We start from the raw sequence: 55,477 nt of genomic DNA on the forward strand, positions 1-55,477 counted from the left end.
GGGATACTGGCCTGTGGGATGTTCAGCAGGCGATGCCGATTCCGTGGGTCGAGCCTGTCGACATCAGCAACGCCGTCCTCTACCTTGCCTCCGATGAAGCACGCTACGTCACCGGCACTCAGATGCGGGTCGATGCGGGCGGTTACCTGAAGATGCATTCCTTCCACCCGTAAACACCCACCGACAGCTCCGAAGGAGATGCACCATGAGAATTCATGTCGACCAGGACATCTGTCAGGGACACACAATCTGCTCGATGGTCGCACCCGACCTCTTCCAACTCAGGGACGAGGACGGGCACGCCTACGCGATCGACGGTGACGTCCCCGCCGAACTCGAGGGCGTCGCGCGCGAGGCCATGCTCTCGTGCCCCGAGCGCGCGATCGTCGAGATCTCCGAGCATGCAATTCAGGAAGCCTGAACCGTAATATCCTCTGGCGCTGCGTAAGAGCGCCTCGATCGCACCCGGAGCAATCATGACAGCAGACGATGTTCGCAATGTCGAAAACCTGAAGAAGTGCCCGATCGACTATCAACGCCACGGGCCGAACTTTCGTATCGAGTTCGCGGAGAAGACACACGAGCTTCATGCGAAGTGTCCGATCGCGTGGACTGATTCATACGAAGACCACTGGGTTGCCAGCGGAATGGACGAGGTTTTCGCACTCGCTCGCCGATCCGACGCGGTAACCAACTTCCGGGACGCCGACGGCAGCAAGAACGGGTACAAGGGCATCTCCATCCCGGCGTATGACTATGGCCCGTACGACACTCCGTCATTCCTCGAGCTGGATCCGCCGGAACAGACCGACTTCCGGAAGACGCTCAACCCCTACTTGTCACCAGCCGCCGTCGTACGGTGGATTCCGGTCATCGACGACCTCGTTCGTGCGTGCATCGACGACAAGATAGAAAGCGGCAGTATCGATTTCGTCCACGACCTCGCGAACGTCGTTCCGGCGGTCGTGACCATGGGCATGTTGGGCCTGCCGCTCACCGACTGGGAAATTCACAACGAACCCGCTCACGCGCTGATGTACACCCCGCCAGGTTCGCCCGACCACGAACGGGTGACGCAGATGGCCATGGACAGCCGTGCCGCCCTGACCGCGGCGGTGCCCGAGGTGCGCGCGAATCCCCGACCAGGCCTGATGGACGCTCTCGTGAAGACAACCGTCGTAGGCAAGCCCCTCACCGACCAGGAGGTCACGGGCACAGCGATGCTGCTGGTGGGCGGCGGGTTCGACACCACAACCGCACTGACCGGTCAGTCCATCCTGTGGTTGTCTCAGCATCCGGCAGAGCGAACTCGTCTCATCGACGAGATCGACACTCTTCTCGACCCGGCGACTGAAGAATTCCTCCGCTATTTCACCCCTGCACAGGGCGACGCGCGGACCTTCAGCCAGGATATCGAGATCAACGGCGTCGAGTTCAAAGAGGGCGAGCGCCTTTGGATCTCATGGGCGATGGCAAACCGATCGCCTAATGTGTTCCCGAACCCGGATGAAGTGGACTTCGACCGCGGTGCGAACCGTCATGCTGCGTTCGGACTCGGTATCCACCGCTGCATCGGCTCGAACGTCGCTCGCGTCCTCTTCAAGCGGATGTTGACCGCGGTGCTCGAACGCATGCCCGACTTCGTCGTCGACTCGGAGAAAGTTGTGCATTACGAGTCCGTAGGGCAGATCAACGGACTGGTGAACATGCCCGCAACGTTCACACCCGGCAAACGGCTCGGTCCCGGCTTCGCCGAGACCATCGATCGAGTGCAGAAGATAGTCATCGAGCAGAGCTTGGCAGAACCTGTGGTGTCACGGAGAGAAGCGGCGAAGGTCGGCGACTGAGAACGTGCGGTGTTGCGGTAGGGAGTCTTGTTCCGAGTATCTCCCTGCCGCATTACACCAATGGACTGGGCTGGGGATGTGAGTAGTGATCCGGCTCGATGTGATGAAAAACTGATCAAGTTACGACAGTTCACGCAACTCCCCCTTGTCCCTCCTAGCTCCAGGCGAGCCGGGAGGGATTAAGGAAGCCTTTTCGTCAAGGATTGGGCACGAGGCCGGCCCCTGCATCGAAGTGAGCTCGAGCAGTCGCTCGCGTGAAGTGAAGTTTCCCGCAGCACTGTCCGCAGAGCGCTGTCCGCTGGCGGGACACACCAATTGTGAACCGAGTCGTCACCAAGGTAGCCCGTCATGTCGGACCGACGTTGCTGTCGCACAGATCTGATCCTCCTAGTCACCGTCGGAGATATAGCTGCGTCAGCCCAGAACCTGGTAGCTCGGGTCTGTGGTGTCCCTTCGCCCCCAGGTTTCAGGTCCCGCTTGATTCGACGTCTCATGCATGAGGTCTGCAACGTAGATCCGATGATCGATTGCCCACAAGTCTTCGCGCAGAGACCATCGATCGACGTATCGGCCGCGGTGAAACACATCGGTGACCGTTCCTCCCGACGGTGCCGACCGCAACCACACGGCGACATACGATTCGCTCTTCGCCGTGCCCGAATTCAGATCGACCGAGATGATGGTGTTGCTCACCATATGGGAATGCGACTCTAACCTGAGGTGGTAAGCCCACACGAAATCGAGAAACCCCGCTGCACTGCCTCGATATCCTGGACCGTAGTCAGCCGTACCGTCTGGGTGCCAGACACTGTCGGCCAGCGGTCGATCCATTCGATCGAGCCCACGGCAGTACGAGTACAGCGATTCGGCGATCTGCTGTCTGGCCGCCAACTCGGCGATGACGTTCGATTCGGTTGAAACCACGGTGAGCACTCTTCCCGCTAGATGTAAAGTGAGAAACTCGTCTTAGCCTACCCAAATCTCTCACCCGGTTCCTTCACGGATTCCGGTGGCCGGTACGACATTCCACCCGACCGCCGAATCACGCGAAAGGCCAAGGCTAGATACAACCTAACGAACGAGCCCTGGCCATCGCCCTGCCTTCACTGTCGTGGAATGCCAACATCCCGACACTCGAAACGCTAAACTTAAAATACAAGGATTAATTTTCAACGAAAGGAATTCCTCGTGATTGCAGCTGATCTACGTGACGAGCTCACGTCGGGCTCCAGCATGAGTGTTGCCATCGCTCGCGAGTTCGACCGAGCTGTGGACAATTACGTCTACGAAGGTTTGGCCGACGGAGCGGTTGTATCCGTACTGTCGTCGCTTGTTTCCGCTGTTGGGATACTGGAAGAGGAAGTCCGGAGTCTTTCGAACATCCTCGCTCAGACCCGAGGCGAGTCAAGGCTCACCACGTCCGGCGAAGCCGCAACTGAGAATTAGGAGCAATCGACAGCGGGTAGGTGGCGTATCGAGCCAATGACGAAGCTCTCGAGGAGACCTTCGCGATCAAAAGCAAGGGGAATGCCCAACTAGGCGGCAAACCAAGCCCAGTCGCGCAAGATCAAACCGTCATATTCGACTTCTCCAGAGACCGCTCTGCGTTGTATCGCAGGATCGCCGACGCAGTGTAATCGTCTACGCCATACCGCTCGGCGACCGCACCGACGAGCCTGGCGGCTCCATCTGCACCACCATCCGCCAAAAGATCCACGAGGACCGCCTGGTCCGCGGCGGCCAAGTCTTCGTCCCTGCTGTGATCCACTATGTGAGCGACGATCAGGGCAGATTGGCCGTTGGCTGGTTCAACAGCCATCACTACCGGCTCTCGCAGTATTCCATCGCGCCGCCGCAGGACTACGTGATTGCAGTGCTTCGCACTGAGCGCGGCGGCGACCTCTGGACGCACATCACGCAGACCACGCCGGGGTTGGTTGACCTGACGTTCCACCGATTCGACGAACGTTTCCCCGAGAATGCTCGCCGCAGCGCTACAGACAGTCACCGTGGACGTGGGTAAGTCGATAACCAGCCTTCCCACCAATGCTGTCGTGCCATCGCCCATTGTCTTCACCCCTACTCGTTCCAGCCGCTAGCCAACAGAGCGCGGATTTGACGTACCCCAATGACAAAAACACTATAACTAATTAATACAAGTGAAGGAACTGTCCCGACGGAACCCGATCGAGATCGAGACACGACAATCGCAAGCCCAAGTCTTCTTCGTCGAGGCGATGGGTCCCGCACGAGTACGCAGGGTGTGGACGGGCGTCGGCCAAGACGGCAACCTCTGCGCCAACTCCGGCGCATGAGATAACGATATTGAGACAACCGACGAAGACATTGCGCAGCGTTGGGCTGGAGCGAACACGCAATTCACAGAGCCCCACTCGACGTCAGTCAGATTCAGTGTCGTCGACACTGCACGAGTGATCGCTCTCAGTGGACTGGCGGGCTGCGTGGGCGCGAGTAAGCCGGATGTAACAGTTCTGGACTTTCTGGGCAGCCTTTCCGATCTCCCCCCAAAAAGCGCACCAACCAGGGCAACGACCCGCCACCGTTCTGACGGACCCTGGCGTACTCGAGGCTCAATCCGATGTGGGCGTGTCTTCACCTTGCTCGGCAAGAGGATCGATGGTGTCGACGCCCTCCAACACCGTCAGCTCTTCTTCTGCCTCGGCTAGCAGACCTTTGGCCTCGGCCTCGATCTTCTTCACCCAATCGGACATCCCGAGCCTCGTCTCTTCAATACGGAGTTCTCGATTTCTGGATTCAGGATACGTCGCCGGGCCTCTGCGAGTCAGCCGACTGGCTGCCGAGCTATCTACTCAGACCCGACATCTCCCGCTGGATGGCACAAGCACTTCACCAGCACTACGAGCGACCGTAGCGTGCGGAAAACACAACTGAACTGGAGATCTTCTATGAGTGCGCGCCATCCCGTAGCCCCACTGAATATCCACGATGTAGAGAATTTCGACCACGAAACCGAAGTCCTCGTCGTCGGATACGGCTGCGCGGGTGCAGCGGCAGCGTTGGAGGCCTGCGCTCGTGGCAGTGACGTGATTCTGCTCGAACGGGCAAGCGGTGGAGGCGGGTCGTCCGCACTGTCCGGTGGCGAAATCTATCTCGGCGGCGGCACCGAAACTCAGCGTGCATGCGGATTCTCCGATACTCCAGAAGATATGGCGGCGTACCTCATGGCTGCGCTCGGGCCGGACGCAGACAAAGAGAAAATCGATGCCTACGCCCATGGCAGTTTGGAGCACTACCAGTGGCTGGTCGATCACGGTGTGCCGTTCAAACCGTCGTTGTGGGATTCTCCTACGTGGGTCCCACCCACTGATGACGGTTTGATGTGGCTGGGCGAAAACAGCTGGCCTTACGACGAACTCGCCAAACCAGCTCCGCGTGGTCACCGCGTCACCGCTGACGGCTTCGGCGGCAAGGTATTGATGGCAAAACTCTCCGAACAGGTGGCTGCACACAATATCGGCGTACACACCGATACATACGCCACCCGCCTCATCATGGACGGCGACCGCGTCGCCGGGGTCAGTGCACGTAGTTTCGGCAAGACGGTCACCTACCGCGCGCGACGCGGGGTTGTTCTCACCACCGGTGGCTTCGCCGACAATGCCGAGATGGTGGCTCAACACGCACCACAACTTGTGGGATTGGGCGTGAATAGTGATGGTGGCGACGACGGTCGGGGCATCGTTATCGCCCAGGCAGTCGGAGCTGCCGTCAAACACATGTCTGCCGGCCAGGTGGGAATCACGCTGGTTCCCGCAATGATGGTGCGCGGCATGATCGTCAACAACGTGGGGCAACGCTTCATCAACGAGGATGTATATCCCGGCTTGGTCGGTCAGGCCGCGTTGTACCGCCACGGTCTCGATGTCTGGGTAATCCTCGATGAGCAGGCGTACGAAGAAGTCCCCGAAGTAGAACGTTGGGGGGTGCAGCCTCACTATGTGGCCGAAACCCTCGAAGAACTCGAGGAAGAAATCGGGATGCCCGCAGGAGCGTTGGTCACCACGATCGGTGAGTACAACAAGCATGCAGCAGATGGAGTCGACCCGTACTTCCACAAATCTGCGCGATGGTTGCGTCCGCTCCAATCTCCTTACGCGGCAATTGATGTTCGACGCGGGATGGCACCTCCCGAGCTTGGCGCATCGAATGGGGGCGGTGCCGAGGTGTTTACCACCGGCGGTCTGTGGACCACTGTCGACGGCAGGGTCCTCAATCTGGACGGGGAAGCTATCCCTGGACTGTTCGCGGCCGGCCGAGCAACATCAGGCCTGCATTCTTGGGGATACATCAGCGGAACCTCGTTGGGAGACGGCACCTTCTTCGGCCGCAGAGCCGGTATCTCGGCGGCCGGCCGATAGACAACCGCAGCCCCGGAGTTCCGCACTCCGGGGCATTCGAGCAGTGCTACTCCGGCAGGAAGATCGATTTGAGGCTGTAGTACGACGCGAGCCCTTCCGGCCCCAATTCACGGCCTACCCCACTCGCCTTGACCCCGCCGAAGGGCGAACCCCAGTCCAGGCCATAGGTATTCACTCCGAAGGAACCTGTTTCCACCTTCCGGGCCACGTCGATCCCTCGATCGCGGTCGGCAGTCCACACCGTGCCGCCGAGGCCGTACTCGGAATCATTCGCCAACGCGATGGCGTCGGCTTCGTTGCTGTAGGGGATCACGGTCAGAACCGGCCCGAACACTTCGTCCTTCGCGATGTTCGCGTCGTTGCTCAGATTGCCGAATACTGTCGGCTCAACGAACCATCCACGATCGAGGTGCGCAGGACGCTTGCCACCTGTCGTGACCGTTGCGCCCTCGGCACTTCCCGCGTCGATCATCGACAGAACTCGCTTGTACTGACGCTCGCTGACCAAGGGGCCGACAAAGGTACCGGCATCAGCGGGGTCACCGATCGGCAGCGACGCCGCCATTGCAGTCACCGCATCGAGGAATTCGGAATACCGATTGGCCGGTGCAAGAATTCGCGTCGACATGTAGCACGTCTGACCACTGTTCAGCAGAGACGCCGTGGCCAGGCCCGCCACGGTCGTTTCGATATCAGCATCGTCGAGGATCAACGCGGCTGACTTTCCGCCGAGTTCGAGGGTGACGGGACGCAGAAGTTCACCACAGACTCGACCGATGTGCCTACCGGCAGGTGTCGAACCGGTGAACGCAACCTTGTCGACGCCTGGGTGGGCCACCAAATACTGACCGACGTCGGGGCCGCCGGTCACGATATTGAGAACACCTGCAGGCAGGCCGGCTTCGACGGCAGCTTCCGCCAGGAGGTAGGAGTCGAGTGTCGTTTCGGGAGAAGGCTTGAGCACTACCGTGCAACCGGCGGCCAGTGCAGGAGCGATCTTGAACATCGACAAGATGGCCGGGTAATTCCACGGCGCAATCGCGGCCACGACGCCGACCGGTTCCTTGCGAACGATCGTCGTACCGGCGCTGGAGAGACTCTGACGCACTTCTTCGACCGACGACGAACGAATCAGATCGGAGTAGTAGCGCAGCAGCTGCACCGGGGCGTCCCCCTCAGCAAACCGGGCGAGAGTGATCGGCATACCGTTCTGCCGGCTGACCAGCGAAGCTCGCTCCTCCGATCGCCGTTCGACAGCATCCGCGAACCTGTCGAGAATCGCGGCGCGATCGGATCCGTCCAGGTTTGCCCACTCCGAGGAGCGCAGTGCTCGGCCTGCGGCAGCGACGGCCGAGTCGACATCTGCCGTCGAGGATTCCGGAAAAATGCCAAACAACTGTTCGGTAGTTGGCGAGAATACCTGAATCGCACCACCAGTTGCCGGCTTTGCCCACTCACCGTCGATGAACAGAGTCGAATGCTCGATTTCCATGTCTGCCTCGGTACTTTCAGCTCGGAAGAATAGCCTGAGCGATCGATCGCAGACGCCACTGCAACGCCGTGAAGCCTCAACCTGCAATCGACAGGTTAGCGATCGTTCGTTTGACTACTATCGGTGAGCCACGAGGCGCTGTCAAGGACGTCGTTTGTTTAGGGTTCTCGCGGCAGGAACGGGACAAGGCCTACAAACGCACAGTGGCTCGACGCTGAATCAGCGTCGAGCCACATGTGTCTATGCAGGCGAAAGTCAGTCCACGGTAGGCGCCCACTGCACACCGTTGATGTGCCCACCACCGTCGACGAAGAGGGTATTGCCGGTGACATAACGACTGTCGTCACTTGCCAGGAAGGCTGCAACGGGGCCGATATCGTCGAGGGGATCGCCGATCCGCCCCATCGGATTCTGCGCGGCCATGACGGCCACGTTCTCCGGATTAGCTTCGGCAACACGCTTATACGCCGCACTCTGCGCACCGGGGCAGATGACGTTGCAGTTCACGTGCTTGGGAGCCCACTCGCGGGCAGCAGTGCGAGTCAGTGTCCGCAGCGCTTCCTTGGCCGCGTTGTACTGCACCGAGTACATGTGAGCATTCACGCCGTTGAGGCTGCACATGTTGATCACGCGGCCGGTGCCGTGACGCTCGAGTTCAGGCAACGCGGCTTGCATGGCCCAGAAAGCGGCCATCACTGCCATGTCGAAACCGCCGCGCAACTGCTCGTCCGTCATCTTCTCCAGCCGAGCGAAACCGAAAGTCCGCCAAGCATTGTTGACCAGGATGTCGAGGCGTCCGAACCGCTCGACGGCCTTGTCGACCATGGCAAGAACCTGAGCTTTGTCGGTGACGTCGGTGCGGATGAATTCTGCTTCCGCGCCCCACTCGTCGCGCAACCACTGGGCGGTTTCGAGGCCGGCCGCCTCGTCGATCTCGGCAACCAGCACCGACGCGCCTTCACGCGCGAAGGCACCTGCCACACCACGTCCGATGCCCATGCCGGCGCCGGTCACAACAGCTACGCGTCCGTCGAGCTTCCCCACTGGGGTTCCTCCTTCGTCAGAACCCCTACCTGGGGCGCGGAATTGTCTTGTCGATGAACAGACCCTCGACCGAAACGCACACTTCACCGTCGGGCGTCCTGATCTCGCCCACCGTGTGAACCTTGCGGCCTTCTTTGGAGATGAACTTGCCACTGATGGTCAAGGGCACGAACAACGGGGTCGGACGGTGGTAGCGCGTGCTCAATTGTGCTGTCATACCGGCTGTTCCACCCCAAGCGTTCGCGACACCGAGGACGTGATCGAGCAGCATCGCCGACACGCCACCATGCACGTGGCCGGGAGGGCCCTGGTACGGCAATGTCAACGTGACAACGCCCTGCACCGAACCGTCTTCGAGTCCTTCGAGAACCACCGGCGGTGCGATGGCGTTTTCTCGACCGGTCACCGGGTCGTGACGAGTGACGCCTTCGCCGTTCCACATGTCGATCAATCGCTCTTCGACCTCGGGCGCATGCTGCTCGAGGTGAGCGACGATGCTGTTGAGTTCCTCGGCAACTCGATCGAGGTTTGCGTTGTCGCGGTCAGTGCGCTGTAACGCGTCGATGAGCCTGCGCGCCGCCTCGGTCGCACGATCGATGGGAGCATCCTGCGGCGGCGACGTCAGAACCGTTCCGCCCGGATGTGTTGCGGCAGTGGGGTGGGTTCCGACGGTCATCAGTTGATCTCCATTGTGGCGTGCGTGAGAACCGGGGAGTTCTCGCGCTCAGGGCAGGTTGCAGCCAGCGTCAAGGTGTTGCCGTCCTGCCACACCGACGTGGTGATGGATTCGCCCGGGAACAACGAACCGGCAAAGCGCACCGAGTAGTTCTTCACCCGAGAGGGGTCGCCGCCGAGCACACCGTCCACGACGGCCTTGCAGACGATGCCGTACGACGCGAGGCCGTGCAGGATCGGTGCGTCGAAGCCAGCCATCTTCGCGAATGCCGGATCAGCGTGCAGCGGGTTCATGTCTGCACTGAGCCGGTAGAGCAACGCCTGCGACGAGCTGGTTGCGGAGGTGAGCACGGCGTCGGGCGCACGATCGGGAACTCCGGCAACAACTTCGGGACCGGCGCCTCCACCGAATCCACCTTCACCGCGGGCCCAGATTTGCATTCCGGTGGTCCACAAAGGATTACCGTCGGAGTCCGCGGCCGCAGTCTCGAGCACGATGACGGCAGCCTTGCCCTTGTCCCACACATCGGCAATGCGAGTGGAGATGCGCGCAGTACCCGTCGACGGGATCGGCGCGTGCAGGGTCAGCGACTGTCCGCCGTGCAGGATCTTGCGCAGATCGATGTCGATGCCGGGCATGTTCATCGCCGCGGGCGGCAGTACGCCTGCCGAAATGCCCTGACCCGCAACCATCGCGAAGGTCGGAAGAACCTTCAGACCCTTTTCGTACACCCAGGTGAGCTCGGCAGGATCCAGAGCATTTACTCCCGCTCCGAGGCCCAGCTGGTAGAGCATGACGTCGCGGTCAGTCCATGACGCTTCGCGCACAGTCGGTTCGGCGGCCAATGCCACCTCGAGATCGATAGCCATCAGTTCTCCAAAGTTCCGGCTCGGTAGACCGTCACGACGCACGCGCCGCCCAGTCCGAGGTTGTGCTGCAATCCGATTCGAGCGCCCTCGACCTGACGGGCGTCTGCGGTACCGCGGAGCTGCCACGTCAGTTCGGCGCACTGCGCCAACCCGGTGGCACCTAGCGGGTGGCCCTTCGAGATCAGGCCGCCAGACGGATTGACGACCCACTGGCCGCCGTACGTCGTGGCACCGGACTCGACGAGCTTGCCGCCTTCACCGGCGCCGCACATTCCGAGACCTTCGTAGGTGATGATCTCGTTGATCGCAAAGCAGTCGTGCAGTTCGATGACATCGACGTCGTCGATGCTGATGCCGGCTTCGGCAAAGACCTGCTCGGCGGCCGCAGCCGTCATCGGAGCGCCGACCACGTCGATCATCGACTTCTCGGCAAACGCTGCCTCGGTGTCGGTGGTCATTGCCTGAGCGACGATCTCGATCGCACGGTCCTCGAGTCCGTGTTCACGGACGAACTTCTCACTCACGACGACGGCAGCACCGGCACCGTCCGAGGTCGGCGAGCACTGCGAACGTGTCAGCGGCGCATGGATCATCTTGTCCTCGAGCACTTGTTCGAGGGTGTACTCGTCACGGAACTGCGCATACGGGTTGTTGACCGAGTGCTTGTGATTCTTGACCGCGACGGCAGCGATCTGTTCGACCGTGGTGCCGTACTTCTGCATGTGCTCGACGGCAGCGTTACCGAACAGCTGAGCTGTCATCGGCGAGCGGGCGAACCCGTAATCCTCGACCATGATCTTCAACTGCGAGTCCAAGGTGGTGACCTTGGGCATCTCACCGTTGCCGGTCAGTGCCGTCTTGGTCATCTTCTCGAACCCGACGGCCAGTGCACAGTCGGCTTGTCCGGCCTGGACCCACTCGCGAGCCATCATCAGCGCCGTCGAACCGGTGGCGCAGTTGTTGTTGACGTTGAAAATCGGGATACCGGACAGACCTGTTTCGTACAGGGCACGCTGGCCCGCTGTCGACGCGTTGAACACGTAACCCACTGCAGCGCGCTGGATCTGGCCGTAGCTGATCCCTGCATCGGTGAGTGCGTTCGTGACAGCTTCGGTCACCATGTCCGGGTATTCCCAGTCACGGGTCTCGATCTTCTCGAACTTGGTCATACCCACGCCGATGACGAATGTGCGATTGCTCATGTGCAGATCACTTTCCCGGTTCGGGGTCACGAGGTAGACCCAGGATTCGCTCACCGATGATGTTGAGCTGAACATTCGTTGTACCACCCGCGATGGACATGCACTGCGAGTTCAGGAACATCTGAGTTGCAGACATCCGATGCTGGTCGCCCAGTAGCGAACTCGGTCCGGCCCACTCCATGGCCACGTCCCACACCTGCTGGATGTGCTCGACACCGATGAGCTTCGCAACGGAGGACTCCGCACCAGGCTGCGCACCGGACAGCGAGCGCAGCGTGGTCCGCAGACCCAGCAAACCGCCGGACTGCGCGTCACACAGCACCTTTCCGAGTACCGTCAGCTGCTCGTCGTCGATTCCGCCTGGCAGTCCGTCGACCAGGCTCAGCAGTGCCTCGCCGCCCGATCCCAGGGAGGAGTCGTTCGACAGCGAGACACGCTCGTTGGCCAGAGTGGTTCGAGCGAGCTTCCAGCCGTCGCCCGGCCCGCCGACGAGGCACTCGTCGGGAACGAAGACGTCGTCGAAGAAGACTTCGTTGAACAGTGCTTCACCGGTGATCTCGCGCAGCGGGCGAATGTCGAGGCCGCTGTTCTTGATGTCGATGAGGAAGTAGGACAGGCCCTTGTGCTTGGGGGCGTCGGCGTCGGTGCGGGCGAGGCAGATGCCCCAGTGCGCGTCGCGTGCCATCGACGTCCATACCTTCTGGCCCTGCAACTTCCAGCCACCGTCGACCTTGGTGGCCTTCGTGCTCAGAGCTGCGAGGTCGGAACCTGCGCCCGGCTCGGAGAAGAGCTGGCACCAGACGATGTCACCGCGCAGTGACGGTGGGACGAACTTGGCAAGCTGCTCTTCGTTGCCGTGCGCGATGAGCGTCGGGATGACCCAGTTTCCGATAATCATGTCGTGCGGCTTGATCTTCGCCGCGCGCAGTTCCTCGGCGATCACGAGCTGGCTGACGGCGTCGGCGGACTTGCCCCACGGAGCCGTGAAGTGCGGTGCGGTGTAGCCCTTTTCCGCGAGGTACGTCTTCTGCGCGGCGCCTTCGAGTTCGAGAGCCGGAGCGAGTTCAGCGCGAACATCGGCGCGGATCGCCTCGGCCTCCGGCGGCAATTCGATACTGAGCACGCGGCGGGTGCCGGCAATGGTCAGCGCGGCGACGCGGCGGCGCCAAGAAGCGGTGGAGCCCAACAGAATCCGCAGGGACTGCGCGCGACGCAGGTACAGGTGCGCGTCGTGCTCCCACGTGTAGCCGATTCCGCCGAGCACCTGGATGCAGTCACGGGTGACGGAGAAACCGGCTTCGAGGGCCGTGGCTCCGGCGACTGCTGCTGCGAGAGAAGCCTCTTCGGCACCGACTCCGTTTGCGGGCGTCAGCGCACGCGCTGCGTCCCAAGCACAGACGCGGGCCTGCTCGGCAAGAGCAAGCATCCGGGCAGCCTTGTGCTTGACACCCTGAAACTGACCGATCGGGCGCCCGAACTGCTGACGCACCTTCGCGTAGTCGGCAGAAGTGGTCACCGCCCAGTCGGCCAGACCCGACGCCTCGGCCGCGAACAGGGTTGCGGCGATGTCGAGTACACGCTGGCTGTCGATGTCGAGGATCTCGGCGGCGGTGAGCACCAGTCCGTCGACGGTGACCTCGGAATTACGACGCACGACGTCGTAGCTGGCCAAGTCGGTGACCTCGAGCCGGTCGCGTCCGAGCAGAACGAAACCGCTGTCCGTGGCGAGTAGGAACTGGTCGCCGACATGTCCGCCGAGGATGTGGCTCGACGTTCCGCTGAGGGTAGCGGTGTCACCGTCACGGGTGATCTTCAGCGAACCGGGCTGCACGGCAACAGCTCCGAGTGTGCTGCCGTCGACCAGGCCGGCAAGCGGCGCGGTGACTCCGGCGTCGCTGAGGACTGCGCTGACCAGCACGGTCGGCAGGAACGGGCCGGGAACCATCGAACGCCCCAGTTCCTCGACGACGATCGCAAGTTCGACCAATCCGTATCCGGCGCCACCGAATTCCTCGGCTACGTGCAGACCCAGAAGGCCCTGCTCGGCAAGCCCGTCCCAGAGTTGCGGGCGGGTCTCGACCTTGGCCTCGACAGCTTCGCGGATGACGGCGGGCGTTGCGTGGCGCGCGGCCCAGCCCCGTACGGAATCGCGGAGGTCGCGATCTTCTTCACTCAATCCAATAGTCATGTCTACCTCGTCAATTCGAAAGTGTGAGTACGGATCAGATGCGTTCGATGATGGTGGCGGTCGAGAGAGCTCCACCGGCGCACATCGTGATCAGAGCCGTGGACTTGTCGGAACGCTCGAGTTCGTGCAGCGCCGTCGTGATCAGGCGAGCACCGGTGGAACCGACGGGGTGTCCCAGAGCGATTGCGCCGCCGTTGACGTTGACCTTGGACAGGTCTGCCCCGTGGACCTGCGCCCAGGAGAGGACGACGGAGGCAAAAGCCTCGTTGATTTCGACGAGATCGATGTCGTTCAGGGTCATTCCGGCCTTGTCGAGCACCATCTGGGTGGACTCGATCGGTCCGTCCAGGTGGTAGAAGGGATCGGATCCGACCATGCCGGATGCGATGATCCGCGCGCGGGGCTTGAGGCCCAGTTCCTGCGCGCGCTCTTCACTCATCAGCAGCACTGCTGCGGCTCCGTCGCTGATCTGCGACGAGTTGCCGGCGGTGTGGATATGACCCTCGATGACCGGCTTGAGTCCGGCGAGCGCTTCCGCAGTGGTCTCGCGAAGGCCGCCGTCACGGGTCACCGTAGCGATCTCGCCGGTCGGCGTACCTTCCTTGGTGACGACCGGAGCCTTGACGGGCACGATTTCACGGTCGAAGCGACCTTCGGCCCAAGCCTGGGCTGCGCGGCGCTGCGACTCGAGACCGAATGCGTCGACGTCGGCGCGCGTGATGCCACGCTTCTCGGCAATTCGCTGCGCAGAGGTGAACTGGTCGCCCATGTCGATCGTCCAGTCGTCCGGGTACGGGTTTCCCGTTCCGGGCGCATTTGCCTGGCCCAGGAACACACGACTCATAGCCTCGACGCCACAGCCGATACCGGCTGAGATCTGACCCGAGGAAATGAGGCCGGAAATCAAATGCACTGCCTGCTGGGCAGATCCACAGGCGCAGTCGATGGTGGTTGCCGCGGTGCTGTAAGGCAGTCCGGCGTGCAGCCATGCCTGACGCGTGACGTTGTTGGACTGCTCGCCCGCCTGGGTGACACAGCCGCCGATGATCTGTCCGATGTCTTCCGGGGCGACGCCTGCCCGTTCGAGAACTCCGAGCTGCGCTGCTCCCAGAATCTCGGCGGGGTGCAGTCCCGCCAGCGCGCCGCGACGACGGCCGATCGGTGTGCGGGCGGCTTCGACGATGACTGCATGGCCCATGATGAGCGCTCCTTCGTAGAGATATCGGTTGGTGAGCTGGCTCACCTATCACTTTTCTGCAATGTATTCTATTTATTTAAGTAGAGCAACGCGGCGGTCCACGTTCAGTACGCTTCTTGAATTAGAATTCATTTCAATTTTGAGAATAAAGACAAGCTCAACGCCCGGAGGCGAATCGCTGTCAGTGCCGCGAAAGATTGACCAGAAGCAAATCGCAACCCTTACGGATGTCGTACTCCGCGTCGGGAATCGAGATCCTGCCGTTGAGGCAGGACTGAATCACGCCGAACCACAGCTGCATCAGCAGTCGCAATGCGGTGTTGTCGTCTTCGGTGGGATTGTCGATTCCCGCCGCATCCAACACGATCTGACGAAAACCCCGATCGATCTTGCCTGCATCGGGAACTGTTGCGACGTTGGCGGTGCTGGTTGATTGCAGCATCGCTGTCGAGAGGGCCGGCCGACGCAGTAATCCACGGGTGGCGCGCACCAACACTTCGTAGACGGCATCCTGCGGATTTGCCGACTGCACCTGATGCTTGGTGAAGGTGTCGCCGATCTGATCGATCTGCTCGACCATCACGGCAACGAACAAGTGAGTTTTCGACGGGAAGTAGCGGTACAGCGTCCCGATAGCGACTCCGGCACGCTTCGCGACCTCGTGCATCTGGACGCGAGCAAGTTCCTTCTCCGTCGCCAGCTCTTCTGCAGCTTGCAACATCCGGACATGGCGTGCCCGCTGCTCGTCCGAACTGGGCTCGGCCGCGTCTCTGACCTCGGCAATTCTCGGCACCGTCGCCCCTAATCATCCTGTGAGTGTGTAGCGGCCGCGGACGACCGAGTCAATTCTCGCACCCAATCCCCGCATGTCGGCATATTGCCCGCTGAGTGAGACCTGACATAGCCAACGCGGGCCACTGGGTATTGCGTATAGGCCCCACCCTCTTCGAGTTAGGACGCAATGATGCAGGACTGGACCACGGAGTGCGACGTATTGGTCGTCGGTTCCGGCGGCGGCGCGCTGACCGGTGCTTATACCGCCGCAGCTGCCGGATTGAGCACCATCGTGATCGAAAAGACCAACCGCTTCGGCGGAACGTCGTCGTACTCCGGAGCTTCCATCTGGCTGCCGGGAACTCAGGTCCAGGAACGTGCCGGCCTGCCCGATTCCACCGAGAACGCGCGCACCTACCTGCGCTCGCTGCTCGGTGATTCCGAGTCCGATCGCCAGGACGCGTACGTCGACACAGCCCCCGCTGTCGTCGCGCTACTGGAGAAGAACCCGAACATCGAATTCGAGTTCCGGGCTTTCCCCGACTACTACAAGGCTGAAGGCCGGATGGACACGGGACGCTCCATCAACCCGCTCGATCTCGACCCGGCTGACATCGGCGACCTCGCAGAACTGGTTCGTCCCGAGCTCGATCAGGACCGAACCGGCCAGGGCCATGCGCCCGGCAAGATGATCGGCGGACGTGCACTGATCGGCCGTCTACTCGCAGCCGTTCAGAGCACCGGCAAGGCCGATCTGCGCACCGAAACCACTCTGCTGACCTTGATCGTCGAAGACGGCCGCGTTGTCGGCGCCGAGGTCGAATCCGGTGGCGAAACCCAGCGCATCAAGGCAAACCGTGGCGTGCTCATGGCAGCCGGTGGAATCGAAGGCAACGACACGTTGCGCGAGCAGTCAGGCACCCCGGGCAAGGCCATCTGGAGCATGGGCCCGTTCGGCGCGAATACCGGCGACGCGATCAGTGCCGGCGTTGCTGTCGGCGGCGCAACAGCGCTGCTGGATCAGGCCTGGTTCTGCCCCGGCGTCGAGCAGCCCGACGGCAGCGCCGCATTCATGGTCGGTGTCCGCGGCGGCCTGGTCGTCGACAAGGCCGGCGAGCGCTACCTCAACGAGTCGCTGCCGTACGACCAGTTCGGCCGCGCGATGGACGCGCACAACGACAATGGTTCTGCCGTACCGTCGTTCATGATCTTCGATTCCCGTGAACGCGGCGGATTGCCCGCGATCAGCATCCCCAACACCCCTCCCGCCAAGCACCTCGAGGCTGGAACCTGGGTTGCTGCAGACACTCTCGAAGAGCTCGCAGAAAAGACCGGCATCCCGGCTGACGCGCTGCGTAGCACCGTCGAAAAGTTCAACGACGCAGCAAAATTGGGTGTCGACGAGCAGTTCCACCGCGGCGAAGATCCCTACGATGCGTTCTTCTGCCCGCCCAACGGCGGCGCCAACGCAGCACTCACCGCAATCGAGACCGGCCCGTTCTACGCGGCACGCATCGTTCTCAGTGACCTCGGCACCAAGGGCGGCTTGGTCACCGACATCGACGGCCACGTTCTGCGCGCCGACGGTACCGTGATCGACGGCCTCTACGCAGCAGGCAACACGAGCGCGTCGCTCAGCGGCCGCTTCTACCCCGGCCCCGGAGTTCCGCTCGGCACGGCCATGGTCTTCTCCTACCGAGCAGCCCAGGATATGGCGAAGTAGCACAACACAGGCAAGTGGGGCAGGCGATGTCGTACCGCCTGCCCCACTTGCTTTGTTTCACGGCGTGGCGATATCGAAATTCGGATCGAAGGTATCCATCACCTCGGCCATCGTCTTCAATACCGACAGATCACCTGTTGCACTTACTTTCCCACCGTCGAGAATCGCTGATGCGTCACCCGGTTTCAGCAGGATTCCCGCAAGTAGAGGCTTGGGACCGCTGAGCGTCAGTTGCGCATCCGGGACGTGCCCTGCCCGAGCGTTCAACACCGCCCGTCGCACCCACATGTTCCAATCCTGTTTTGTGTCAGCAAAACTGAAGTTGATGGAAATGTCGACGTCGTCCGCCTTTTCGGCGATGAGATGTACACCCGCATAGTCGAAAAGCAGATCGATCGGCATCGCAAGAATTGTGTCGGTTGTGTCGGTGTTGATCTGGCCTGCACCGGTCACCCCGTTCCGCAGTTCCATCGCTGTGGCGAGAAAGATCGAACGATACTGCGGCACTTCCTGCTGGTATCCGAGCTGCTCGTAGGCGTCGGCCTGCAGGTTCTTCGCCTCGACGTCGTCAGGGTCGGCAAAAATGAGGTGGTGCAGCAGTTGCACTGCCCACCGGTAGTCACCGGACTCGAAAGCGTTGCGCCCTTCGGCAAGCAACTTTTCACGTCCGATCAGGTCGACGTGGCGCTTGGCATGATCTACCGGCAACAACGGCAAAATCGTCGCAGGGTCACCGTCCCAGAAGCCGAGCTCCTTGTGGAAGACAGCGCGGACGTTGTGATGCAATCCGCCGTGGTAGTAGCGGTTGTACCACTTCTGACCGATTGCCTCCGGTAGCCGGACGACCTCCGCAGCTTCGAGCGGCGTGTAGCCCTGGTTCGCGAATCGTAGCGCCTGATCGTGAATGAACTTGTACATGTCCCGTTGCGATTCAAGGAATTCCACCACCGTGGCGTTCCCCCATACCGGCCACGTGTGCGGACCGTGGTGAACTTCGACCTCGTCGCCCCACCGCACCAGTGTTTCATCCAAGTACCTGGCGAAGTTGCGCGCATCTCGGGTGCGCGCACCGCGAATGGTCTGGATGTTGTGCATCGAGTGGTTCGCGTTCTCGGCGCAGGTGAGTGCTTTGATGGCAGGAATCCAGATGTGCATCTCCTCCGGCGCTTCGGTGTCGGGAGCGTAGAGGAACTCGAAATCCCACCCGCCGAGATTGCGTACCTCACCGGTCTTGGTGATGCCGTCGGTCGGCGGAATGTAGGTCATGTGGATGTTCATTCCGTCAGCGCCAGAGCCCAGGCCAACGGTCACCAGCCCGCAATCACATTGCGGCAGAATCAAACCGAAGGTGTATCCCATCCGACGCGACATCGCGTTTCCGGTGATGACGTTCTCACCAATGGCGTGCTTGTTGAACGACTCGATGGTGCCCGGGGCGATGATGGGGATCTTGCCCGCCACCACATCGGCCTCGTCCACAAGTCCTTTGACGCCCGCGTAGTGGTCGAAATGGGTGTGGGTATAGATGATTGCAACGATCGGCTTGTTGTTGCCGAGTTCACGGCGGAAGAGTTCAAGACCTGCCTTGGCGAGATCAGCGCTGGTGGTGGTGTCGATGATGACCAGTCCGTCAGGGGCGTCGACGATGGTCAGGTTGACCGCGAATCGGACTTGATACAGACCGTCGACAACCTTGTACAGACCGCACCGCTTCACCAACTGCGATTGCCGCCACAGACTGGGATTCACCGACTCGGGCGCCTGCTTGTCATCAGCGATGTATTCGAGAGGCCGGCCATCGTGGATCAGTTCGCCCTTGTCGTTGAAGACCTGGTCGTCTTTCCAGCCTGCGATGAATCCACGATCGATGTCGCCGAAATCTTCCCGATCCGACATCGGGTAATCAGCCACCGCCGCGCGGTTGACCTCAGCGGTGAATGCTGTTGCTGGTTTTTCCTGCCCGGACATGACGTCTCCTCCGACTTCGTCTCAGAACCCTCAGGAGTCAATCTGGCCTGCCGACACCGTCGGCACATCACCCGCAAGAGATGAGATCACTCCGCAGCAGCATTACTCCGCGGCTCGAAGCTCCGCGCACATCCTTCGGAAACCTTCATCGTCGGCCGGATCCGTCGGGATCGCCAAGGCAACGCCGTCACAGATGCTTCCGTACTTCGTAGTCAGCACTTCCGGCAACTCTGAATACGTGCATTGTGTGATCAACCCGTCAAGAACGTCGTCGGTAAGTACGCCGGCCAGATCGGCCCAGTCACCAGAGCGCGCCATCGACGTCAACTTCTCACCGACCTCAGGGAATCCCAGTACATCCAACGCAATTCGGTAGGCCGGTGTGGAGTACAGGAACGCAAGCTCTTTGCGTACCGGCTCACGGGCCGCAGCTACTGCGGCGCCATCACGCCCGGTGATCACCTTCGGAACTGCGACAATCCGAGGTTTCCGACCACCGGACTCGAGCGCCGGAATTATCTTCTCCCCGAGCACTTTCGGATGTGAACTTGTCGGATGTGCAACAAAACCGTCGGCAACCTCGCCTGCCAGGGCGCACATCCGCGCGTTCACCCCGCCCGTCCAGATCTCGGGTGCGGGGACGTCGATCGGCCCCGGATTGAAATACGGCTGCAACCGATTGAATGTGTAGTGTGTGCCCTCGTAGTCGAGAGCACTACCGGATCGGAAAGCCTCGAATATCGCCCGAACAGCGCCGACGTAATCGCGCAGTTGCGCAACAGGGTCCGTCCACGGCATCGAATACCGTCCGACGATGTTTCCGCGCACCTGAGTTGCCAAACCCAACTGGAATCGGCCGCCGGAGAAGTCCGCCAGATCCCAGGCCGCCAATGCCGTCAGCATCGGACTACGCGCAAACGCCACCACCATGGACGTCCGCACGGTGAGCCTGGAACTGTGCTCAATGGCCAGAGCCGCAACGGCAAACGGATCTCGAACGGTCTCCGAAATGTGCACGGTGTCGAAACCGAGTTCCTCGATGCGGCGCACCCGTTCCGCAACGTGCCGGAGCGGGGTATCGGCAGGCAGCGACGTCACTAATTCCATGTGAATCCAACTACTCCAGACGTATCGACAACAACTTTCCTTCCGTTGCCACCTTACGTGCGTGCTCGTTGAAATCCGGTGCCGCACAGACAAACAGTGTTCGTCCGTCGGCTCCACCCAATCCGCAGGCAAACACCCCGGTTTCGAAGGGAATCTCGCCGATCACTCCAGATCCCGCCGCCACATGAAGTATCCGGCTACCGATTGCGTCGGCTACCCACATCGAATCGTCCGCATCGATGCAGCACCCGTCGGGCGCGATCACCATCTGGGAAATGGTGGACTCCATCGTCGAGCCATCAGGCACGCCGCCGAACGTCGCCCAATCACGACGCTCCCCCAGGGAACCGTCGTCCGCGACGGAGAAAACACTGATGCGATTGCCCAAGGTCTCGTCCACCAGCAGTTCCCCACTGGAAGTCAGTGCCATGCCGTTGGGAAAGTGCAGATCCCGCGCCACAACATGCACGCTGCCATCCGGATCGACCCGCAGCAGATCCGCAGTCTCCACCGCCGCCAGATTCATCAGATCGAACCCGAAGTTGCCGACGTACGCACGGCCGTGAGCGTCGACGAGCATGTCGTTGACGTTGCCGCTCACATACGTCGACAGGTCCGCATGAACGACCAGTTGCCCGTCCGGTTCGCGACGAAGGACCTTCTGATCGCGCATCGACACCACAAGCAACCTGCCGTCCGGCAACCAGCCGAGACCCGACGGCTGCCCGGGAACTTCGGCCTCGACGCGAACATCCGTTCCGTCTTCGCGAGCCGAAACCACCTGGTGGCTATAGAAATCCGATACCCAGATGCGGTCGTCGTGCCAACGTGGGCATTCGAAATAGGTGTAGCCGTCGAGTACGACGGTCGTCTCACGCGCCATGGCCTTGGACTCCCCTTAAATCGGTGAAGTGCGGTATCGGTGAAGTGCGAGCTTTCCGCCATTCAATCACCGGCACCCGGACACAGGGCCCGATTGCGACTATTCAGTCATCAACTCCTCGAAGATGTCGAAGGCCTCGTTCCAACCGTCGTACACATTCCCATCGCCCTTGAATCCGGGGATACCAACCAGGTGGAACGTCATTTCCGTCTTGTCCCCTTGCTCCACCAACGTGACAGTGATGCGGGGTGCACTCTCGACCGACTCCTCCGGGTTACCCCAGGTGAAGACCAGCCGCTTCGGCTCTTCGACTTCGAGATACGTTCCGCCTGTCGGGTATTCGGCGCCGTCCTCGTCGTTGATCATCAAATAGCTGTATGTCCCACCAACGCGCGGGTCGATGGCGACGTGCTCGCGGGGGCTCCTCACACCACGCGGGTGCCACCAGCGCGCCGCCTCGTCCGGGTCGGTCCACGCGCGCCAGAGAAGTTCACGTGGTGCGTCGAAGATTCGGATGATGGTGAATTCTGCGGTCTGATCGACATTGTGCTCACTCATTGCCCTTCTCCTTCTTCAATTCGGGATTCTTCAGTTCACGGAGTCGCTCGTCGAGAAGATCGAAACGCTCGTTCCAACCGCGACGGTGTTCCTCGACCCAGACGGCTGCATCGTTGAGACCTTCGGCTCGCAGCGTGCAGGTGCGCCATTGCGCAGAGGCCGTCCGTTCGATCAATCCGGCCTTTTCGAGCACCTTCAGATGCTGCGATATCGCCGGCCGACTCATCTCGAACGGCTCGGCCAATTCCCCCACGGTCATGGAACCGCTGGTCAAGCGCGTCAGCATCGCACGCCGAGTGGGATCTGCCAACGCCCCGAATACCGCGTCGAGCTCATTGCTCATTTAAGCAACTCCTTAATTAAGGAACAACTTAAATTTAGAACGCCCATCGGTCCCCGTCAAGCACTCCAGGCGTATCGCAATCGCTCGACGAGCACCGACTCGTCCAACTCCGAGCACCGTGACCTTTCGAGTGCTTTCACGGCGACCATTGCATCGATGATCGCGTCTCCGAGGACACTCTTCGCAACTTCCGACAAACGCAGTCGTTGCAGCATCTCGCCCATCTCGGTCGGCATGCGCGTAATCGAAAGTACCGCCCGCTGTGCATCAGCCAGACCTGACGGATTGACGCTCACTTCCGGCGGCAGCGTCAGCGCACCGGCAATACCCGCATGCATGGCGCCGAGAATGACGGCAGTAGCAAGATACGGATTCGCGGAGGCATCCACCACTTTCACTTCGACGTTGGCGCCGTGAGGATTTCCGATGGATTCGGCGCAGAATCGGACTGCGGCCTCGCGGTTTTCATGACCCCAACAGATGAAGGCACCTGACCAGGTGTCGGGCTGCAACCTCAGTCCCGAAAGCGGCGACGACGCCAACACCGCGCCCAGGTCTGCGAGGTGAGCAAGTACGCCACCCACCGCACCGGCACCGTCTGCGGTCATCCCGTAATCCTGTTTTCCACCGGAGAAGATCGACTCGCCGGATCGAGTCAACGAAATATGCTGATGTGCACCGTTTCCCGATCCACCCACAATGGGCATCGGCGAGAACGATGCAGCCATTCCGTGCGATCGGGCGGTGCGGCAGATCAGAATTCGGGCTGTGATCACGCTGTCGGCCGCTTCGAGCGGTGACGCCGGCGCCAGCGAGATCTCGAACTGACCGAGGCCGTACTCCGCGTGAAACTGTTCGATATTCAGTTGGGCGCGTTCGGCATTCACCAATAGATCCCTGACAAAGCTCTCCTGCGCAAGTGCAGCTCCGAGTCCGTAGGCTGACCATTGTTCGGCCACAACCCCGCCGAAGAGTGTGAACTCGATTTCGTGACCCACCCGAGCTTCGAGATTGTCGTGCGCAAGCGTCTGGACTGTGCGTCGTAACGCCGTTCGACTGCACACAGCCGATATCGAGCCGTCCAACTCGTGCAGGGTCGCAGGCGCCCAGGACACATCGTCCCCCACGGCACGCAGGTCTGATTCCACGATCCTCAACCGAAGATCACCCACCGCGGAAAGCTCCTCGGTGAAGGCGAGGGCGTCGTCGGCGCAGAACACACTCCAGCTCGGCGACGCACCCATCCCGCTGGTGACAAAAACGTCAACCCTGTTCGCGGGCACCATTTTCGCCCGCGAAACACCAGCCAGATCGACAATCGACCCGATGATCAGTTCGGAGGTGTACCTCACAGGGCGGAGGTTACCCCGCAACCTCACATTGTGAACCCGGGACAGTCAGATCAGATTGTCTTCGACCGGCAAACCGAATGCTGCCCGTCCGTACAGCGCCAGCGCCCGCTCCGGTTCGTTTGCCACATGCACGCTGCCCGCGTGAACGTCGCGCCACGCCCGCTCGATCGGGTTGCCGCGCGACAGCGAGTTTCCGCCGGCCGTCTTGAACAGCATGTCGATCGCTTCCACCGAACGCTCCGTAGCGCGAACCTGGTCACGCCGAGCACGCAGCCGCATCGAGAGCGGCAGCTCCTTACCGGCCGCGGCGAGTTCGTACATCTCGCGGACGTTGCGATCCATCTGCAGAATCGCCGCATCGATCTCCGACGACGCCCGCGCCACGGCCACCTGAGCGAATTGGTCCTCGCTGAACCGTCCACCGCCCAGGCTGAGCCGAACACGCTCGCGCATGACTTCGAGGTAACCCTCGTAGCAACCGGCGACAATTCCCACGCAAGGTGCTGCCACCGTCGACGTGAAGATAGTTCCGAAGGGCAATTTGTACAGCGGACCGGGATTGACCGCCTGGCCGGGTCCCTGCAAGTGGGCCGTCTCGTAATTGCGCTTCAACCGGTGCTCGGGGACAAAGGCCTTCTTCACAACTATTTCGTTGCTCGCCGTCCCGCGCATGCCCACCACGTCCCAGACGTCACGGATCTCGTAATCCGTGCGCGGTACCAACACAGTCATGAAGTCGACCGGACGCCCGTCCATGCCCACGACCATCGCTCCAAGCAAAGCCCAGGTTGCGTGCTCACACCCGGAGGAAAATCCCCAGTTGCCGGACAGCTCGTATCCGCCTTCCACCGCCGTCAGACGACCGACCGGCGCATAGGCGGACGAGATGAGCGTCGACTGGTCATCGCCCCAGACATCTGCCTGGGCACGGTCGTCGAAGAGGGCCAGATGCCACGGATGTACGCCGACGACGGAGGCGACCCACCCGGTCGACCCGCAGGCTGCAGAAATCGCACGAACCACTTCGTAGAACTGGACGGGATCACTCTCGGCGCCGCCGTAGCGCTTGGGCTGCAGCATCGCGAAGACACCCGCATCGCCAAGCTCACGAATGGTTCGATCCGGTATCTTCCTGGAGTCGTCCACCTTCTGAGCTCGCTCGGCAATCTTGGGAAGCAGATCGCGAACGGCGCTCAGAACCTTGTTGACCATGGGAAGACACTCCTTGCACCGATCAACGGAAACTGGATCGGCAAATAGACATAGCGGATGCCCCGTCACGATATCTTCTTCCGTGATTCCGCTGACCGGAAGTCCCGGAGGCCGGGACTGATGCCGTCTTCGACTCGGTCACACACTGGTCCCGCCTAGTGAGACGACGGCCAGAGCGCCCATCACGGCTCACCTAGCGTCAGTCTGACATTGACCCTGGAAAGGACGGGACTCATCGTGACGATCAATCAGTCCGACAACGACGAGGTTCGCGAGATCCAAGCTGGAACCGCACCTACTCGCTTTGCACGTGGATGGCACTGCATTGGACTCACGGAGTCCTTCAAGGACGGCGAACCGCACTCCATCGAGGCGTTCGGCACCAAGCTCGTCGTCTTCGCCGACAGTGAAGGCAACGTCAAGATCCTCGACGCGTACTGCCGTCACATGGGTGGCGACCTGAGCCAGGGCACCATCAAGGGCGACGCCATAGCCTGTCCGTTCCACGATTGGCGCTGGGGCGGCAACGGCAAGTGCCAGAAGATTCCGTACGCACGCCGCGTTCCCCCGCTCGCCAAGACCCGCGCGTGGCAGACCCTCGACCAGGACGGCATGCTCTTCGTCTGGCACGACCCCGAGGGCAACCCGCCGACGGACGACGTAGCCATCCCCCGCATCGAAGGCGCGCTCAGCGACGAGTGGAGCGACTGGGTCTGGTACACCACGACCGTCGACACCAACTGCCGCGAAATCGTCGACAACATCGTCGACATGGCGCACTTCTTCTACGTGCACTACTCCTTCCCGACGTACTTCAAGAACGTCTTCGAAGGCCACGCCGCAACGCAGTACATGCGCGGCGTCGCTCGCTCGGACATGCGTCCGCACGCAGCAGGCACCCCGAAGATGGTCGGCAGCAACTCCGTCGCCACGTACTTCGGCCCCTCCTTCATGGTCGACGACCTGACCTACGAGTACGAGGACTACAACGTCGACTCCGTACTCATCAACTGCCACTACCCGGTCAGCGCAGACAAGTTCGTGCTCCAGTACGGCATCATCGTCAAGAAGTCGGATCGTTTCCAGGGTGAAGCCGCCGACGCGATGGCAGCGAACTTCGGCACGTTCATCGCCAAGGGCTTCGAGCAGGACGTCGAGATCTGGAAGAACAAGACTCGCATCGAGAACCCACTCCTGTGCGAAGAGGACGGCCCGGTCTACCAGCTCCGTCGCTGGTACGAGCAGTTCTACGTCGACGTCGCGGACATCGCTCCCGAGATGACCGAACGCTTCGAATTCGAACTCGACACCGCGCGCCCCGTCGCCGCCTGGCAGAAGGAAGTCGAAGACAACCTCGCTGCGAAGAAGGCAGACGAAGATGCAGCCTCTTCAGTGCGCTGAGTGCAAGGCGCAGGTCCTGGTCCAGAAGAACAGTTGGGAACACACCACCGTTCAGTGGAGTGACCAGGCCCGCGCCAAGTGCCTCGAGATCGCCGACGAACGTGAATTCGGGCAACGTGAGGGACGCCCAGGCGCTCCTCGCAAGGAGTGCGGCGCCTTGATCGCGTCCATCGTGAACGCTGCAACGGCAGGCGAGCTCGAGATCCTCAACGACGAGCCGGTGCCCAAGCCGATCGTCGACGACAGCGAACCCGTTCCCGCTCCGTTTCATTAGTCAAGCCAACATCTTTCGAAGAAGGTAGTAATGATCGATCCTCAGTACTACGGCCCGTGGGCAGTCATCGCCGGCGGTTCCGAAGGTGTCGGCGCGGGGTTCGCCGACGAGCTCAGCAAGCTCGGTATCAACCTCGTGCTCATCGCCCGCAAGCCGGGCCCGCTCGAGGAGACCGCGGCCAAGGCACGTGCCAACGGCGTCGAAGTACGCACTCTTGCACTGGATCTGCTGGTTCCCGACGCGCTCGATCAGATCAAGGCTGTCACCGACGACGTCGAGGTTGGCCTGCTCATCTTCAACGCCGGCGCCAACAGTTACGGCCACGAGTTCGTCACCGGTGATCTGACGGGATTTGCCGGAGTCATCGAGCTGAACATCAATAAGCAGCTCGAACTCTCGCACCACTTCGGCGGATTGATGAAGGATCGCGGACGCGGCGGCATCATGCTGCTCGGTTCGCTGGCCGGATTCATGGGTTCCGAGCACCAGAGCATCTACGCAGCGTCCAAGGCATTCGGACGCATCTTTGCCGAGAGCCTGTGGCTCGAACTCCAGCCGTACGGCGTTCACGTCGTCGAGTTCATTCTCGGGGTGACGCGCACACCGGCTATGATTCGCGCCGGTCTCAACTTCGACATCCCCGGCATGAACGTCGCCGAGCCCGAAGATGTTGCACGCGAAGGCCTCGAGCACCTTGCCGACGGCCCGATCTGGGTTGCCGCAGGAAACTACGAGGGCGCTCAGAAGCGCAGCGGCTTCCCCCGTGACAAGATGGTCAAGGGCGCTGCCGAAGCGATGCGCAAGCTGCTCAACCGCTGAGATCTGCTGTGCGCCTTTATTAACCCCTCTACGTTAAGAAAGGCGCACAGCATGAGCGTCGACATCACCACTCTTCTTGCCGAACGCGAGATCACCCGCTCCATCTTCGAGTTCGCCCGAGCCATGGACGCTCGCGATTGGGACGAACTCCACCGGATCATGACGCCGGACGCTACTGCAGAACTGGGTACCGGAACGCTGCGCGGACCCGCCGAGGTCGTGGCTTCCATCCGCTCGTTCCTCGACGAGTGCGGTCCCACCCAACATCTGATCGGCAACGTGCTGGTCGAGGTGGTCGGCGATCTCGCCACCAGCCGCTCCTATGTCAGCGACATGCATGTTGGCACCGGGAGCAAAGCTCACCTGAACTTCTTCACCCTCGGCGACTACCACGATTCGTGGGCGCGGATCGACGGAACGTGGCGAATGACGCACCGCACCAAACATTCCCACGCCAGCCAGGGATCTATCGAGGTTCTGGGCACCGGCCCCAGCGGTTGGCGGAGCTGACTCAGCTCAACATCGACGAACGGCCGGTCGCGAGCGGGCTCTTGCTGGTGAGTCCCCCGTCGACCACCAAGGTCTGCCCGCTCATGTAGCGAGATTCGTCCGAGGCCAGGTAGACCATGGCGTGCGCGATGTCTTCAGGTTCGCCGAGGTAGGGAAGCGCGTTTGCCTGCTTCATTCCTTCGATGACGTCAGCCGGGATGTTGTCCACGAGTGCGGGTGTCATAATCGCACCCGGTGCCACGGCGTTGCACCGAATGTTCTCCGGCCCGTACTGAACAGCGATGTACTGAGTCAGCCGGATCACCGCAGCCTTGGCCGCGCCGTAGGCCGACTGCAAAGAGTCACCGATCAATCCGCCAACCGACGCGGTGTTCACGATCGACCCACCGCCGGCCTTGATCATGTGCGGAATCGCCAGCCGCGACGCGACAACGGTGCTGCGAGCGTTGAGCGCCATGACACGATCCCACTCGTCCAAGTCCATCCGAAGCAGATCAAGATCCTTGCGTGGATTGCTTCCACCGACGTGATTACACAGCACGTCGATGCCACCGAATTCGGCTACTGCTCGGTCGATCATCGCAGCGACGGCATCTTCGTCCATCACATTGACGCCGAAACCTACTGCAATACCGCCTGATTCACGAATCGAAGCAGCAGCCTCCTCCGCGTGAGACGCATCAAGATCGGCAACCAGAACCTTCGCACCTTCTGCAGCCATCAACCCTGCCGCAGCGCGCCCGATCCCGCTGGCCGCCCCCGTGATCACAACATTCTTACCTTCGAGCCTGTTCATCTTCGTTCCTTTCGGGGTATCACCGAGCTCCGGATCTCCCGTAGGGCGGGAAATACCCAATTGATCCCAGTGAACGCCTGACGAACGGCTCAGTCCAACTTTCTTGAATGAACTCACAAGTACGTGACGAGTGACCTTGCCCCTGCTACACCCGAAATTCGGCGGGCGGCTACACGATCCCAACCGGCCGGTCGCCGACGATGGAGATCCGATCCATCACGCGCCGCGCGGGAAAATAATCACTCGACGCATAATGCTGACACGTCCGATTATCCCAGAAGGCAACGGTATTCGGCTCCCACTTCAACCGGACCTGGAACTCCGGACGGTTGACGTGCCGGTACAGCAGGGTGAGAAGTTCGTTCGACTCTTCTTGCGAAACGCCGACGATCCGCTGCGTGAAAGTCATGTTCACGAACAGGACCCGTCGGCCGCTCTCGGGAATAACGCGCACAACCGGATGGCGAACCGGCGGAAATTTGGGGCGCAGCATGTCTACCGCTTCGGCCGGCATCGACTTTCCGAACGCGTTGATCCAATCATGCTCGGCTTCAAGGTGTTCGATGCGTTCCTTGATGTCCTGCGGGAAGAGGTCGTACGCCGCAGCAGTGTCAGCCCACAACGTGTCGCCTCCAACTTCCGGCACTTCGACGGCCCGAAGAACTGCCGCAAAGGACGGATGCTCGTGCCACGTCACATCGTTGTGCCAGTTGTTCTCGACGCCCCCAACCATCGCGTCCTTGGCCAGCGTTGTGACGTCGATGTCGGTCTGACCAGGCTGGGTGTATTTGAAGAACGGATGCTGCTCCAGTGAACCCCATCGTTCCGCGAAGGCACGATGCTCCGCGCGGTCGATGTCCTGGTCCCGAAAGAACAGCACCTTCCACTCGAGCAAGGCGCGGCGTAGTTCGGCCATGACCTCGTCGGACAGGTCGCCACCCAGCCGCAGCCCCGAGATTTCCGCACCGATGGTGGGTGTGTGCGGCTTGACCGCAAAATGGATATACGGCTCTGGTTCAACCGTTTCCGGATTCCGTTTTGCCACTAGCGGGCCATACGCAGCCAATGGGTCCGTCGGAATCGGAAAGATCATGGTGGGAAACAGGACGGCCATCTTCAGACTCCCTCGAGAACAGCGACAGTGAACCAGATCACTTCAACTTTAAGGAGACTCCCTTAACCTGTCAATGACTCATCCCGGACTTATCGCAGCAACACCCCCTTGATCTCGTTCTTGAGCACCTTCCCCACTTTCGACCGCGGCAGATCTTCCCAGACGACAACCTCTTTCGGTGTCTTCACGCTTCCGATGCGAGCCTTCACAAAGGCCATGACTTCGACTCCGTCGATGACAACTCCCTGATGCGGCTGCACTACAGCCACAACGCGCTCGCCCCACTTGTCGTCAGGGAGGCCGATCACCCCACAGTCCTGAATTCCCGGATAGGCCATGAGGGCCTGCTCGACCTCCACCGAATAGACGTTGAATCCCCCGGTGATGATCATGTCCTTCGCCCGGTCGACGATGAACAGGAAGTTGTCCTCGTCCAGATATCCGATATCACCAGTGTGATGCCATCCGTGTGCCGATGCCTCCGCACTGGCTTCGGGGTTCTTGAAGTACCCCGCCATCACCAGCGAACTGCGAATCACGACCTCACCGCGTTCTCCGCGCCCGAGCAGTTGCCCCTTGTCGTTCATGATTGCGACGGTGACCAAAGGCGACGGGCGTCCGGCGGAGGACAGCCGCTCGGTTGCAATGGCACCGTCCGGGCCGAAATGGTCCTTCGGCGCCATCGTGGAAATCATCATCGGCGCTTCGCTTTGGCCGAACAGTTGCGCCATGACCGGCCCGATCTTGGTGATCGCCTCCCCCAGTCTGGTCGGCGAGATGGGCGCTGCGCCGTACCAGAAGCATTGCAGCGAGCCAAGATCCGTGTCCGCCAGATCGGGGTGCTCGAGCAGCATGTAGATCAGCGTCGGCGGCAGGAACGTGTGCGTGACCCGATGCCTCTGTACGTTCTCCAAGAAGACACCGAGATCGGGTTTCGGCATGATGACAACCTCCCCGCCCAACGCCATAATCGGGAAGCAGAGAACCCCGGCCGCGTGTGTCAACGGCGCCAACGCGAGATACACGGGACGACCCTCGAACGGGTAACTCATCAACGTGATCGCTGTCATCGTCTCGATATTGTGGCCGGTCAGCATCACGCCCTTGGGGCGCCCGGTGGTGCCGCCGGTTCCGACGAGCATGGTCACGTCGTCGGGCGGCGACGCCTCCGAATCGTGCTCCCCGAGCCATTTCTCGAGTGACGGCGCCCAGTCGGTCTCACCGTCGATGCAGACCAGCGTCACCAGTTTCGGCAGCGCCTGCCGGATCGAATCGACAAGAGGCGCATACGACTTCTGGAAGAACAGGGCCCGAGTATCGAACAGATCCAACAGGTCTCGGTTTTCCGCAGCCTCGTTGCGCGGATTGATCGGGCACCACACCGCACCCGCCCGGCTGATACCGAAAACGCACGAAAACGAGATCGGATCATTGCCGGACAGGATGGCCACTTTGTCTCCCGGGGCAATCCCGGAGGCTGCAAGGGATGAGGCAAACCGGCGACTGAACTGTTGAACGTCACCGTAGGTGAGCGTGCGCTCCCCCATCGTCAAACATGGCGCGGTGGAACCGAGAGAGGCTCCCTTGTCGAGATAGTCGGTCAAACGCATAGCGGGAGCCTCTCAGGCAGAATCGAATGGTGGTCTAGGTGTTGACGGTGATTTCCGGCTCCAGCACCAAACCGAAACTCCTTAGCGCACCGAGCAATTCACGGTGACCGAAGGCCTGGCACGCCGACGCCAACCCGGCACGCTTGGGCGGCTGCTGCAGCAGCGAGTGAGCCGCGTACGCCTGCAGCAGGCCCGTCTGCTTGTAGTTGCAGTTGCCGTGGATGACGACGTGAGCGCGTCCGAGCGGACCGGATGCGTACACCGAGTCCATCGACGTGTTGATGCGCGGGTTTTCCCGTGGCGGCATGCCTGCCTGCACAGAACCGGCGATTTCCGCCAGCGCTGCCTCCTGCTGATCGGCGGGCAACGTCTTGATCTGCTCTTCCACCATCTTCTGGGTGGCAACAACACCTTCCATCACAGATCGGTCGAACACGCCACCCGCAGCCTTGACGTTGGATACGCGCGGGTCGTTCTTGAACCACACAGGATGGCAGGTTCCGCCCCACGGCAAAGCGAGAGCGGTTTCGTGCTGACCCGGAACAACAACGTCGAAGGTCGAACCGGGCGCCCACTGCACGTACTTGTTCTGCTCGAGGTAGTACCAGTTGGCTTTGAGGATCGTGAAGATGGTCTGGGTGGACGCGTACGTGGGAAAGCCCTTCCACAACACCAGAATATCGAGGGTGTCGAGGCCCGGATTCTCCAGCGCGATGTTGGCAGCGATCTCACCTGTCGTGTACATCTGCGCAATACCAGGTGAGAGCAACAAGCCCTTCTCCTGGTACTTGTCGCCGAACTTCTCTTGGACGTCGAGAACCCAGTCCTGCTCACCGGTGGTGTCCATGTAGTGGCAGCCGGCATTGAGCGCTGCCTCGACCACGGTGCCACCCAACTTGATGAACGGGCCAACCATGTTGCTGACTACCTGTGCGCCGGTGAACAACTCGGTCAATGCTTCTACCGTATGCTCCACCTCGACCACTTCGTGATCAACAGTGTCGAGGCCGGGGATCTTGTCGAGCACTTCCTGGATGCGTGCGGCATCTCGGCCGGCGGCGATGAACGGAATGTTGAACTCACGCAGGTATTCACACACGAGGCGTCCCGTGTACCCGGAAACGCCGTAGACGACGACTGGCTTCTTGTCAGACATGTTGGTTGAACCTTTCGAAGTTGGGGTCGAGCCGAAAAAGACTGTGTGGGTTACATACCCATGCCGCCGTCGACGGGCAGGCCGATACCGGTAATGAAGCGGGCAGCATCCGAGGACAGGAAGACGACGGCGTCCGCCATGTCGTTCACTTCACCGAGACGCCCCAGCGGGGTGAGACCGATGACGTCGCCAACGGCCGCCTCCGCACTGGGCCACAGACCTAGTTTCTCCATGTCCGACGCAAGACCCCGACCCATCTCCGTCGCGACAAGTCCCGGATAGACGCAGTTCACGCGTACTCCGTAGCCGAGTTTGCCGGACTCCGTCGCAGCAACGCGGGTAAAACGGTCGACGGCGGACTTGGTGGCCGAGTACCCACTGATACCGGGAAACGGAATTGTGGCCGCAACCGACGAGATGTTGATGATGGAACCGCCGCCGCCGGCAATCCCACCAGGCCGCATGCTGCGCAAACCGTGTTTGGTGCCGAGCGCGGTGCCGAGGATGTTCACCTCACACATCCGGCGGATGTCATCCGCGTCCAGGTCCACCACGAGCGAAGAGATTTCAATGCCCGCATTGTTGACGAGGATGTCGAAACCGCCCAGGGTCTCCGTCGTGGCAGCGACCGCGTCAGCCCAGTTGGCGTCGTCGGTGACGTCCAGCTTCACGAAGCCCGTCTTGGCTCCGCCCGAACCGACGGCCTCCGCGGTTGCCCGGCCCTCGTCCTCGAGAACGTCGCCGATCATCACCGACGCTCCCGCCTTTGCCAACGCCTCTGCCATTCCAGCACCAAGACCCTTGGCGCCGCCTGTGACCAGCGCTTTTCGTCCCTCGAGATCAAACACGCTCATTTTTCACTGCCTCCATGACTGAAATGAATCTCGCGATGCCACCGTTCACAGCGACGCTGCCAAGTGGTGTGAGTCACAGAGTATTCAACTTTGGACGAGTGTCAAGAGAAATCTTGACGACTGTCAAGATTTTGTTACACGATCGTCAAAGAGCAGGGACTACACTGTTTCCAGCAGCCGGTCATACTGATGGCACACATCGCACGAACAGGACGTAACGCCGTGACTACCACCGTCGAGAATGCAAGTGGGACAACCAAAAAGTCCTCCCCGAGCAATGCCGACAAGGTCTCACGTCGGCAGGTCGACAAGTTCTCGGATCGCCGCGACGAGCTGGCCGAAGCAGCGTTGCAAACGCTCGCCGAACTCGGATATGCGCGTACCAGCCTGCGCGAAATCGCTCAGAACTCCGAGTTTTCGCACGGCGTCCTGCACTACTACTTCAGCGACAAAGTCGACCTCATCACGCACTGCGTGCGCCACTACAAGGCGCGTTGCGTCACCCGCTACGACGGCATAGTCTCCACTGCGCAGACACCCGACGAGCTGCGAGCGGGCTTCGGGGCTATCTTGGCCGAGACCATGATCAACGAGGCGACCATGCACCGGCTCTGGTACGACCTGCGAGCACAGTCTCTGTTCGAGGATTCTTTCCGCGCGGATGTGGCCGCGATCGATGAAAGCCTCGAAAACATGATCTGGCGCATCGTCAGCCGCTACGCAGAGCTCCTCGACACCGAACCCACCATTACGCCCGCCGCTATGTACGGAGTTTTCGACGGCCTGTTCCAACAGAGCCTGCTTCGCCATTTCTCCGGCGACGCGAGCGCAGCCACGTATCTGTCCGACACCGTACAGTCGATTCTCTTACAGGTGGTGCCCACACCACACCCCTAGCGGGCAGCGATACTATCCGTGACAAACCTTGCGCCACGATCGAATTCGGCCACCACATCGTAGCCGGCATCCTGACGCCAGAACCTGACCAGCGTGCTGTAGACGCCACCGATCATCTGCGCCAAGAACAACGGTGGATAGTCGGCTCGAACTTCACCGGTCTCGAGACCTGCCGTGACGATGCGCAACAGTTCCACGTGAAACCGCTTGTCGTGGGCGGCTCCCGCACCGGATGCGGCAAAGTCGCGTTCCAATTCCGTTGTCACCATACGCAAATAGCGTGGATGCTTCACCGCTTGCAGTGCAAAATCCTCGAAGAGCTTGACGATTCGATCCGTCGTGGACATCGGCGTACCCATGAGCTTGTCCACCATTGACGCCAGCCGATCCAGATGGTCGCTGTGCAGCGCTTCGAGAACCGCATCCTTGCCCTGAAAATAATTGAAGAAAGTAGCCCGCGAAACTTCTGCCCTTTCGGCGATATCGTCGACGGTAGTGCTGGCAAATCCTTGCGCCGAGAAGAGAACACGGGACGCGGACAACAACCGATCGTTGGTGTCGCGCTTGTTCTGCTCGCGTTTGGAAACCATGTCTTTGGAAACCACGTCTTTCGAAACCACGCGGACTCGCCTCCTCAGCCCTTGGCCTTGCAATCAGCGTACGTAAGAATATAGATGGACTACAGTCCAATTATGTCGACTGTAACCACTGAACGCCAGGGCAAGGTACTTATCGTTCGGATCGAACGCGAAGAACGTCGCAACGCCATCAACCGCGAAACCGCCGAGGGCATCGAATCCGCACTCGACCTCCTCGACGACGATCCCGAGCTGTGGGTCGGCATCATCACCGGCACAACCTCCGTCTTCTGCGCCGGCACCGACATCCGTGAGCGCGCCGACCTTCGCATGCCGCGCGGTGGCGAATACGGCGTCATCCGGCGACAGCGCAACACGCCGTTGATCGCAGCAGTCGAGGGATACGCATTGGGCGGCGGATTCGAAATCGCCCTGGCCTGCGATTTGATTGTTGCTTCTCGCACAGCACAATTCGGCCTTCCCGAGACCCGCCGCGGATTGGTCGCCACGTCGGGTGCCCTGTTCCGGGCACCACGCGCACTACCTCTCAACGTTGCCCGTGAACTCTTGATTACCGGCCGCACACTCGATCCCGAACGCGCGCTGAATTTGGGCGTCGTCAATGCGGTAACCGAACCGGGCAAGGCGCTCGACGAAGCACTGGCTATGGCGTCGGAAATCTGCGAATCCTCCCCCACCTCGGTGAGCCTGACTTTGAAGTCGGTGAATGCCCTGTACACCGAAGATGATTCGCATGGCTGGAATGTCACCGACACGGCGCGCGATCACATCCTGCAATCGCCGGACATCGCCGAGGGACTCGACGCATTTGCCAACCGCCGAGTGCCACGTTGGAACAACGTCCCGACCGCATGAGCAACCAGCATTCGGGACAGATTCCCTATAGGGCTGGTGGGAAAGGTTGCCAGCCGGTTACAGTCACTGGCGTGAAGGGATTCGGCGCATACACGACACGCACGCTGCTGACGCGGCGTCGCCATGTCGATTTTGCGCACGTCTGTACCTCTGGGTGTCCGATCTTCTGATCGGACCTACTTCCGCGGTCACCGCCCGCGGAAGGTATTCGTATGCTCACCCAGATCAGGGGATCTTTCTGTCATGACCACCGCATCCGTTTCACACTTGAGTTCCGTTGTTGCCGCGAACGCTGACGCGATCGGCAAGGACTCCGGCAAGGCTCATGTCGTCTTCAAGGCGTCGGCGCAAGCCCACGATGCCGTTGCCAGCACAGTCACGCTCGGCAAATACAGCGTCGAGGTCGACGAACCGCCGGCCCTCGGCGGCGAGAACACTGCCGCCAATCCGGTCGAGTACTACCTCGCTTCACTTCTGTCCTGCCAGGTGGTGACGTATCGAGTATGGGCGGACAAGCTCGGCATCCGACTCGACGACATCTCGGCACGCGCCGAGGGCGACCTCGACGTGCGCGGCTTCTTCGGATTCGACGACGCTGTCCGCCCCGGTTTTTCCGAGGTTCGTGTGGTTGTCACACTGACCGGCCCGGAATCGCGTGAGCGCTACCTGGAGTTGCAGGAGACCGTCGACGCCCATTGCCCCGTGCTTGATCTCACCCGCAATCCTGTTCCAGTGCATACAGTCGTCGAAACCGCCTGACCCGCATCAATCACCTTCACTACGGAGTATGAATTCATGAGCGAGAACACCCCAGCCGAAATTGATCCGACCGCCAACTGGTCGTTCGAAACCAAGCAGGTCCACGCCGGGCAGGGCCCCGACAGCGCCACCAATGCTCGGGCACTGCCGATCTACCAGACCACCAGCTACGTCTTCGACAGCACCGACCACGCCGCCGCGCTGTTCGGCCTCGCCGAACCCGGCAACATCTACACCCGCATCATGAACCCGACGCAGGACGCCGTCGAACAGCGCATCGCTGCCCTCGAAGGCGGAGTTGCGGCGCTACTGGTCGCGTCCGGTCAGGCTGCGGAGACGTTCGCGATCCTCAACCTCGCCGAAGCCGGTGACCACATCGTCTCGAGCCCGCGTCTGTACGGCGGCACGTACAACCTTTTCCACTACACGCTGCCCAAGCTCGGTATCACCGTCGACTTCGTCGAAGACCCGGACAACCTCGATCACTGGCGCGAGGCAATCCGTCCGAACACCAAGGCGTTCTACGGCGAAACCATCTCCAACCCGAAGAACGACGTGTTCGACATCCCCGGCATCAGTGCGATTGCCCATGAGAACGGCATCCCGCTGATCGTGGACAACACGGTCGCAACTCCGTATCTCATTCAGCCGCTGAAGCACGGCGCGGACATCGTCGTACACTCCGCCACCAAATACCTTGGCGGACATGGCACCGCGATTGCCGGCGTCATTATCGACGGCGGAACTTTCGACTGGACCCAGGGTCGCCACACCAATTTCACCACCCCGGATCCCAGCTACCACGGCGTCACCTTTGCCGACCTCGGTGCGCCCGCTTACGCTCTCAAGGCCCGCGTTCAGCTTCTGCGCGACCTCGGTTCGGCAATCGCACCGTTCAACGCGTTCCTGATTTCGCAAGGCATCGAAACGTTGAGCCTGCGTATCGAGCGCCACGTGTCCAATGCGCAGAAGGTGGCCGAGTTCCTCGACAGCCGCGCCGAGGTTACGTCGGTGGCCTACGCCGGACTGCCGTCATCTCCGTGGCACGAGCGCGGAAAGCAGCTGGCACCCAAGGGCACCGGCGCAATCGTGGCGTTCGAGCTGGCCGGTGGGGTCGATGCGGGTAAGAAGTTCGTCAACGCCCTGACTCTGCACAGCCACGTCGCCAACATCGGTGACGTCCGCTCGCTGGTCATCCATCCCGCGTCGACGACGCACTCGCAGCTCACTCCCGAGGAGCAGCTCGCGTCGGGCGTTACCCCGGGACTCGTCCGCCTGGCAGTCGGAATCGAAGGAATCGACGATATCCTCGCCGACCTCGAAATCGGTTTGGCTGCAGCAGCTTCCTGATCGCCGACAACAAAAGGCTCGGCCCCGACGCGAAAGTCGGGGCCGAGCCTTTTGCCGGGTGAAACTAGCTCTTGGGCGTGAAGGCCGCAAGCGGTTCGCTTGCTGACCAGTCGTGGCCCCAGTAGCTGTCCGCTGTGATTTCCTCAGCGGTGTAGAACGCTTCGTCGACCAGCATTCCCTCGCAACCGAATTCGAGGTCCCAACCACCGGGAGCGCGCACGTAGAACGACACCATCTTGTCGTTCGTGTGACGCCCCAAGGTCGAGGAGATCGTGAAGCCGAGCTTGGCGACACGATCGAGTGCCTGACCGACAGAGTCGAGGGTCTCGGCTTCCATCATCAGGTGCACCAGACCAGGCTCGTCGACCGGCGGGGCGGGGCACAGAGCCAGGCTGTGGTGACGCTGGTTGACACCCATGAAGCGGACACGGCGAGCCGGCGGCGGCGCGTCGATGCCGCCGAGGCGAATGGAGCCGCGCGGCAGGAAGCCCAGAACCTCGGTATAGAAGGTGTGCGCTTCGTCGAAACGCGTGACGGGGAGCACGACGTGGCCGAGTCCCTGATCGCCGGTGACAAAGCGTCCACCGTGCGGGGTGACCAACGGGCTGTGGTCGAGAACCGGCCCGAAGAAGACCTCGACACGGTTGCCGTTGGGATCGTTGAACGCGATGACCTGCTCGGCGTCGCGGTAGCTGGCATCGGTCTCGGAGAGAACCTCGACCTCGACCCCGGCCTTCTCGACGGCTTCGCGAACACGCTGGAGCGCGAACTGATCTCGCACTTCCCAGCCCACTGCCAGCGCCTTGTCCGACTCACCCGGAAGGACGATCAGTCGCGAGCGACGCTCGTCCAGACGGAGGTAGAGGCCGTCGGGTTCCGGGCCGCTGCCGACCGCGAGACCGAGTCCGTCAACCACGAGCTCGCGCCAGCGAGCCACGTCCTGCGTTTGGATCCTGAGATACCCCAGGCCCCGAATTTCAGTCATGCCTAACCGTCCTTGCTTCGAAAGTATTTGTGGGACTAGATCATCGAGCGGTGGATGCCCTGCGGCTCGCCACCGAGCTGCGTCAGGGTCGACGCGTGGAAGATCGATCCGGGCACGTGGATGGCATGCGAGAGACCCGCGTGCGCGTCACGCCAGAATCGCTGCATCGGAGTGCTGAGCTGGAGGGCGCCGCCGCCGGAGCGAGCGAAGATCTCGTCCACTGCGCGCACTGCACGCCACGCGGCAGCCGTCTGAGTGCGTCGGCCGATGGAACGAAGTTCGAACGAAACTTCCTGGCCCTTTTCGGTCATGTCCCAGAAACGGTCGACCGTCTCGAGGATCGCCGCGCGCGAAGCCGCGATCTCCGCAGCAGCCTCGCCGATGGCGAAGAGTACGTACGGATCTTCCTTGATCGGGACACCACTGACTGTGACGCGCTCACGCTGGGCTGCAATGTTGCAGGCCAATGCGCCTTCGGCGATACCGATCAACGAGGAGGTGATGCCGAGCGGGAAGATGCAGGAGAACGGGAACTTGTACAGGGTCTCCGTGCGGCCGGCTTCCTTCCACGCGCTGCCGTCGTACACCTTGGACGCGTCGATGGTGCGGTAGGCGGGGAGAAAAGCATCCTTGATGATGAGGTCCTTGGAACCGGTGCCTCGCAGGCCCACGACGTTCCAGCTGTCCTGGTCGATTTCGTAATCGCTACGCGGCAGCAGGACGTGCAGGTGCTTCGGCGGCATGAGGGGCTTGCCCTCGGCGTCGCCGACCATCGCGCCGATCATGACCCAGTCACAGTGATCCGTTCCCGAGGAGAATGACCAGCGACCGTTGAGGATGTAGCCACCGTCGACGGGACGAGCAACACCCATCGGTGCGTACGGGGAAGCCATCCAGGTGTCCGGGTTCTCGCCCCAGACCTCTTCCTGCGCCTTCTTGTCGAAGAATGCAAGCTCCCACGGGTGGACGCCAACGATGCCGCTGACCCAGCCGGTTGCGCCGTCCATCGCGCCGATAGCCATTGCCGTCTCGGCGAACTCACGCGGGTGCGATTCGAGCCCACCGAATTCCTTGGGCTGGAACATGCGGATGACGCCGGAATCGCGAAGACGCTTCGCGTTGCCGTCCGACAGCTGCATGATCTTGTCGCCCTCGACGCCGCCTGCGCGGATCTCGTCGGCGAACTGAGAGATGTTGTCTAGAACCTGTCCCATGGTTTTCTCGGCTTTCTGGTTTCGGTACCCGGCGAATGCCTAGGCAGACTTCTTCGCGGCGAGTCCAAGCGCGATGTCGATCAACTGGTCTTCCTGCCCACCAACTACCTTGCGGCGGAAAACTCGCTGCGTATCACTGAGCATCGCGTCCTCCTGGAAGATCTGGCGAGGTGAAAATCTGTTGGTGAAACCGTGGCAGGTGCGGATCGGTAGTGCAGAAATGCTTCCCGGTGAGTGGGAGCAGCCCCTGTGCGCCTTTTTGGTAGTGGGAACTGCCGGAAAGGCGCACGGGGGCCGAAGGCCCTTACGGGCGGGTAAGGAATGCCAGAACTGCCGAGACCCAAGCGTCGCGGGCCTCGATCATCGTCCAGTGACCGCACCTGGGGAAGATGTGCACTTCACCGTTGGGAATGTCGCGCATCGGCAGAATCGCCATGTCGACGGGGCTGACGCGGTCATCGCGACCCCAGGTGAGCAGTGTCGGAGCCTTGATCTTGTTCAACTGTGCCCAGTACGGAACATCCGTCGACGCAGCAGCGGCGGCGCCCATAGCGGCCATGGCCTTGCTGCTGTACATCCGGCGTGCGATCTCGAGGGTCGTCGGCTCGGTGGCGAGCGCCCAACGCTCTTCGATGAGCTGCTCGGTGACAACGGCCGGGTCGAAGACCATCGACTGCAGCCAACGGATCAGGGCTTCGCGGGTGGGGTTGTCGGTGAATTCCATGAGGAGCTTGATGCCTTCACCGGGGCCGGGCGAGAAGGTGTTCTTGCCCATGCCACCGATGGTGACGAGCTTGCTGACGCGGTGCGGTTCGTCGATCGCGACCTTGGTGGCGACAATGCCGCCCATGGAGTTGCCGATCAGGTGGACCGGACCGAGACCGAGTCCGTCGAGGAACGCGCTGACCGAAGCCTGAGCCATCATCATCGGATGGCCGTCGCCCGGGTCGCTGACGCCGAAGCCGGGGAACTCGAGAACGTAGCAGTGGAAGTGCTCGGCGAAGTCCGCGAGAACGCCGCGGTAGTTGCGCCACCCGGTGACTCCGGGACCTGATCCGTGCAGCAGCACCAGCGGCGGACCGTCGCCGGCCTCGTGATACCGAAGCACACCGAGATCGGTCTGCAGCTCTTTCAGAGTGTCCTCGTAGCTCAGTTCAGTCGTCATACCCGGAACGGTGCCATCACCGCCGCTGAGCTGCTACGAACCGTCCCGATCAGCGAGACAGAAAGGGCAAGAAAACTCAGATCCACTGCTCGGTGGACGCCGCCAGAAGTCGGTCCATCGTGTCTGCCGAGAAGGTGTTTGTCGGGATCGGAGGAGCCTTGCGGCCACGGCGAGGCGCACCCAGCTCGGGGTACAGCGAGCGCGAGACCTCACGGGCCGCGTCGACTACCAACGGGGCGACTCGCTCGAGCTGAGCCGTCCGCATGTCGCCGCACAACGCAATGCTGCCGACGGGGCCTTCATGCCCACGAATCGCAGCGGCCACGCATGCCAGGCCGCGAGCGGATTCACCGCGCTCGAAGGCCAAGCCCCGGCGCTGACGGATGCGGTTGAGTTCCTGATGCAAGATGCCGATCTCCGCGATGGTGTTCTCGGTACAGCGCGGAAGGGTCGCGCCGAACAAGGCGTCGACGCGCTCCGGATCGATCCACGCGAGCATCGCCTTGCCGCCCGCGGTGGAGTGCGCAAGAACCCGGCCACCGACGCGCGACGGGAGTGCAGCGGCAAACCGGCCGCCGACCTTGTCGAGATAAACAGTTTCACGGCCGTCGAGCACCGAGAGGTGCACAACCATTCCGGTCTGAAGGTGCAGTTCGTGCAGGAGGGGTGCAGCAGCTTCACGAATCTGGCTGTGGCCACCGTCGCCGCCACCGAGGCCGAGTGCACGCCGTCCGAGGCAGTAGCCGAACGATGCGTGATCTACCCAGTCGAGCTTGACGAGCTGATCGAGAATGCGGTGGACGGTGGAGCGCGGCAACTGCGTGCGGCACGCCACCTCTTCCAGGGTGAGCCGTGCTGCGCGTCCGTCGAAGGCGTCGAGAATCAGCGTCATCCGCTCGACCATCGACGGCGGAAGATCCTTTTTAGCCTGAGCGCTGGTCGGCTGAGCAGTGGTCATGGTGTCGTTGATTTCAACGATGGTCATTGACGCCTCCCGGAAACTGGAATTGATTCTAGTGACTATAACCCAGGTCACAGTATCTGGAAAGCCAATCCGACAATCTCATCCCGATCACCGGAAATTTCTGTGCCAGAACTGCTCGTCGCAGCTATAAACGCTCGATGCACCTCGGACTCGTCACACCGGTACTGATCCAGCACCCCAGCACCCGATCAGATTGGGAAGCGACGGCTGAGATCGACGAGGTCGCACAGATCGCCGAAACTGCTGATCGCCTCGGTTTTCACCACCTGACCTGCAGTGAACATATCGCAGTTCCCACAGAAATAGCCGGAGAACGCGGCGGAACCTACTGGGATCCGCTCGCAACACTCGGATATCTTGCGGCTCGAACACGCACTATTCGGCTCGCAACTCAAGTGCTCGTGCTGGGATACCACCACCCACTGGAGATCGCGAAGCGCTACGGAACGCTGGATCGGGTCAGCAACGGGCGACTTGTCCTCGGCCTCGGAGTCGGGACGCTAAAAGAAGAATTCGATCTCATAAACGCTCCGTTCACCGATCGTGGAGCTCGCGCCGACGACGCCCTCGCAGCGCTGCGCACCTCGCTCTCCACTCCGCTCCCGGAGTACCACGGCGAGTTCTACGACTACTCGGGATTTGTTGTCGAGCCGCACGCCGTCCAACCGCGAGTGCCTCTCTGGATCGGTGGCCGCACCAAGCGCTCACTGCGCCGCGCACTCACCCATGGCGACGGCTGGGTTCCCTTCGGACTGCGCCTCTCGGAGCTCGCGGACATGCTCGCGGCAGCGCCGCTCCCCGAGAACTTCGACGTCATCTTGTCCACTGGCGCAGCCTTCGATCCGCTCGGCGACCCGGAACGCGTCGTCCACTCACTGACCCGAGTCCGCGACGCCGGTGCCACGATCGCCAGCACGTCGATCAGCGCGTCGAGCGCTGAGCACTTCGCGGAACAACTCGAGGAACTTCACCGCATCGCCCTCGCCGAGGGCATCGATTTCACCTGATAGATCCACTTCGTCTACGTAAGGAATGCCGATGACCGACGCCACCGCACTGAGCAACTCACTTGCCCTGGTCGAATCACTGATTGCCCGAGTCGAATTGCTCGAAGACAAGCTGGCCATCACCGAACTGCTCACCGCGTACAGCCCGGCCGTCGACAGTGGATCTGCCGACGAGGTCGCAAACCTGTGGCTCGAGGACGGTGTCTACGACGTCGACACGGGAGCAATGCACGGCCGTGGCGAACTCCGCGCCATGGTGCGCAGTGCCGCTCATCAGAACTGGATCATGAACGGCGCAGCGCACATGATGACGCCGGCGCACATCCGCATCGACGGCAACAAAGCCGTCGCAACCTGCCACTCGCAGCTCGTCATCAAGGATCCCGAGAACCCGTCCGGATTCAAGGTTCTCCGGATCACCGCGAACCGGTGGGAACTGGTCAAGAACGACGGCGTCTGGAAGGTCGAATTGCGTACGAACGCGCTCCTCGACGGCCGCCCCGAAGCCCGCGCCCTCTTGGCCGCAGGGGTGGCGAACTAGCTCTTCTTGCTCTGCCCGAACGTCATCCAGCGCGTCCCTCACAAAACGCGCTGGATGACGTCGAACTAGTTAGCTTCCGTCAAAGTTGCCTTGGCCCAGCGGTAGTCGGCCTTGCCACTGGGAGAACGACGGATCTCCGACACGCTCACGACGGTACGAGGCACCTTGTACCGCGCGACCTGAGACGCGCAATGCTCACCGATCTCGGCGAGGTCCGGGACAGCGAAACCGTCACGAGTGGTGATGACCGCAGCCACGCGCTCGCCGAACTTGTCGTCCGGCACTCCGGCAACCAAGGCGTCGAGAACAGCCGGATGACTCTTGAGTGCCTGCTCGACCTCTTCGGGGTACACCTTCTCGCCACCGGTGTTGATGCACTGAGAACCGCGCCCCAGCAGAACAATCGAGCCGTCGGCCTCGACCCGTCCGATGTCGCCGAGAACCGACATGCGGACGCCGTCGACGACGGGGAACGTCGCTGCCGTCTTCACGGGATCGTTGAAGTATCCGACCGGAACGTGACCGGAACGAGCGATGTACCCGGTCTCGGGTGAACCGGGCTCGAGCGGACGCATCCGATCGTCCACGACACGAGTCTCGTCGCGAGCGGCGATCCGCATCAAGCCGTCCGCGCCGATCTCGAGGTTGCCGTCGACGCCGGACTCGGACGAACCGAAACCGTCGCGGATGATCAGGTTCGGAAGAATCGACTTCAACTGCTCACGCAGGGAGAGCGAGAACAACGCTCCGCCGGACGAGACCATGCCCACCGTGCTGAGGTCGTATTCCGCGGCGTTCGCAGCCAATTCGTCGGCGAGCGGGCGTGCCATCGCGTCGCCGACAACGGTGATGGAGACAGCCTTTTCACTCCCGGCAAGCTGGAGCGTCTTCTTCGCGTCGAAACGCGCCATCAGGATTGCGTTGGCGCCCATGAAGAATCCGGTGAACAACGAGTAGGACGCTGCGCCGTGCATCAGCGGTGCAGTGCTGAGCATGTTCATCGCGGGGACGTGCGGCACAGCGGCGTACAGATCTTCGGCCTTGACGTGCGGAGGGCCGAACGGGTTTCCACCTGTGAGCGCTGCGAAGTAGAAATCCTCGTGACGCCACATGACGCCCTTGGGCATACCCGTCGTGCCGCCGGTGTAGATGACAAAGAGGTCGTCTTCGCTGCGCGGCCCGAAGTCTCGCTTGGCCGACTGCGCCTGCGTTGCAACGTCGTAACTGATGCTGTCGACGCCGGCAAGCTCAGCTTCGCCGACGACGACAACATGCTTGACGCCGGGCGTTGTGGGAAGGATCGACGCGACGGTGTCGGCAAACTCCTCGTCGACGATGAGTGCGACCGCCATGGAGTCGTTGTAGAGGTACGTCAGCTCGGCATCGACGTAGCGGTAGTTGACATTGATCGGCACTGCGCGAATCTTGAGGCAGCCCAACAGGCTTTCGACGTATTCGATGCTGTTGCGCATGTGCAAGGCGACGTGATCTCCCGGTCCGACGCCAACACTCGCGAGGTGATGGGCGATGCGGTTCGAGCCTTCGTCGAGTTCCGCGTATGTCCGTCGACGCCCGTCGCACACGATTGCCGTGCGATCCGAGATCAAGTCCGCTACGCCCTCGTACAGATCTGCCAAATTCAGTGACACTGTTGGTGCCTTCCGTTATTTCAGGTGCGGCAGGTCCGGCCCGGCCGCATCTAGTGGTACTTCGAGTGCGTCATCCGCCGATCCGACGCCCCAACAACGATGCCAGGAGCTGCGCAGATCCTCCCGTTGTTCCACCCGATGCAGCCAGAGCGGATCCTGCTGTGAGGATCTCCGACGATTGGCTGGGGCGTAGATGCTTCCGAGCAGGCGAGTCGTTGAACATGGGTTGCTCCGGGCAGTGTCGGCGGTGACGCAAGTGCGTGCGCGCCCGGTCGGCGCGTAGCCACAAGGTGGCATGTCCAGCTCGTGACCTACATCACCGCTCCCACTGACCGGGACTGTAGTGTTCTGGCTCGCATTTCTGATCAAAACTAGAACTAATTCTGATTTTGACTCTGTTAGTTTTGCCGAAGTTACGCCAAAATAGATTCAACAAATTAGAATGAATACTAATTTCTGACCCAGATCGAAGGAGCACGACATGACGCAATCACTGAGCTTGGAAGGCAAAGTAGCCGCAGTCACCGGTGCCGGCGCCGGACTCGGCCGCGCGGAGGCACTCGGCCTCGCAGCCGCCGGCGCAGCCGTCATCGTCAACGACATGGGCCCCGCAGCCAATGACGTGGTCGACGAGATCAAGGCCGCAGGCGGACAGGCCATCGCCATCACTGGCGACGTCTCCGACTGGTCTCTCGGTGCGCGCTTCGTCGAGGAAGGCGTCAAGAACTTCGGCTCCTTCGACATTCTCGTCAACAACGCGGGCATCCTGCGCGACAAGATGATCTTCAACCTGACCGAATCCGACTGGGACGACGTCATTCGCGTGCACCTCAAGGGCCACGCCGCAACCTCCCATGCAGCTGCAGTGCACTGGCGCGCCGCAAGCAAGGCAGCCGATGCTCCCGTCTACGGACGCATCATCAACACCTCCTCCGAAGCCTTCCTCTTCGGCAGCGCCGGACAGCCCAACTACTCGGCAGCCAAGGCCGGCATCACGGCTCTGACGCTCTCGAGCGCAGCCGGCCTCTCCCGTTACGGCGTCCGCAGCAACGCAATCTGCCCGCGCGCCCGGACAGCAATGACAGCAGATGCGTTCGGCGAGAACAACACCGGTGTCACCGGTCTCGATCCGCTTGCACCCGAGCGTGTTGCAACTCTGGTCAGCTACCTGGCTTCGCCCGCCTCGGACGAGATCAACGGACAGGTCTTTGTCGTCTACGGCAAGATGGTGGCGCTGATGGAAGCACCGAAGGTCGAGAACCGTTTCGACGCAGCCGGATCCGCGTTCACCGTCGAAGAGCTCGGTGGTCAGCTCTCGTCGTACTTCTCGGGCCGTGGCCCCTACGAGACCTACGCTGCTTACAGCATCGCCGGCCTCGAGAAGATCGCACTCGCAGTCGACGAGACCGCAACCGTCTAAACAGCATCAAACACAGAAGGAGCGTTTTCATGAGGTTGAACGGCAAGGTAGCGATTGTCACCGGCGGCGCCGGCGGAATCGGTCGCGCAATCACCCGAGTCTTTGCCCGTGAAGGCGCGAAGGTCCTGTTCGTCGACATCAACGACGAGCAGGGCCAGGCCCTCGAGCAGGAACTGGCCGGCGCCGGCAAGTTCCTCAACGTCGACCTTGCCGCCGCAGGTTCGGCAGAGCAGATCCGCGACGCCGCACTCGAGGCGTTCGGCAAGCTCGACATCCTGGTCAACAACGCTCACGCGTCTCGTCAGGCCCCGCTGCTGGAAACCACGCAGGACATGTTCGACCTGTCCTTCAACACCGGCTTCTACCCGGTTGTCCATCTGATGCAGGCGTGCCACGACGAACTGGCGAAGACCAAGGGTTCGGTCATCAACTTCGCCTCCGGTTCAGGCTTGGACGGTATGCCCACCCAGACGTCGTACGCAGCGGCCAAGGAAGCTGTGCGCGGTCTGACCCGCGTCGTTGCCAACGAGTGGGCGCCGGAAGGCATCCGCGTCAACGTGGTCTGCCCGTTCGCCGCAACCGAAGGCGTCGTCAAGTGGCAGGAAGCCTTCCCCGAGCGTGCAGCCGCGTCGGTTGCCAAGGTTCCTCTCGGACGTATCGGTGATCCCGAAACCGACATCGCTCCCGTCGTCGTGTTCCTCGCGAGCGACGACTCGCAGTACATGACCGGTCAGACGTTGATGGCCGACGGCGGCAGCATCAAACTGCGCTGAGCTGAAGTCTTCTCGGTGAGCTCAGCTCACCGAGAAGAGCTTGGCCGCGTTGTCGTGTACGACGGCGCGCAACCACTCGTCCCCGAGATCGAACCGCGTAAGTGCTTGCAACGATTTGAGATACGGGTACGGAATGTTCGGGAAATCGCTCCCGAAGAGTATCCGGTCCTGCATGTCGATCAGGCGAGAGATATCCGGCTTCGGAAAGGCACACTGCTCTTCCGTGAAGTCGGTGAACGCCATGGTGGTATCCAGTCGCACATTCCCGTAGGCCTCTGCAAGATCAAGGAATTCGCTGTACTCCGGCATGCCCATGTGCGCGATGATCAGCGGCAACCTCGGGTAGCGCGCCAGCAACGACGCGATTCGATCCGGCCCGGTGAACGTACCCGGCGCCGGCCCTGAGCCACAGTGAATGACGATGGGTGTCTCGGCGTCCTCGAGTTGGCCCCACACGTTGTCGAGCAACGGATCGTTAGGGTCGTAATTGCCGACCTGGATGTGGGACTTGAAGATTCGCGCGCCCGACTCCAACGCTTTCCCGACGTACGACGCGGCCGTCTCTTCGGGATAGAACGTGGCCGTATGTAGGCAATCCGGCGTTTGGGCGGCAAACTCGACGGCCCACTGATTGAGCCACTCAGCCATCGCGTTCTTGTGCGGGTAGATCATCGAGGTAAAGGCGCGGACTCCGAATTCACGCAGCCGCTGTACGCGTTCCTCTTCCACCAGGCGATACGTGATCGGCCATGGTCGACCGATCATCGGACCCGCCGAGTCGAAGTACCCCCACACTTTGTCCATGACACTCTTGGGCATGAAGTGGGTGTGAACGTCGATCAAACCCGGAACACCCAGCTCATCCCAAAAGTCCCGAACCGCGGCGATCTCCTCGGCCCCGGGGACCGAATCCGTATCTACGCACATAGCGAGCGCTCCTTCCGTTTGCTCGACCATACCGAGTGTTGTCGCGCTCACTGAGACAGGTGATTGACGGCAAGGCCGTACGCACTCGAATCTGAAGGCATCTTGCCGATTACTGCTGGAGGTTGCATGTCTTTGACCGAGTCCGAAGTCGCGTCACTCAGTCCTGTCGAGGAACTACTCGCAATCGAGGAAATCAAGAAGGTCTTCTCGGCTCGCCTGCGTTGCATGGACACCAAGCAGTGGCATATCTACCCGACACTGCACACCGAGGACGTCGTCAGCGAAACCTGGGGCGGCCTCCCCACGGACAAGCAACCCAAGACCGGTGACACCTCCAATCAGGTGGTCGGTATCGAGAAACTCACCAACGCCATCCGGAACATGCTCGACGGCGAGATTCCTCTCACCACGGCGCACCACGCACACACACCTGAAATCGTGCTGACCTCCCCCACCACCGCCACGGGAATCTGGGCGATGGAGGACATGCTGTGGTGGAACGACGGTGAGAAGGAATTGCACCTGCACGGCTACGGCCATTACCACGAGGAATACCGCAAAGAGAACGGTAAGTGGCTGATCAGCTACCGCACTCTCACGAGGTTGCGCGTCGATCAGGACCCCGGATTCTTCCGATTCATGAAAGCACTGTGATTGACATGACCAGTCCCCTTTTCCAGCCTTTGCGCATTCGTTCGCTCGAATTGCCCAACCGCATCGTCATGTCCCCGATGACGCGCACCTACTCCATCGAGGGCGTCCCCGGTCAGGATGTCGCCGACTACTACCGTCGACGCGCTGAGGGCGGCACCGGCCTGATCGTCACCGAAGGCGTTGCGATCGACCACGTAACTGCGGTCGACCATGCCAACGTCCCCAACCTGCATACGCCCGCCGCTCAGGCCGGCTGGCGCAAGGTCATCGACGACGTTCACGGCGCCGGCGGCAAGATCGTGCCGCAGCTCTGGCACGTCGGCCCGTTGTGGGGCGCGATGACGCAGATGGATCCTTCGCTCAAACCGATGCGCCCGTCCGGTGAGTGGGGCCCGCTCGGTGTCACCTCGTACTCTGCCGCCTACGTCGAGCGCGCCCAGGCAACAACCGACGCGATGACCGAGCAGGACATCCAGGACGTCATCGACGCGTATGTCCGTAGCGCGAAGCACGCTGTCGAGCTCGGCTTCGACGGCATCGCCATCCACGGCGGCCACGGCTACCTACTGGATTCCTTCTTCTGGGAAGGCACCAACCGGCGCGACGACGCGTGGGGCGGCGACTTGGAGCGTCGTACCAAATTCCCCGCAGCCGTCGTTGCGGCGATCCGCGAAGCCATCGGCCCCGATCTGCCGATTATCTACCGCTTCTCCCAGCACAAGCAGCAGGATTTCACCGCGAAGATCGCGGAAACCCCGGAAGAGCTGGGCGTGATCCTGGGCGCTTTGGTCGATGCCGGGGTCGATGTGCTGGACGCCAGCATCCGACGCTTCGACGTTCCCGCCTTCGAAGGCAGCGACCTCTCGCTCGCCGGCTGGGCCAAGAAGCTGACTGGCGCCGTCACCATGGCCGTGGGCAGCGTCGGCCTCGGAAAGTCACTGCGCGACAGTCGCATCGAAGGCGTTGCACCCGTCGTGGACAACATCCCCCAGCTCGAGGAGCGCATCGGTAGCGGAGAGTTCGATCTGATCGCGATCGGCCGCTTGCACTTGGCTGATCCGGCACTCGCCACCACCCTGCGTGCCGGCGGTCCGTTGCCGGCATTCGATCGAGCGGTGCATGAGGGCAGCTTGATCTAGGGGCTGCGCCCCCTGTGCGCCTTTTTGGTAGTGCCCACTACCAAAAAGGCGCACAGGGCCGAAGGCCTTTTCAGAACAGTGTGAACAGATCTTCCGGTTCGACAGCCGTCGTGGACTTCTCCTTGTACGAGGAGTTCACGACGGTTACTTCTTTTTTCACCGGCACCGGTGTCTGCGCAGCAAGTGGTACCGACTCGATGTCCCCGGAGACAATCGCACGGGCGGCTTCGCCTGCCAGCTTGTCGGCCATCTCGTTGTAGTGGTTGCCCACGTGCCCGCGGACCCAACGGAAACGCACCGGCCCGACACGATCGGTGATGGCACGGTCGATGCTCTGCACCAGTTCCAGGTTCTTGACAGCGCCGCCGCTCGCGGTTTTCCAGCCCTTGCGCTTCCAACTCGGCAGCCACTCCGACGCACATTTGATGGCGTATTGGGAGTCGGATTCGATGAGCAAAGGCTCGTCTCCGGGGTGAGCGACAACGGCCTCGAAGAGCGCCCTCAACTCGGCGATCTGGTTGGTTCCGGATGATTCGCCGCCCGACATCGACGGACCCTCGTGATTTACCCAAGCCCAGCCGATAGCTCCGCCGGGGTTGCGCAGACAGGATCCGTCGGTGCTCACGATGATCATGGCTCGGACCTTACGTTGCCCCACCGACATGTGTCTGAACGCGGGGCGACCGTTGCAGATACGCTGGCCGACGATGACGCCGAAACTCGAGGCTGCCGAAGTCACGGTGACTTCTCAGCGACCACTCGATGCCGCGCTGACGCTCAGCCCGCATCAGCGCGGACCTGGCGACCCCGCTCACAGGCGTACCCCGGACGGCGCGATCTGGCGAGTTTCCCGCCAACTTTCGGGTCCTGTGACCTACCGCATTACACAGTCGGATCGCCACACCGTCCGCGTGCAGTCGTGGGGCGTCGGCGCTACGGAGTTCCTGGGCGGAGCCGAAGCATTGCTCGGTCTCGACGACGAAGCCGACGATTTTGCTCCCGAACATCCCAAGCTGGCCGAAGCTCATCGACGCTTCCCGCATCTGCGGATCGGACGCACCGGACGCGTCATGGAGGCTCTCGTCCCCGCCATCCTCGAACAACGTGTCCACGGCGTCGACGCCTTTGCAGCGTGGCGACGTCTGCTGACCAAGTTCGGAGAACGAGCTCCCGGACCGGCGCCCGACGGAATGCGAGTTCCACTCACCGCGGATCAGTGGCGACGGATGCCGTCGTGGGAGTTTCATCGCGCGAACGTGGACCCGGCAAGATCCAAGACGATCGTGCAGTGCGCTCGGGTCGCCGATCGGCTCGAGCAAGCGTCAACCTTCTCGAGGGCGGAGGCGACGAGGCGATTGCGAGCCGTGCCCGGCGTCGGAATCTGGACCGCCGCCGAAGTTGCCCAGCGTGCGTTCGGGGATTCGGACGCTCTGTCGGTGGGCGACTACCATCTCGCCGCAGTAGTCGGCTGGTCCCTCCTCGGGGAACCGATCGACGACGCTCGTATGGTCGAGTACCTCGCTCCCCTGCAACCGCATCGGTATCGGGCGGTCCGGCTCCTGCAGGTCAGCGGCCAGGCCGTCAAACCGAAGTTCGGGCCGCGCACCGCAATCGCCGATCATCGTTGGCACTGAGCGCAAGGAGAGTAATCATGTCGAGTCGATACGCACACATCGCGTTCTCACCCGCTGCTGTCGAGCGCCAGCGCGAGTCGGGCAGTTTCACGATCTACGGATCCAAACTCGATCATCCCGATACCGGCCCCATGGAATTCGACTCTCGCGCTCAGGGTTTCGTTACATCTGTCGATTCGTTCTTTCTGTCCACGGTCACTTCCGACGGTTGGCCGTACATCCAGCATCGTGGTGGTCCCCGCGGGTTTCTCCACGTGTTGGGTCCGAACCGAATCGGCTTTGCCGACCTGCCCGGAAATCAACAATTCGTGACACTCGGCAACCTCGAGACCAACAACCGCGTCTCGCTCTTTGTCGTCGACTATCCGACACGAACCCGTCTGAAAATCTACGGCCGCGCTCACGTAGTCGACGCCGATGCCGACCCCACGCTGCTGCAACAACTTCTGGAGGTTCCCGGCGGCATCATGTCGGCCAAGGCGCAGCGCTCGATAGTCATCGACGTGGAAGCATTCGATTGGAACTGCGCGCGAAACATCACTCCGCGCTACGACAAGGAACGAATGGACGAATCTCTGGCGCTTGCCCGCAGGCCACTACAGGAACAGATCGACTCACTCCAGGCAGACGTTGCCAGGCTCGCCGCCGAGAACGAAGCGCTCCGCGCTCGAGTGTCGAATAACGAATGAGACTGGGCGGTTTCAGAGGTATCGGAGCCGGGTAGCCACTTGTCACGACCCGTCGCGAGGAAGTCGACGGGTCCGCTTGTGCCCGAAAGTTCCACACAGACAGATTGGCTTTCCCCATGAAACTGTCCCGAACTCTGACCATGACCGCGATTGTCGTTGCTGCCGTCGGCGCAGGCGCCGGCACGGCTGTTGCAGCTCCGAACACCGGCTTCGATCCGTTCAACCAACCGGTAAGCACGAACAGTCCGACTGCAGCGACGCTTTTCCCCGGTAACGATGCCAAACAAGCTGCGTTCGACACCATGACGAACGAAATCAATATCGGGTGGAACAACGGCGGCTTGCAGTCGACGCTCGGCGGTGCGGCCACAGGTATCGGGATTGGGTGCTTGTCGATCTTCCCCAACTTCATCGCCGGATGCATCGTCGGCGGAGCCATCGGAACGGGTATCGGTCTGGGCAACGGCATCATGAACGGAAACCCGAATGCCGCACCGGCAGTGGAGAAATTCTTCGCCACTCCCTAGTTCAGTCGTGGTAGTTCAGTCGTGGTAGTTCAGTCGTGCGAGTGACCATGTGTGGGATCGTCGCCGAAGTGCGTGGCACCGATCGAGTGAAGTAGCTGGTGAACGGTGTCGTCAGCCAATTGGTAACGCATCGAACGGCCGTCTCGCGTGGCTGTCACCCACCCCTGGCTCCGAAGCAGCCGAAGTGCATGCGAGACAGCCGTCCCGCTCATTCCCAATGCCACGGACAGGTCCGTGACGCAGATCCCCGGCGCGTGATGCAGACACAGGAGAAGCCGAAGGCGATTGGCATCGGACAGCAGTTCAAACCTGTTGGACCACACAGTCACGTCCAGTCCTTCGAGCGCCGCCTGCCCGCGCCGGACATCGGCGATGTTCAAAGCGCCGCTTGACTCCATGCCCGACCGCCTCCGTAGTGCTGTTATCCCTCATACGGAGTGTACCCAGGGGACGCTCAGGCGGATTCCACCACAGCGGCCAGGCCCTGCCCGCCGCCGATACACATGGTCAGCAGCGCTTTTCCGCTACCGCGGCGACTGAGTTCATGCAGGGCTGTAGTCGTCATCCGGGCACCCGTCGCACCGACGGGATGTCCGAGTGAAATTCCGGACCCGTTGACATTGAGCCGATCGAGGTCCTCGAAGCCCCATTCCTTCACGACGCCGAGAACCTGGCACGCAAATGCCTCGTTCAGCTCCACCAACTCGAAATCGGAGAAGCTGCCGCCGGTCCGGGCAAAGAGCTTCGATACTGCTGCGACGGGTCCGAGTCCCATCAGCGCGGGTTCACAGCCGGCGGCAGCCCAACTGTCCAGGAAGCCGATCGGTTCGAGACCCAACTCGTCCAGTCGATCTTCGGCAACCACCAACATCGCAGCCGCAGCGTCATTCTGCTGACTGGCATTTCCGGCCGTGACGACGCCACCCTTCGTGACGGTCCGCAACCGACCGAGTGTGTCCATCGACGTGTCGTCGCGAATTCCCTCGTCGCTGCGGAACTCCGTGACGTTGCCCTTACGATCGGTCAGTTCCACGGAGACGATCTCGGTGTCGAAACGGCCGGAATCTCGCGCTGCCGTTGCCTTGCGATGACTGTCCACCGCAAACTGATCAGACTGCTCGCGACTGATGTCGCAGCGTTGCGCGACATTCTCCGCGGTTTCGATCATGCCGCTGATCTTGCCGAATCGCCACTCCGGCTGTGACCGCTCACGCCCACGATCGAGCCTGTCGAACAGTTGCAGCCCACCGGCTTTGGTGCCCCATCGCGCTCCGGTGGTGTAGTGCTCAATGCCACTCATTGATTCGACGCCGCCCGCAACAACAACGTCAGCAGCGCCTGTTTGAACCATCATCGCAGCGGTGATGATGGCCTGCAGGCCCGTTCCGCATCGGCGATCCGTCTGGAAACCGGCAACCGAGATGGGAAGCCCGGCCTCGAGCGCTGCCCACCGGCCGATGCACGGTGCCTCCGAATTGGCGTACGACTGCCCCATCGCAACATCGTCGATGCGGGCAGGGTCGATGCCGCTGCGACGAACCGTCTCCTTGATCACTGTGGCTGCCAAAGTCTCGGCAGGCACGTCACGCAGTGCCCCGCCGAAGCGGCCCACCCCGGTCCGAACCGGCGCAACCAGCGCTGCTCGTTTCATGATTTCCTCGAATCTTGTTCTGTAAGTGTGAGAATGACTCAGGCGACAAGCAGACGAACCGTCTCGGCAACAAGCGCAGGCTTGGTAGCGCCCTCGATCTCGATCGTGTAGCGCACGACAATCGTCGCGCCCTTCGCAGTGCGCTCGAACGACAGAATTTCAGCGCCTGCGCGAACCGACGAACCGACCTTGACCGGTTCGGGGAATCGAACCTTGTTGCTGCCGTAGTTGACAGTCATGGCAATGCCGTCGACGCGCATCACCTGGGCACCGAGCACGGGCAGCAGTGACAGGGTCAGGTAGCCGTGTGCAATGGTGCCGCCGTACGGACCCTGCGCGGCGCGTTCGGGATCCACGTGAATCCACTGGTGATCTTCGGTCGCGTCGGCAAACTTGTCGACTCGCTCCTGGGTGACCGGAAACCACTCGCTGTATCCGAGGTGCTCGCCTACTGCCGACTCGACGTCGTCGATTCCGTTGAATACTCGCATAGTCTCTCCTGAGAGATTTTGGGTGACAACGAGATACGTCCGCGGGAACCGCTAGTGCGCGCCTCGTCGTAGCGTCACTCGATAGGTGTACTGCTCGGGCAGGAAGTAGCTGACGGACAATTCGTTGGCCAGGCCGGCAGCGTTGGTATACAGGCGATCGACGCGCAACATCGCATGCCCGGGTTCACAATTCACG

59 protein-coding genes (1 of these 59 cut by a window edge) are annotated in these 55,477 nt (G+C 61.5%); 23 read left to right on the forward strand and 36 right to left on the reverse strand.

Annotation, left to right across the window (positions count from 1 at the left end):
- From FEZ60_RS21580 to FEZ60_RS21590, 3 genes are all read left to right on the forward strand, one after another.
- Positions 1-173: SDR family oxidoreductase (locus FEZ60_RS21580; RefSeq protein WP_172936967.1), on the forward strand; the 173-nt coding region annotated here is incomplete at its 5' end.
- A gap of 32 nt (positions 174-205) precedes the next feature.
- Entirely contained in the window at positions 206-421 is a 216-nt protein-coding gene (locus tag FEZ60_RS21585) for a ferredoxin (RefSeq protein WP_033233201.1), read from the forward strand.
- A gap of 55 nt (positions 422-476) precedes the next feature.
- Positions 477-1,847 (forward strand): cytochrome P450, encoded by a 1,371-nt coding sequence (locus tag FEZ60_RS21590; RefSeq protein WP_033233202.1) that lies wholly within the window; start codon positions 477-479, stop codon positions 1,845-1,847.
- Between the two features lie 414 nt (positions 1,848-2,261).
- On the opposite strand, the gene FEZ60_RS21595 is transcribed toward FEZ60_RS21590, so the two are convergent.
- The gene (locus FEZ60_RS21595) at positions 2,262-2,771 is read right to left on the reverse strand and encodes a nuclear transport factor 2 family protein (protein WP_033233802.1); all 510 of its coding nucleotides are present in this window, start codon (positions 2,769-2,771) and stop codon (positions 2,262-2,264) included.
- A gap of 264 nt (positions 2,772-3,035) precedes the next feature.
- Here FEZ60_RS21595 and FEZ60_RS21600 point away from each other — a divergent pair, with 264 nt between their 5' ends.
- Positions 3,036-3,293, forward strand: a complete 258-nt coding sequence (locus tag FEZ60_RS21600) for a hypothetical protein (protein WP_092804012.1) — start codon at positions 3,036-3,038, stop codon at positions 3,291-3,293.
- Between the two features lie 121 nt (positions 3,294-3,414).
- Here FEZ60_RS21600 and FEZ60_RS21605 read toward each other — a convergent pair whose 3' ends face one another.
- Positions 3,415-3,915, reverse strand: a complete 501-nt coding sequence (locus FEZ60_RS21605) for a hypothetical protein (protein ID WP_033233204.1) — start codon at positions 3,913-3,915, stop codon at positions 3,415-3,417.
- A gap of 523 nt (positions 3,916-4,438) precedes the next feature.
- Complete coding sequence (locus FEZ60_RS21610) at positions 4,439-4,579, reverse strand: hypothetical protein (protein ID WP_165826230.1); 141 nt, start codon at positions 4,577-4,579, stop codon at positions 4,439-4,441.
- A gap of 195 nt (positions 4,580-4,774) precedes the next feature.
- Here FEZ60_RS21610 and FEZ60_RS21615 point away from each other — a divergent pair, with 195 nt between their 5' ends.
- On the forward strand, positions 4,775-6,247 hold the full coding sequence (locus FEZ60_RS21615; RefSeq protein WP_116102744.1) for an FAD-dependent oxidoreductase: 1,473 nt from the start codon (positions 4,775-4,777) through the stop codon (positions 6,245-6,247).
- A 46-nt stretch (positions 6,248-6,293) separates the two neighbouring features.
- Here the strand turns inward: FEZ60_RS21615 and FEZ60_RS21620 are convergent, their stop codons facing one another.
- From FEZ60_RS21620 to FEZ60_RS21655, 8 genes are all read right to left on the reverse strand, one after another.
- A complete protein-coding gene (locus tag FEZ60_RS21620; RefSeq protein WP_033233205.1) occupies positions 6,294-7,739 on the reverse strand; it encodes an aldehyde dehydrogenase in 1,446 nt (481 codons plus the stop codon).
- Positions 7,740-7,994: 255 nt separating this feature from the next.
- On the reverse strand, positions 7,995-8,783 hold the full coding sequence (locus FEZ60_RS21625) for a glucose 1-dehydrogenase (protein ID WP_033233207.1): 789 nt from the start codon (positions 8,781-8,783) through the stop codon (positions 7,995-7,997).
- A 25-nt stretch (positions 8,784-8,808) separates the two neighbouring features.
- Positions 8,809-9,459 (reverse strand): PaaI family thioesterase, encoded by a 651-nt coding sequence (locus tag FEZ60_RS21630; RefSeq protein ID WP_033233208.1) that lies wholly within the window; start codon positions 9,457-9,459, stop codon positions 8,809-8,811.
- Positions 9,459-10,328, reverse strand: coding sequence for a MaoC/PaaZ C-terminal domain-containing protein (locus FEZ60_RS21635; protein WP_033233210.1), 870 nt, complete (start codon positions 10,326-10,328; stop codon positions 9,459-9,461). Before FEZ60_RS21635 ends, FEZ60_RS21630 begins: the two co-directional genes overlap by 1 nt.
- Positions 10,328-11,530 carry a lipid-transfer protein gene (locus FEZ60_RS21640; protein WP_116102741.1) on the reverse strand — a complete coding sequence of 401 codons (1,203 nt, stop codon included), beginning with the start codon at positions 11,528-11,530 and terminating at the stop codon, positions 10,328-10,330. Before FEZ60_RS21640 ends, FEZ60_RS21635 begins: the two co-directional genes overlap by 1 nt.
- 7 nt (positions 11,531-11,537) lie before the next feature.
- Positions 11,538-13,718: an acyl-CoA dehydrogenase gene (locus FEZ60_RS21645; protein WP_033233212.1), complete on the reverse strand. Its 2,181-nt coding sequence runs from the start codon at positions 13,716-13,718 to the stop codon at positions 11,538-11,540.
- A gap of 34 nt (positions 13,719-13,752) precedes the next feature.
- A complete protein-coding gene (locus FEZ60_RS21650) occupies positions 13,753-14,916 on the reverse strand; it encodes a steroid 3-ketoacyl-CoA thiolase (RefSeq protein WP_033233804.1) in 1,164 nt (387 codons plus the stop codon).
- Between the two features lie 181 nt (positions 14,917-15,097).
- Entirely contained in the window at positions 15,098-15,709 is a 612-nt protein-coding gene (locus FEZ60_RS21655; RefSeq protein WP_033233213.1) for a TetR family transcriptional regulator, read from the reverse strand.
- Between the two features lie 171 nt (positions 15,710-15,880).
- On the opposite strand from FEZ60_RS21655, the gene FEZ60_RS21660 reads away from it, so the two are divergent.
- Positions 15,881-17,413 carry an FAD-dependent oxidoreductase gene (locus FEZ60_RS21660; RefSeq protein WP_172936968.1) on the forward strand — a complete coding sequence of 511 codons (1,533 nt, stop codon included), beginning with the start codon at positions 15,881-15,883 and terminating at the stop codon, positions 17,411-17,413.
- Positions 17,414-17,470: 57 nt separating this feature from the next.
- Here FEZ60_RS21660 and FEZ60_RS21665 read toward each other — a convergent pair whose 3' ends face one another.
- From FEZ60_RS21665 to hsaA, 7 genes are all read right to left on the reverse strand, one after another.
- A complete protein-coding gene (locus FEZ60_RS21665) occupies positions 17,471-19,381 on the reverse strand; it encodes an alkyl sulfatase dimerization domain-containing protein (RefSeq protein WP_172936969.1) in 1,911 nt (636 codons plus the stop codon).
- A gap of 102 nt (positions 19,382-19,483) precedes the next feature.
- The gene (locus FEZ60_RS21670) at positions 19,484-20,488 is read right to left on the reverse strand and encodes a TIGR03617 family F420-dependent LLM class oxidoreductase (RefSeq protein WP_172936970.1); all 1,005 of its coding nucleotides are present in this window, start codon (positions 20,486-20,488) and stop codon (positions 19,484-19,486) included.
- Between the two features lie 10 nt (positions 20,489-20,498).
- Positions 20,499-21,371 (reverse strand): SMP-30/gluconolactonase/LRE family protein, encoded by an 873-nt coding sequence (locus FEZ60_RS21675; protein WP_172936971.1) that lies wholly within the window; start codon positions 21,369-21,371, stop codon positions 20,499-20,501.
- 99 nt (positions 21,372-21,470) lie between these two features.
- On the reverse strand, positions 21,471-21,929 hold the full coding sequence (locus FEZ60_RS21680) for an SRPBCC domain-containing protein (RefSeq protein WP_045064958.1): 459 nt from the start codon (positions 21,927-21,929) through the stop codon (positions 21,471-21,473).
- Entirely contained in the window at positions 21,922-22,272 is a 351-nt protein-coding gene (locus tag FEZ60_RS21685) for a metalloregulator ArsR/SmtB family transcription factor (RefSeq protein WP_045064961.1), read from the reverse strand. The genes FEZ60_RS21680 and FEZ60_RS21685 overlap by 8 nt, the downstream gene beginning before the upstream one ends.
- 56 nt (positions 22,273-22,328) lie before the next feature.
- Complete coding sequence (locus tag FEZ60_RS21690) at positions 22,329-23,624, reverse strand: glutamine synthetase family protein (RefSeq protein WP_233364699.1); 1,296 nt, start codon at positions 23,622-23,624, stop codon at positions 22,329-22,331.
- A gap of 45 nt (positions 23,625-23,669) precedes the next feature.
- The gene (gene hsaA, locus FEZ60_RS21695; protein ID WP_045064965.1) at positions 23,670-24,836 is read right to left on the reverse strand and encodes a 3-hydroxy-9,10-secoandrosta-1,3,5(10)-triene-9,17-dione monooxygenase oxygenase subunit; all 1,167 of its coding nucleotides are present in this window, start codon (positions 24,834-24,836) and stop codon (positions 23,670-23,672) included.
- 237 nt (positions 24,837-25,073) lie between these two features.
- Here hsaA and FEZ60_RS21700 point away from each other — a divergent pair, with 237 nt between their 5' ends.
- From FEZ60_RS21700 to FEZ60_RS21715, 4 genes are read left to right on the forward strand one after another with little or no spacing between them, the layout of a single operon-like run.
- Positions 25,074-26,237, forward strand: coding sequence for a Rieske 2Fe-2S domain-containing protein (locus tag FEZ60_RS21700; RefSeq protein ID WP_033233219.1), 1,164 nt, complete (start codon positions 25,074-25,076; stop codon positions 26,235-26,237).
- A complete protein-coding gene (locus tag FEZ60_RS21705; protein WP_033233220.1) occupies positions 26,215-26,511 on the forward strand; it encodes a hypothetical protein in 297 nt (98 codons plus the stop codon). Before FEZ60_RS21700 ends, FEZ60_RS21705 begins: the two co-directional genes overlap by 23 nt.
- Positions 26,512-26,541: 30 nt before the next feature.
- On the forward strand, positions 26,542-27,330 hold the full coding sequence (locus tag FEZ60_RS21710; protein ID WP_045064968.1) for an SDR family NAD(P)-dependent oxidoreductase: 789 nt from the start codon (positions 26,542-26,544) through the stop codon (positions 27,328-27,330).
- 51 nt (positions 27,331-27,381) lie between these two features.
- Positions 27,382-27,840, forward strand: coding sequence for a nuclear transport factor 2 family protein (locus FEZ60_RS21715; protein ID WP_020909165.1), 459 nt, complete (start codon positions 27,382-27,384; stop codon positions 27,838-27,840).
- Position 27,841: 1 nt separating this feature from the next.
- Here the strand turns inward: FEZ60_RS21715 and FEZ60_RS21720 are convergent, their stop codons facing one another.
- The 5 genes from FEZ60_RS21720 to FEZ60_RS21740 all read right to left on the reverse strand — a co-directional run bounded on the left by FEZ60_RS21720 (position 27,842) and on the right by FEZ60_RS21740 (position 33,370).
- A complete protein-coding gene (locus tag FEZ60_RS21720; RefSeq protein WP_045064972.1) occupies positions 27,842-28,636 on the reverse strand; it encodes an SDR family NAD(P)-dependent oxidoreductase in 795 nt (264 codons plus the stop codon).
- 169 nt (positions 28,637-28,805) lie between these two features.
- A complete protein-coding gene (locus tag FEZ60_RS21725; RefSeq protein ID WP_172936972.1) occupies positions 28,806-29,750 on the reverse strand; it encodes a TauD/TfdA family dioxygenase in 945 nt (314 codons plus the stop codon).
- An 89-nt stretch (positions 29,751-29,839) separates the two neighbouring features.
- The gene (locus FEZ60_RS21730; RefSeq protein WP_116102733.1) at positions 29,840-31,360 is read right to left on the reverse strand and encodes an AMP-binding protein; all 1,521 of its coding nucleotides are present in this window, start codon (positions 31,358-31,360) and stop codon (positions 29,840-29,842) included.
- 34 nt (positions 31,361-31,394) lie between these two features.
- On the reverse strand, positions 31,395-32,516 hold the full coding sequence (locus tag FEZ60_RS21735) for a DUF5938 domain-containing protein (RefSeq protein ID WP_045064978.1): 1,122 nt from the start codon (positions 32,514-32,516) through the stop codon (positions 31,395-31,397).
- A gap of 50 nt (positions 32,517-32,566) precedes the next feature.
- On the reverse strand, positions 32,567-33,370 hold the full coding sequence (locus FEZ60_RS21740; RefSeq protein WP_172936973.1) for an SDR family oxidoreductase: 804 nt from the start codon (positions 33,368-33,370) through the stop codon (positions 32,567-32,569).
- A gap of 189 nt (positions 33,371-33,559) precedes the next feature.
- Between FEZ60_RS21740 and FEZ60_RS21745 the strand changes: the two genes are divergently transcribed.
- A complete protein-coding gene (locus tag FEZ60_RS21745; RefSeq protein WP_172936974.1) occupies positions 33,560-34,267 on the forward strand; it encodes a TetR/AcrR family transcriptional regulator in 708 nt (235 codons plus the stop codon).
- On the opposite strand, the gene FEZ60_RS21750 is transcribed toward FEZ60_RS21745, so the two are convergent.
- Positions 34,264-34,887, reverse strand: coding sequence for a TetR/AcrR family transcriptional regulator (locus FEZ60_RS21750; RefSeq protein ID WP_230590074.1), 624 nt, complete (start codon positions 34,885-34,887; stop codon positions 34,264-34,266). The genes FEZ60_RS21745 and FEZ60_RS21750 overlap by 4 nt on opposite strands.
- A 72-nt stretch (positions 34,888-34,959) precedes the next feature.
- On the opposite strand from FEZ60_RS21750, the gene FEZ60_RS21755 reads away from it, so the two are divergent.
- From FEZ60_RS21755 to FEZ60_RS21765, 3 genes are all read left to right on the forward strand, one after another.
- Positions 34,960-35,721: an enoyl-CoA hydratase-related protein gene (locus FEZ60_RS21755; RefSeq protein ID WP_045064983.1), complete on the forward strand. Its 762-nt coding sequence runs from the start codon at positions 34,960-34,962 to the stop codon at positions 35,719-35,721.
- A 243-nt stretch (positions 35,722-35,964) separates the two neighbouring features.
- On the forward strand, positions 35,965-36,480 hold the full coding sequence (locus FEZ60_RS21760) for an OsmC family protein (RefSeq protein ID WP_033233232.1): 516 nt from the start codon (positions 35,965-35,967) through the stop codon (positions 36,478-36,480).
- A 36-nt stretch (positions 36,481-36,516) separates the two neighbouring features.
- Positions 36,517-37,830: a bifunctional o-acetylhomoserine/o-acetylserine sulfhydrylase gene (locus FEZ60_RS21765; protein ID WP_045064988.1), complete on the forward strand. Its 1,314-nt coding sequence runs from the start codon at positions 36,517-36,519 to the stop codon at positions 37,828-37,830.
- A 64-nt stretch (positions 37,831-37,894) separates the two neighbouring features.
- Here the strand turns inward: FEZ60_RS21765 and bphC are convergent, their stop codons facing one another.
- From bphC to FEZ60_RS21790, 4 genes are all read right to left on the reverse strand, one after another.
- On the reverse strand, positions 37,895-38,815 hold the full coding sequence (gene bphC / locus FEZ60_RS21770; RefSeq protein ID WP_172936975.1) for a biphenyl-2,3-diol 1,2-dioxygenase: 921 nt from the start codon (positions 38,813-38,815) through the stop codon (positions 37,895-37,897).
- 35 nt (positions 38,816-38,850) lie between these two features.
- Positions 38,851-40,029, reverse strand: a complete 1,179-nt coding sequence (locus FEZ60_RS21775) for an acyl-CoA dehydrogenase family protein (RefSeq protein WP_033233236.1) — start codon at positions 40,027-40,029, stop codon at positions 38,851-38,853.
- A gap of 304 nt (positions 40,030-40,333) precedes the next feature.
- On the reverse strand, positions 40,334-41,194 hold the full coding sequence (locus tag FEZ60_RS21785; RefSeq protein WP_033233239.1) for an alpha/beta fold hydrolase: 861 nt from the start codon (positions 41,192-41,194) through the stop codon (positions 40,334-40,336).
- Between the two features lie 76 nt (positions 41,195-41,270).
- Positions 41,271-42,179 carry an IclR family transcriptional regulator gene (locus FEZ60_RS21790; protein WP_033233241.1) on the reverse strand — a complete coding sequence of 303 codons (909 nt, stop codon included), beginning with the start codon at positions 42,177-42,179 and terminating at the stop codon, positions 41,271-41,273.
- A 137-nt stretch (positions 42,180-42,316) separates the two neighbouring features.
- On the opposite strand from FEZ60_RS21790, the gene FEZ60_RS21795 reads away from it, so the two are divergent.
- Entirely contained in the window at positions 42,317-43,186 is an 870-nt protein-coding gene (locus FEZ60_RS21795) for a TIGR03619 family F420-dependent LLM class oxidoreductase (protein ID WP_172936976.1), read from the forward strand.
- A gap of 49 nt (positions 43,187-43,235) precedes the next feature.
- Positions 43,236-43,727, forward strand: a complete 492-nt coding sequence (locus tag FEZ60_RS21800; protein ID WP_084702654.1) for a nuclear transport factor 2 family protein — start codon at positions 43,236-43,238, stop codon at positions 43,725-43,727.
- A gap of 65 nt (positions 43,728-43,792) precedes the next feature.
- On the opposite strand, the gene FEZ60_RS21805 is transcribed toward FEZ60_RS21800, so the two are convergent.
- Entirely contained in the window at positions 43,793-45,376 is a 1,584-nt protein-coding gene (locus FEZ60_RS21805) for an AMP-binding protein (RefSeq protein ID WP_172936977.1), read from the reverse strand.
- A gap of 70 nt (positions 45,377-45,446) precedes the next feature.
- The gene (locus FEZ60_RS21810) at positions 45,447-45,599 is read right to left on the reverse strand and encodes a hypothetical protein (protein ID WP_162487725.1); all 153 of its coding nucleotides are present in this window, start codon (positions 45,597-45,599) and stop codon (positions 45,447-45,449) included.
- A gap of 258 nt (positions 45,600-45,857) precedes the next feature.
- On the opposite strand from FEZ60_RS21810, the gene FEZ60_RS21815 reads away from it, so the two are divergent.
- Together FEZ60_RS21815 and FEZ60_RS21820 are read left to right on the forward strand one after the other, a co-directional pair.
- Positions 45,858-46,796, forward strand: coding sequence for a 3-oxoacyl-ACP reductase (locus FEZ60_RS21815; RefSeq protein WP_033233249.1), 939 nt, complete (start codon positions 45,858-45,860; stop codon positions 46,794-46,796).
- 29 nt (positions 46,797-46,825) lie between these two features.
- Positions 46,826-47,569 (forward strand): SDR family oxidoreductase, encoded by a 744-nt coding sequence (locus FEZ60_RS21820; protein ID WP_033233251.1) that lies wholly within the window; start codon positions 46,826-46,828, stop codon positions 47,567-47,569.
- A gap of 21 nt (positions 47,570-47,590) precedes the next feature.
- Here FEZ60_RS21820 and FEZ60_RS21825 read toward each other — a convergent pair whose 3' ends face one another.
- A complete protein-coding gene (locus FEZ60_RS21825; protein WP_045066714.1) occupies positions 47,591-48,496 on the reverse strand; it encodes an amidohydrolase family protein in 906 nt (301 codons plus the stop codon).
- A 126-nt stretch (positions 48,497-48,622) separates the two neighbouring features.
- Between FEZ60_RS21825 and FEZ60_RS21830 the strand changes: the two genes are divergently transcribed.
- Positions 48,623-49,150: a nuclear transport factor 2 family protein gene (locus FEZ60_RS21830; RefSeq protein WP_033233253.1), complete on the forward strand. Its 528-nt coding sequence runs from the start codon at positions 48,623-48,625 to the stop codon at positions 49,148-49,150.
- Between the two features lie 5 nt (positions 49,151-49,155).
- On the forward strand, positions 49,156-50,289 hold the full coding sequence (locus FEZ60_RS21835; protein WP_045066715.1) for an NADH:flavin oxidoreductase: 1,134 nt from the start codon (positions 49,156-49,158) through the stop codon (positions 50,287-50,289).
- A 70-nt stretch (positions 50,290-50,359) separates the two neighbouring features.
- Here the strand turns inward: FEZ60_RS21835 and FEZ60_RS21840 are convergent, their stop codons facing one another.
- Positions 50,360-50,923 carry a ribonuclease H gene (locus FEZ60_RS21840; protein ID WP_172937033.1) on the reverse strand — a complete coding sequence of 188 codons (564 nt, stop codon included), beginning with the start codon at positions 50,921-50,923 and terminating at the stop codon, positions 50,360-50,362.
- Positions 50,924-50,996: 73 nt separating this feature from the next.
- Between FEZ60_RS21840 and FEZ60_RS21845 the strand changes: the two genes are divergently transcribed.
- The 3 genes from FEZ60_RS21845 to FEZ60_RS21855 all read left to right on the forward strand — a co-directional run bounded on the left by FEZ60_RS21845 (position 50,997) and on the right by FEZ60_RS21855 (position 53,139).
- Positions 50,997-51,923: a DNA-3-methyladenine glycosylase 2 family protein gene (locus FEZ60_RS21845; RefSeq protein WP_172936978.1), complete on the forward strand. Its 927-nt coding sequence runs from the start codon at positions 50,997-50,999 to the stop codon at positions 51,921-51,923.
- A 17-nt stretch (positions 51,924-51,940) separates the two neighbouring features.
- Complete coding sequence (locus FEZ60_RS21850) at positions 51,941-52,612, forward strand: pyridoxamine 5'-phosphate oxidase family protein (protein WP_095887163.1); 672 nt, start codon at positions 51,941-51,943, stop codon at positions 52,610-52,612.
- A gap of 116 nt (positions 52,613-52,728) precedes the next feature.
- Positions 52,729-53,139 (forward strand): hypothetical protein, encoded by a 411-nt coding sequence (locus tag FEZ60_RS21855; RefSeq protein WP_033233259.1) that lies wholly within the window; start codon positions 52,729-52,731, stop codon positions 53,137-53,139.
- Positions 53,140-53,168: 29 nt separating this feature from the next.
- Here the strand turns inward: FEZ60_RS21855 and FEZ60_RS21860 are convergent, their stop codons facing one another.
- The 4 genes in view from FEZ60_RS21860 to FEZ60_RS21875 are tightly spaced (at most 56 nt apart) and all read right to left on the reverse strand, a layout consistent with a single transcriptional unit that may run on beyond the window.
- Positions 53,169-53,537: a metalloregulator ArsR/SmtB family transcription factor gene (locus tag FEZ60_RS21860; protein ID WP_033233260.1), complete on the reverse strand. Its 369-nt coding sequence runs from the start codon at positions 53,535-53,537 to the stop codon at positions 53,169-53,171.
- A gap of 56 nt (positions 53,538-53,593) precedes the next feature.
- The gene (locus FEZ60_RS21865; protein WP_092804087.1) at positions 53,594-54,790 is read right to left on the reverse strand and encodes an acetyl-CoA C-acetyltransferase; all 1,197 of its coding nucleotides are present in this window, start codon (positions 54,788-54,790) and stop codon (positions 53,594-53,596) included.
- A 38-nt stretch (positions 54,791-54,828) separates the two neighbouring features.
- Complete coding sequence (locus FEZ60_RS21870) at positions 54,829-55,281, reverse strand: MaoC family dehydratase (protein WP_172936979.1); 453 nt, start codon at positions 55,279-55,281, stop codon at positions 54,829-54,831.
- Positions 55,282-55,332: 51 nt separating this feature from the next.
- Positions 55,333-55,477 carry the 3' end of a GntR family transcriptional regulator gene (locus tag FEZ60_RS21875; RefSeq protein WP_033233266.1) on the reverse strand. 602 nt of this gene lie beyond the right edge of the window, so only the last 145 of its 747 coding nucleotides appear in the window; its start codon lies beyond the right edge, outside the window — the gene reads right to left on this strand; it ends in the stop codon at positions 55,333-55,335.

The organism is Rhodococcus sp. MS16 (assembly GCF_013277795.1).
Taxonomy (GTDB): domain Bacteria; phylum Actinomycetota; class Actinomycetes; order Mycobacteriales; family Mycobacteriaceae; genus Rhodococcus_F; species Rhodococcus_F globerula.

What these genes read in the sequence shown, in the direction of transcription:
- FEZ60_RS21785 (WP_033233239.1), bottom strand. Translation starts at nt 41,194, where the DNA reads ATGACGACTGAACTGAGCTACGAGGACACTCTGAAAGAGCTGCAGACC.
- FEZ60_RS21830 (WP_033233253.1), top strand. Translation starts at nt 48,623, where the DNA reads ATGTCTTTGACCGAGTCCGAAGTCGCGTCACTCAGTCCTGTCGAGGAA.
- FEZ60_RS21725 (WP_172936972.1), bottom strand. Translation starts at nt 29,750, where the DNA reads ATGGCCGTCCTGTTTCCCACCATGATCTTTCCGATTCCGACGGACCCA.
- FEZ60_RS21630 (WP_033233208.1), bottom strand. Translation starts at nt 9,459, where the DNA reads ATGACCGTCGGAACCCACCCCACTGCCGCAACACATCCGGGCGGAACG.
- FEZ60_RS21820 (WP_033233251.1), top strand. Translation starts at nt 46,826, where the DNA reads ATGAGGTTGAACGGCAAGGTAGCGATTGTCACCGGCGGCGCCGGCGGA.
- FEZ60_RS21615 (WP_116102744.1), top strand. Translation starts at nt 4,775, where the DNA reads ATGAGTGCGCGCCATCCCGTAGCCCCACTGAATATCCACGATGTAGAG.
- FEZ60_RS21840 (WP_172937033.1), bottom strand. Translation starts at nt 50,923, where the DNA reads ATGATCATCGTGAGCACCGACGGATCCTGTCTGCGCAACCCCGGCGGA.
- FEZ60_RS21790 (WP_033233241.1), bottom strand. Translation starts at nt 42,179, where the DNA reads ATGACCATCGTTGAAATCAACGACACCATGACCACTGCTCAGCCGACC.
- FEZ60_RS21755 (WP_045064983.1), top strand. Translation starts at nt 34,960, where the DNA reads ATGTCGACTGTAACCACTGAACGCCAGGGCAAGGTACTTATCGTTCGG.
- FEZ60_RS21815 (WP_033233249.1), top strand. Translation starts at nt 45,858, where the DNA reads ATGACGCAATCACTGAGCTTGGAAGGCAAAGTAGCCGCAGTCACCGGT.
- FEZ60_RS21715 (WP_020909165.1), top strand. Translation starts at nt 27,382, where the DNA reads ATGAGCGTCGACATCACCACTCTTCTTGCCGAACGCGAGATCACCCGC.
- FEZ60_RS21795 (WP_172936976.1), top strand. Translation starts at nt 42,317, where the DNA reads ATGCACCTCGGACTCGTCACACCGGTACTGATCCAGCACCCCAGCACC.
- bphC (WP_172936975.1), bottom strand. Translation starts at nt 38,815, where the DNA reads ATGACTGAAATTCGGGGCCTGGGGTATCTCAGGATCCAAACGCAGGAC.
- FEZ60_RS21760 (WP_033233232.1), top strand. Translation starts at nt 35,965, where the DNA reads ATGACCACCGCATCCGTTTCACACTTGAGTTCCGTTGTTGCCGCGAAC.
- FEZ60_RS21675 (WP_172936971.1), bottom strand. Translation starts at nt 21,371, where the DNA reads ATGGCGCGTGAGACGACCGTCGTACTCGACGGCTACACCTATTTCGAA.
- FEZ60_RS21710 (WP_045064968.1), top strand. Translation starts at nt 26,542, where the DNA reads ATGATCGATCCTCAGTACTACGGCCCGTGGGCAGTCATCGCCGGCGGT.
- FEZ60_RS21855 (WP_033233259.1), top strand. Translation starts at nt 52,729, where the DNA reads ATGAAACTGTCCCGAACTCTGACCATGACCGCGATTGTCGTTGCTGCC.
- FEZ60_RS21775 (WP_033233236.1), bottom strand. Translation starts at nt 40,029, where the DNA reads ATGGGACAGGTTCTAGACAACATCTCTCAGTTCGCCGACGAGATCCGC.
- FEZ60_RS21660 (WP_172936968.1), top strand. Translation starts at nt 15,881, where the DNA reads ATGCAGGACTGGACCACGGAGTGCGACGTATTGGTCGTCGGTTCCGGC.
- FEZ60_RS21585 (WP_033233201.1), top strand. Translation starts at nt 206, where the DNA reads ATGAGAATTCATGTCGACCAGGACATCTGTCAGGGACACACAATCTGC.
- FEZ60_RS21670 (WP_172936970.1), bottom strand. Translation starts at nt 20,488, where the DNA reads ATGGAATTAGTGACGTCGCTGCCTGCCGATACCCCGCTCCGGCACGTT.
- FEZ60_RS21680 (WP_045064958.1), bottom strand. Translation starts at nt 21,929, where the DNA reads ATGAGTGAGCACAATGTCGATCAGACCGCAGAATTCACCATCATCCGA.
- FEZ60_RS21860 (WP_033233260.1), bottom strand. Translation starts at nt 53,537, where the DNA reads ATGGAGTCAAGCGGCGCTTTGAACATCGCCGATGTCCGGCGCGGGCAG.
- FEZ60_RS21610 (WP_165826230.1), bottom strand. Translation starts at nt 4,579, where the DNA reads ATGTCCGATTGGGTGAAGAAGATCGAGGCCGAGGCCAAAGGTCTGCTA.
- FEZ60_RS21740 (WP_172936973.1), bottom strand. Translation starts at nt 33,370, where the DNA reads ATGAGCGTGTTTGATCTCGAGGGACGAAAAGCGCTGGTCACAGGCGGC.
- hsaA (WP_045064965.1), bottom strand. Translation starts at nt 24,836, where the DNA reads ATGGTCAACAAGGTTCTGAGCGCCGTTCGCGATCTGCTTCCCAAGATT.
- FEZ60_RS21685 (WP_045064961.1), bottom strand. Translation starts at nt 22,272, where the DNA reads ATGAGCAATGAGCTCGACGCGGTATTCGGGGCGTTGGCAGATCCCACT.
- FEZ60_RS21730 (WP_116102733.1), bottom strand. Translation starts at nt 31,360, where the DNA reads ATGCGTTTGACCGACTATCTCGACAAGGGAGCCTCTCTCGGTTCCACC.
- FEZ60_RS21810 (WP_162487725.1), bottom strand. Translation starts at nt 45,599, where the DNA reads ATGTTCAACGACTCGCCTGCTCGGAAGCATCTACGCCCCAGCCAATCG.
- FEZ60_RS21845 (WP_172936978.1), top strand. Translation starts at nt 50,997, where the DNA reads ATGACGCCGAAACTCGAGGCTGCCGAAGTCACGGTGACTTCTCAGCGA.
- FEZ60_RS21605 (WP_033233204.1), bottom strand. Translation starts at nt 3,915, where the DNA reads ATGGGCGATGGCACGACAGCATTGGTGGGAAGGCTGGTTATCGACTTA.
- FEZ60_RS21635 (WP_033233210.1), bottom strand. Translation starts at nt 10,328, where the DNA reads ATGGCTATCGATCTCGAGGTGGCATTGGCCGCCGAACCGACTGTGCGC.
- FEZ60_RS21665 (WP_172936969.1), bottom strand. Translation starts at nt 19,381, where the DNA reads ATGTCCGGGCAGGAAAAACCAGCAACAGCATTCACCGCTGAGGTCAAC.
- FEZ60_RS21720 (WP_045064972.1), bottom strand. Translation starts at nt 28,636, where the DNA reads ATGAACAGGCTCGAAGGTAAGAATGTTGTGATCACGGGGGCGGCCAGC.
- FEZ60_RS21745 (WP_172936974.1), top strand. Translation starts at nt 33,560, where the DNA reads ATGGCACACATCGCACGAACAGGACGTAACGCCGTGACTACCACCGTC.
- FEZ60_RS21850 (WP_095887163.1), top strand. Translation starts at nt 51,941, where the DNA reads ATGTCGAGTCGATACGCACACATCGCGTTCTCACCCGCTGCTGTCGAG.
- FEZ60_RS21735 (WP_045064978.1), bottom strand. Translation starts at nt 32,516, where the DNA reads ATGTCTGACAAGAAGCCAGTCGTCGTCTACGGCGTTTCCGGGTACACG.
- FEZ60_RS21865 (WP_092804087.1), bottom strand. Translation starts at nt 54,790, where the DNA reads ATGAAACGAGCAGCGCTGGTTGCGCCGGTTCGGACCGGGGTGGGCCGC.
- FEZ60_RS21650 (WP_033233804.1), bottom strand. Translation starts at nt 14,916, where the DNA reads ATGGGCCATGCAGTCATCGTCGAAGCCGCCCGCACACCGATCGGCCGT.
- FEZ60_RS21640 (WP_116102741.1), bottom strand. Translation starts at nt 11,530, where the DNA reads ATGAGCAATCGCACATTCGTCATCGGCGTGGGTATGACCAAGTTCGAG.
- FEZ60_RS21645 (WP_033233212.1), bottom strand. Translation starts at nt 13,718, where the DNA reads ATGACTATTGGATTGAGTGAAGAAGATCGCGACCTCCGCGATTCCGTA.
- FEZ60_RS21870 (WP_172936979.1), bottom strand. Translation starts at nt 55,281, where the DNA reads ATGCGAGTATTCAACGGAATCGACGACGTCGAGTCGGCAGTAGGCGAG.
- FEZ60_RS21825 (WP_045066714.1), bottom strand. Translation starts at nt 48,496, where the DNA reads ATGTGCGTAGATACGGATTCGGTCCCCGGGGCCGAGGAGATCGCCGCG.
- FEZ60_RS21590 (WP_033233202.1), top strand. Translation starts at nt 477, where the DNA reads ATGACAGCAGACGATGTTCGCAATGTCGAAAACCTGAAGAAGTGCCCG.
- FEZ60_RS21835 (WP_045066715.1), top strand. Translation starts at nt 49,156, where the DNA reads ATGACCAGTCCCCTTTTCCAGCCTTTGCGCATTCGTTCGCTCGAATTG.
- FEZ60_RS21705 (WP_033233220.1), top strand. Translation starts at nt 26,215, where the DNA reads ATGCAGCCTCTTCAGTGCGCTGAGTGCAAGGCGCAGGTCCTGGTCCAG.
- FEZ60_RS21765 (WP_045064988.1), top strand. Translation starts at nt 36,517, where the DNA reads ATGAGCGAGAACACCCCAGCCGAAATTGATCCGACCGCCAACTGGTCG.
- FEZ60_RS21620 (WP_033233205.1), bottom strand. Translation starts at nt 7,739, where the DNA reads ATGGAAATCGAGCATTCGACTCTGTTCATCGACGGTGAGTGGGCAAAG.